The sequence below is a fragment of the Microbacterium sp. genome (assembly GCF_047607465.1).
In the GTDB taxonomy this organism is placed as follows: domain Bacteria; phylum Actinomycetota; class Actinomycetes; order Actinomycetales; family Microbacteriaceae; genus Microbacterium.
In genome coordinates, this window is the sequence record NZ_JASGCY010000031.1 from 1 (window position 1) to 54,511 (window position 54,511).

The 54,511-nt window shown below is 69.6% G+C and carries 60 protein-coding genes and 2 pseudogenes (1 of these 62 cut by a window edge); 42 read left to right on the plus strand and 20 right to left on the minus strand.

Annotated features, from left to right (window positions below; all coding sequences use genetic code 11):
* Positions 1 to 309 precede the first annotated feature (309 nt).
* The 6 genes from QM568_RS03125 to QM568_RS03150 form a co-directional block, all read right to left on the minus strand.
* Positions 310 to 882 (minus strand): putative toxin-antitoxin system toxin component, PIN family, encoded by a 573-nt coding sequence (locus tag QM568_RS03125; protein ID WP_415135722.1) that lies wholly within the window; start codon positions 880 to 882, stop codon positions 310 to 312.
* Complete coding sequence (locus QM568_RS03130; protein WP_415135724.1) at positions 879 to 1,262, minus strand: helix-turn-helix domain-containing protein; 384 nt, start codon at positions 1,260 to 1,262, stop codon at positions 879 to 881. Before QM568_RS03130 ends, QM568_RS03125 begins: the two co-directional genes overlap by 4 nt.
* Positions 1,263 to 1,383: 121 nt before the next feature.
* A complete protein-coding gene (locus tag QM568_RS03135) occupies positions 1,384 to 2,715 on the minus strand; it encodes an acyltransferase family protein (RefSeq protein WP_415135726.1) in 1,332 nt (443 codons plus the stop codon).
* Positions 2,716 to 2,812: 97 nt separating this feature from the next.
* Positions 2,813 to 3,898: a DUF4349 domain-containing protein gene (locus tag QM568_RS03140; RefSeq protein ID WP_415135728.1), complete on the minus strand. Its 1,086-nt coding sequence runs from the start codon at positions 3,896 to 3,898 to the stop codon at positions 2,813 to 2,815.
* Positions 3,895 to 4,452 carry an RNA polymerase sigma factor gene (locus QM568_RS03145; protein ID WP_415135730.1) on the minus strand — a complete coding sequence of 186 codons (558 nt, stop codon included), beginning with the start codon at positions 4,450 to 4,452 and terminating at the stop codon, positions 3,895 to 3,897. The genes QM568_RS03140 and QM568_RS03145 overlap by 4 nt, the downstream gene beginning before the upstream one ends.
* A 61-nt stretch (positions 4,453 to 4,513) precedes the next feature.
* Positions 4,514 to 5,149 (minus strand): TIGR00645 family protein, encoded by a 636-nt coding sequence (locus QM568_RS03150; protein ID WP_415135732.1) that lies wholly within the window; start codon positions 5,147 to 5,149, stop codon positions 4,514 to 4,516.
* Between the two features lie 183 nt (positions 5,150 to 5,332).
* Here QM568_RS03150 and QM568_RS03155 point away from each other — a divergent pair, with 183 nt between their 5' ends.
* The 7 genes from QM568_RS03155 (at position 5,333) to QM568_RS03185 (ending at position 12,907) form a co-directional block, all read left to right on the plus strand.
* Positions 5,333 to 6,328 carry a TerC/Alx family metal homeostasis membrane protein gene (locus QM568_RS03155; protein ID WP_415135734.1) on the plus strand — a complete coding sequence of 332 codons (996 nt, stop codon included), beginning with the start codon at positions 5,333 to 5,335 and terminating at the stop codon, positions 6,326 to 6,328.
* 233 nt (positions 6,329 to 6,561) lie between these two features.
* Positions 6,562 to 7,995 carry a 3-isopropylmalate dehydratase large subunit gene (gene leuC, locus QM568_RS03160; protein ID WP_415135736.1) on the plus strand — a complete coding sequence of 478 codons (1,434 nt, stop codon included), beginning with the start codon at positions 6,562 to 6,564 and terminating at the stop codon, positions 7,993 to 7,995.
* Positions 7,996 to 7,997: 2 nt separating this feature from the next.
* The gene (gene leuD, locus QM568_RS03165; protein WP_415135738.1) at positions 7,998 to 8,594 is read left to right on the plus strand and encodes a 3-isopropylmalate dehydratase small subunit; all 597 of its coding nucleotides are present in this window, start codon (positions 7,998 to 8,000) and stop codon (positions 8,592 to 8,594) included.
* Between the two features lie 79 nt (positions 8,595 to 8,673).
* Entirely contained in the window at positions 8,674 to 10,041 is a 1,368-nt protein-coding gene (gene murA, locus QM568_RS03170; RefSeq protein WP_415135740.1) for a UDP-N-acetylglucosamine 1-carboxyvinyltransferase, read from the plus strand.
* A 5-nt stretch (positions 10,042 to 10,046) separates the two neighbouring features.
* On the plus strand, positions 10,047 to 10,805 hold the full coding sequence (locus QM568_RS03175; protein WP_415135742.1) for a lysophospholipid acyltransferase family protein: 759 nt from the start codon (positions 10,047 to 10,049) through the stop codon (positions 10,803 to 10,805).
* Positions 10,795 to 11,919, plus strand: coding sequence for an NAD(P)H-dependent glycerol-3-phosphate dehydrogenase (locus tag QM568_RS03180; protein ID WP_415135744.1), 1,125 nt, complete (start codon positions 10,795 to 10,797; stop codon positions 11,917 to 11,919). Before QM568_RS03175 ends, QM568_RS03180 begins: the two co-directional genes overlap by 11 nt.
* Positions 11,825 to 12,907, plus strand: coding sequence for a D-alanine--D-alanine ligase family protein (locus tag QM568_RS03185; protein ID WP_415135746.1), 1,083 nt, complete (start codon positions 11,825 to 11,827; stop codon positions 12,905 to 12,907). The genes QM568_RS03180 and QM568_RS03185 overlap by 95 nt, the downstream gene beginning before the upstream one ends.
* A gap of 6 nt (positions 12,908 to 12,913) precedes the next feature.
* Here QM568_RS03185 and QM568_RS03190 read toward each other — a convergent pair whose 3' ends face one another.
* Positions 12,914 to 13,384, minus strand: a complete 471-nt coding sequence (locus QM568_RS03190; protein ID WP_415135748.1) for a DUF3515 family protein — start codon at positions 13,382 to 13,384, stop codon at positions 12,914 to 12,916.
* A 23-nt stretch (positions 13,385 to 13,407) separates the two neighbouring features.
* On the opposite strand from QM568_RS03190, the gene thiL reads away from it, so the two are divergent.
* On the plus strand, positions 13,408 to 14,397 hold the full coding sequence (thiL, locus tag QM568_RS03195; RefSeq protein WP_415135750.1) for a thiamine-phosphate kinase: 990 nt from the start codon (positions 13,408 to 13,410) through the stop codon (positions 14,395 to 14,397).
* Between the two features lie 7 nt (positions 14,398 to 14,404).
* On the opposite strand, the gene rsmD is transcribed toward thiL, so the two are convergent.
* On the minus strand, positions 14,405 to 14,965 hold the full coding sequence (gene rsmD / locus QM568_RS03200; protein WP_415135752.1) for a 16S rRNA (guanine(966)-N(2))-methyltransferase RsmD: 561 nt from the start codon (positions 14,963 to 14,965) through the stop codon (positions 14,405 to 14,407).
* A 51-nt stretch (positions 14,966 to 15,016) separates the two neighbouring features.
* On the opposite strand from rsmD, the gene QM568_RS03205 reads away from it, so the two are divergent.
* The 9 genes from QM568_RS03205 to QM568_RS03245 all read left to right on the plus strand — a co-directional run bounded on the left by QM568_RS03205 (position 15,017) and on the right by QM568_RS03245 (position 21,757).
* Positions 15,017 to 17,185: an ATP-dependent DNA helicase RecG gene (locus QM568_RS03205; protein WP_415135754.1), complete on the plus strand. Its 2,169-nt coding sequence runs from the start codon at positions 15,017 to 15,019 to the stop codon at positions 17,183 to 17,185.
* Positions 17,186 to 17,236: 51 nt separating this feature from the next.
* Entirely contained in the window at positions 17,237 to 17,737 is a 501-nt protein-coding gene (gene coaD, locus QM568_RS03210) for a pantetheine-phosphate adenylyltransferase (protein WP_415135756.1), read from the plus strand.
* Between the two features lie 51 nt (positions 17,738 to 17,788).
* Positions 17,789 to 18,337, plus strand: a complete 549-nt coding sequence (locus QM568_RS03215; RefSeq protein WP_415135926.1) for a YceD family protein — start codon at positions 17,789 to 17,791, stop codon at positions 18,335 to 18,337.
* 2 nt (positions 18,338 to 18,339) lie between these two features.
* Positions 18,340 to 18,549, plus strand: coding sequence for a 50S ribosomal protein L32 (gene rpmF / locus QM568_RS03220; protein ID WP_013586329.1), 210 nt, complete (start codon positions 18,340 to 18,342; stop codon positions 18,547 to 18,549).
* Positions 18,550 to 18,556: 7 nt separating this feature from the next.
* On the plus strand, positions 18,557 to 19,249 hold the full coding sequence (gene rnc / locus QM568_RS03225) for a ribonuclease III (RefSeq protein ID WP_415135758.1): 693 nt from the start codon (positions 18,557 to 18,559) through the stop codon (positions 19,247 to 19,249).
* A complete protein-coding gene (gene mutM / locus QM568_RS03230; protein ID WP_415135760.1) occupies positions 19,242 to 20,105 on the plus strand; it encodes a bifunctional DNA-formamidopyrimidine glycosylase/DNA-(apurinic or apyrimidinic site) lyase in 864 nt (287 codons plus the stop codon). The genes rnc and mutM overlap by 8 nt, the downstream gene beginning before the upstream one ends.
* Before the next feature lie 156 nt (positions 20,106 to 20,261).
* On the plus strand, positions 20,262 to 20,480 hold the full coding sequence (locus QM568_RS03235) for a type II toxin-antitoxin system VapB family antitoxin (RefSeq protein WP_415135762.1): 219 nt from the start codon (positions 20,262 to 20,264) through the stop codon (positions 20,478 to 20,480).
* On the plus strand, positions 20,477 to 20,896 hold the full coding sequence (locus QM568_RS03240) for a PIN domain-containing protein (RefSeq protein ID WP_415135764.1): 420 nt from the start codon (positions 20,477 to 20,479) through the stop codon (positions 20,894 to 20,896). The genes QM568_RS03235 and QM568_RS03240 overlap by 4 nt, the downstream gene beginning before the upstream one ends.
* Before the next feature lie 120 nt (positions 20,897 to 21,016).
* Positions 21,017 to 21,757, plus strand: a complete 741-nt coding sequence (locus tag QM568_RS03245; RefSeq protein WP_415135766.1) for a hypothetical protein — start codon at positions 21,017 to 21,019, stop codon at positions 21,755 to 21,757.
* Positions 21,758 to 21,790: 33 nt separating this feature from the next.
* Here the strand turns inward: QM568_RS03245 and QM568_RS03250 are convergent, their stop codons facing one another.
* The 3 genes from QM568_RS03250 to QM568_RS03260 all read right to left on the minus strand — a co-directional run bounded on the left by QM568_RS03250 (position 21,791) and on the right by QM568_RS03260 (position 25,267).
* Positions 21,791 to 23,113: a permease gene (locus QM568_RS03250; RefSeq protein WP_415135768.1), complete on the minus strand. Its 1,323-nt coding sequence runs from the start codon at positions 23,111 to 23,113 to the stop codon at positions 21,791 to 21,793.
* Positions 23,110 to 23,805: an ABC transporter ATP-binding protein gene (locus tag QM568_RS03255; protein WP_415135928.1), complete on the minus strand. Its 696-nt coding sequence runs from the start codon at positions 23,803 to 23,805 to the stop codon at positions 23,110 to 23,112. The genes QM568_RS03250 and QM568_RS03255 overlap by 4 nt, the downstream gene beginning before the upstream one ends.
* Positions 23,806 to 24,979: 1,174 nt before the next feature.
* Positions 24,980 to 25,267, minus strand: a complete 288-nt coding sequence (locus QM568_RS03260) for a hypothetical protein (protein WP_415135770.1) — start codon at positions 25,265 to 25,267, stop codon at positions 24,980 to 24,982.
* A 511-nt stretch (positions 25,268 to 25,778) separates the two neighbouring features.
* Here QM568_RS03260 and smc point away from each other — a divergent pair.
* From smc to QM568_RS03275, 3 genes are all read left to right on the plus strand, one after another.
* Positions 25,779 to 29,312 (plus strand): chromosome segregation protein SMC, encoded by a 3,534-nt coding sequence (gene smc / locus QM568_RS03265; RefSeq protein WP_415135772.1) that lies wholly within the window; start codon positions 25,779 to 25,781, stop codon positions 29,310 to 29,312.
* A gap of 150 nt (positions 29,313 to 29,462) precedes the next feature.
* Positions 29,463 to 30,335 (plus strand): signal recognition particle-docking protein FtsY, encoded by an 873-nt coding sequence (gene ftsY, locus QM568_RS03270; RefSeq protein WP_415135775.1) that lies wholly within the window; start codon positions 29,463 to 29,465, stop codon positions 30,333 to 30,335.
* A 43-nt stretch (positions 30,336 to 30,378) separates the two neighbouring features.
* Positions 30,379 to 30,879 (plus strand): DUF2004 domain-containing protein, encoded by a 501-nt coding sequence (locus QM568_RS03275; RefSeq protein WP_415135777.1) that lies wholly within the window; start codon positions 30,379 to 30,381, stop codon positions 30,877 to 30,879.
* Between the two features lie 7 nt (positions 30,880 to 30,886).
* On the opposite strand, the gene lipA is transcribed toward QM568_RS03275, so the two are convergent.
* The gene (gene lipA, locus QM568_RS03280) at positions 30,887 to 31,876 is read right to left on the minus strand and encodes a lipoyl synthase (RefSeq protein WP_415135779.1); all 990 of its coding nucleotides are present in this window, start codon (positions 31,874 to 31,876) and stop codon (positions 30,887 to 30,889) included.
* Positions 31,873 to 32,526: a lipoyl(octanoyl) transferase LipB gene (gene lipB, locus QM568_RS03285; RefSeq protein ID WP_415135781.1), complete on the minus strand. Its 654-nt coding sequence runs from the start codon at positions 32,524 to 32,526 to the stop codon at positions 31,873 to 31,875. The genes lipA and lipB overlap by 4 nt, the downstream gene beginning before the upstream one ends.
* Positions 32,527 to 32,615: 89 nt before the next feature.
* On the opposite strand from lipB, the gene QM568_RS03290 reads away from it, so the two are divergent.
* From QM568_RS03290 to ffh, 5 genes are all read left to right on the plus strand, one after another.
* On the plus strand, positions 32,616 to 33,200 hold the full coding sequence (locus QM568_RS03290) for a TetR/AcrR family transcriptional regulator (RefSeq protein WP_415135783.1): 585 nt from the start codon (positions 32,616 to 32,618) through the stop codon (positions 33,198 to 33,200).
* A 63-nt stretch (positions 33,201 to 33,263) separates the two neighbouring features.
* A complete protein-coding gene (locus tag QM568_RS03295; RefSeq protein WP_415135785.1) occupies positions 33,264 to 33,758 on the plus strand; it encodes a hypothetical protein in 495 nt (164 codons plus the stop codon).
* Positions 33,736 to 33,936: a hypothetical protein gene (locus tag QM568_RS03300; RefSeq protein WP_415135787.1), complete on the plus strand. Its 201-nt coding sequence runs from the start codon at positions 33,736 to 33,738 to the stop codon at positions 33,934 to 33,936. Before QM568_RS03295 ends, QM568_RS03300 begins: the two co-directional genes overlap by 23 nt.
* A 17-nt stretch (positions 33,937 to 33,953) precedes the next feature.
* Positions 33,954 to 34,433 carry an RNA polymerase sigma factor gene (locus tag QM568_RS03305; protein WP_415135789.1) on the plus strand — a complete coding sequence of 160 codons (480 nt, stop codon included), beginning with the start codon at positions 33,954 to 33,956 and terminating at the stop codon, positions 34,431 to 34,433.
* Positions 34,434 to 34,445: 12 nt separating this feature from the next.
* Positions 34,446 to 36,002, plus strand: coding sequence for a signal recognition particle protein (gene ffh, locus QM568_RS03310; RefSeq protein WP_415135791.1), 1,557 nt, complete (start codon positions 34,446 to 34,448; stop codon positions 36,000 to 36,002).
* 72 nt (positions 36,003 to 36,074) lie between these two features.
* Here the strand turns inward: ffh and glpK are convergent, their stop codons facing one another.
* From glpK to QM568_RS03325, 3 genes are all read right to left on the minus strand, one after another.
* Positions 36,075 to 37,589 carry a glycerol kinase GlpK gene (gene glpK, locus QM568_RS03315; protein WP_415135793.1) on the minus strand — a complete coding sequence of 505 codons (1,515 nt, stop codon included), beginning with the start codon at positions 37,587 to 37,589 and terminating at the stop codon, positions 36,075 to 36,077.
* A 25-nt stretch (positions 37,590 to 37,614) separates the two neighbouring features.
* Positions 37,615 to 38,367 (minus strand): MIP/aquaporin family protein, encoded by a 753-nt coding sequence (locus QM568_RS03320; protein WP_415135795.1) that lies wholly within the window; start codon positions 38,365 to 38,367, stop codon positions 37,615 to 37,617.
* Positions 38,368 to 38,456: 89 nt separating this feature from the next.
* Positions 38,457 to 40,166 carry an FAD-dependent oxidoreductase gene (locus tag QM568_RS03325; protein WP_415135797.1) on the minus strand — a complete coding sequence of 570 codons (1,710 nt, stop codon included), beginning with the start codon at positions 40,164 to 40,166 and terminating at the stop codon, positions 38,457 to 38,459.
* Positions 40,167 to 40,267: 101 nt separating this feature from the next.
* Here QM568_RS03325 and QM568_RS03330 point away from each other — a divergent pair, with 101 nt between their 5' ends.
* The gene (locus QM568_RS03330) at positions 40,268 to 41,239 is read left to right on the plus strand and encodes a sugar-binding transcriptional regulator (RefSeq protein ID WP_415135799.1); all 972 of its coding nucleotides are present in this window, start codon (positions 40,268 to 40,270) and stop codon (positions 41,237 to 41,239) included.
* 6 nt (positions 41,240 to 41,245) lie between these two features.
* Here the strand turns inward: QM568_RS03330 and QM568_RS03335 are convergent, their stop codons facing one another.
* On the minus strand, positions 41,246 to 42,397 hold the full coding sequence (locus QM568_RS03335; protein ID WP_415135801.1) for a glutamate--cysteine ligase: 1,152 nt from the start codon (positions 42,395 to 42,397) through the stop codon (positions 41,246 to 41,248).
* 209 nt (positions 42,398 to 42,606) lie between these two features.
* Between QM568_RS03335 and rpsP the strand changes: the two genes are divergently transcribed.
* From rpsP to trmD, 4 genes are read left to right on the plus strand one after another with little or no spacing between them, the layout of a single operon-like run.
* On the plus strand, positions 42,607 to 43,011 hold the full coding sequence (gene rpsP, locus QM568_RS03340; protein ID WP_415135803.1) for a 30S ribosomal protein S16: 405 nt from the start codon (positions 42,607 to 42,609) through the stop codon (positions 43,009 to 43,011).
* A gap of 6 nt (positions 43,012 to 43,017) precedes the next feature.
* On the plus strand, positions 43,018 to 43,248 hold the full coding sequence (locus tag QM568_RS03345; protein ID WP_217183775.1) for an RNA-binding protein: 231 nt from the start codon (positions 43,018 to 43,020) through the stop codon (positions 43,246 to 43,248).
* Positions 43,211 to 43,843, plus strand: a complete 633-nt coding sequence (rimM, locus tag QM568_RS03350; protein WP_415135806.1) for a ribosome maturation factor RimM — start codon at positions 43,211 to 43,213, stop codon at positions 43,841 to 43,843. Before QM568_RS03345 ends, rimM begins: the two co-directional genes overlap by 38 nt.
* Positions 43,844 to 43,852: 9 nt before the next feature.
* Positions 43,853 to 44,542: a tRNA (guanosine(37)-N1)-methyltransferase TrmD gene (trmD, locus tag QM568_RS03355; protein ID WP_415135808.1), complete on the plus strand. Its 690-nt coding sequence runs from the start codon at positions 43,853 to 43,855 to the stop codon at positions 44,540 to 44,542.
* On the opposite strand, the gene QM568_RS03360 is transcribed toward trmD, so the two are convergent.
* A complete protein-coding gene (locus tag QM568_RS03360) occupies positions 44,539 to 45,132 on the minus strand; it encodes a histidine phosphatase family protein (protein WP_415135810.1) in 594 nt (197 codons plus the stop codon). The genes trmD and QM568_RS03360 overlap by 4 nt on opposite strands.
* A 51-nt stretch (positions 45,133 to 45,183) precedes the next feature.
* Here QM568_RS03360 and QM568_RS03365 point away from each other — a divergent pair, with 51 nt between their 5' ends.
* Both QM568_RS03365 and QM568_RS03370 read left to right on the plus strand, forming a co-directional pair.
* Positions 45,184 to 45,546: a class I SAM-dependent methyltransferase gene (locus QM568_RS03365; RefSeq protein ID WP_415135812.1), complete on the plus strand. Its 363-nt coding sequence runs from the start codon at positions 45,184 to 45,186 to the stop codon at positions 45,544 to 45,546.
* Positions 45,543 to 45,989: a pyrimidine dimer DNA glycosylase/endonuclease V gene (locus QM568_RS03370; RefSeq protein WP_415135814.1), complete on the plus strand. Its 447-nt coding sequence runs from the start codon at positions 45,543 to 45,545 to the stop codon at positions 45,987 to 45,989. Before QM568_RS03365 ends, QM568_RS03370 begins: the two co-directional genes overlap by 4 nt.
* 19 nt (positions 45,990 to 46,008) lie before the next feature.
* Here QM568_RS03370 and map read toward each other — a convergent pair whose 3' ends face one another.
* A complete protein-coding gene (gene map, locus QM568_RS03375; protein ID WP_415135816.1) occupies positions 46,009 to 46,791 on the minus strand; it encodes a type I methionyl aminopeptidase in 783 nt (260 codons plus the stop codon).
* Between the two features lie 109 nt (positions 46,792 to 46,900).
* On the opposite strand from map, the gene QM568_RS03380 reads away from it, so the two are divergent.
* The 10 genes and pseudogenes from QM568_RS03380 to QM568_RS03425 all read left to right on the plus strand — a co-directional run bounded on the left by QM568_RS03380 (position 46,901) and on the right by QM568_RS03425 (position 54,211).
* Positions 46,901 to 47,383 carry an MFS transporter permease gene (locus QM568_RS03380; RefSeq protein WP_415135818.1) on the plus strand — a complete coding sequence of 161 codons (483 nt, stop codon included), beginning with the start codon at positions 46,901 to 46,903 and terminating at the stop codon, positions 47,381 to 47,383.
* A 425-nt stretch (positions 47,384 to 47,808) separates the two neighbouring features.
* Positions 47,809 to 48,156, plus strand: a complete 348-nt coding sequence (gene rplS, locus QM568_RS03385) for a 50S ribosomal protein L19 (RefSeq protein ID WP_415135820.1) — start codon at positions 47,809 to 47,811, stop codon at positions 48,154 to 48,156.
* A gap of 119 nt (positions 48,157 to 48,275) precedes the next feature.
* Entirely contained in the window at positions 48,276 to 49,010 is a 735-nt protein-coding gene (lepB, locus tag QM568_RS03390) for a signal peptidase I (protein ID WP_415135822.1), read from the plus strand.
* A complete protein-coding gene (locus QM568_RS03395) occupies positions 49,007 to 49,666 on the plus strand; it encodes a ribonuclease HII (RefSeq protein WP_415135824.1) in 660 nt (219 codons plus the stop codon). Before lepB ends, QM568_RS03395 begins: the two co-directional genes overlap by 4 nt.
* A 49-nt stretch (positions 49,667 to 49,715) precedes the next feature.
* Positions 49,716 to 50,042 carry a DUF2469 family protein gene (locus QM568_RS03400; RefSeq protein ID WP_415135826.1) on the plus strand — a complete coding sequence of 109 codons (327 nt, stop codon included), beginning with the start codon at positions 49,716 to 49,718 and terminating at the stop codon, positions 50,040 to 50,042.
* Between the two features lie 98 nt (positions 50,043 to 50,140).
* On the plus strand, positions 50,141 to 50,503 hold the full coding sequence (locus QM568_RS03405; protein ID WP_415135828.1) for a YraN family protein: 363 nt from the start codon (positions 50,141 to 50,143) through the stop codon (positions 50,501 to 50,503).
* Positions 50,500 to 52,029, plus strand: coding sequence for a YifB family Mg chelatase-like AAA ATPase (locus QM568_RS03410; RefSeq protein ID WP_415135830.1), 1,530 nt, complete (start codon positions 50,500 to 50,502; stop codon positions 52,027 to 52,029). Before QM568_RS03405 ends, QM568_RS03410 begins: the two co-directional genes overlap by 4 nt.
* 257 nt (positions 52,030 to 52,286) lie before the next feature.
* Positions 52,287 to 52,940, plus strand: a pseudogene (gene dprA, locus QM568_RS03415) (DNA-processing protein DprA); the annotation flags it as partial.
* 24 nt (positions 52,941 to 52,964) lie between these two features.
* Positions 52,965 to 53,177 (plus strand): annotated as a pseudogene (locus tag QM568_RS03420) (hypothetical protein); the annotation flags it as partial.
* A 131-nt stretch (positions 53,178 to 53,308) separates the two neighbouring features.
* The gene (locus QM568_RS03425) at positions 53,309 to 54,211 is read left to right on the plus strand and encodes a tyrosine recombinase XerC (protein ID WP_415135832.1); all 903 of its coding nucleotides are present in this window, start codon (positions 53,309 to 53,311) and stop codon (positions 54,209 to 54,211) included.
* Between the two features lie 20 nt (positions 54,212 to 54,231).
* On the opposite strand, the gene QM568_RS03430 is transcribed toward QM568_RS03425, so the two are convergent.
* Positions 54,232 to 54,511 carry the 3' portion of a murein hydrolase activator EnvC family protein gene (locus QM568_RS03430; RefSeq protein ID WP_415135834.1) on the minus strand. 245 nt of this gene lie beyond the right edge of the window, so only the last 280 of its 525 coding nucleotides appear in the window; the start codon falls outside the window, past its right edge — the gene reads right to left on this strand; its stop codon occupies positions 54,232 to 54,234.

Consider the following 54,511-nt stretch of genomic DNA (forward strand, 5'->3'; position numbering starts at 1 on the left):
ATGCCCGGCGACGCGCACGACGTCGTCACGAAACTCGGTGGGATAGGGCTTGGGCACAGCAACATCCTTCCAGGCCCACCCTCCCGGGCAAGCCAGATCAAATGTCACCTACTCGTGCAGCAGTCCCGAACTCCACCCCACCGCCTGACCCAACACCCACCCAGGAAACAACCCAGAGCTACACCACGAAACGGGACTTGACCCAAGGAAGCAGATGGGCGAGCGACACGGGCTCCGCCAGGCGATCTATCGAGACTCCCGAAACCGCGTGAGCGCCAAGAGCCGCGCCGAGCACTACGCCCAGCGTGCTCACTCCATCAGGTGCGGCCGGAGGCGTTCGGCGAACTGCGGCGCTCCTGCGCGTGCGATTGCATCAGCCAGTTCTGCCGACGTCACGGGCGGATTCTTCTTCGAGTATGCGGCACGAGTGAACGACTCGACGACTGCCTGGTGACGGTGCGACAGCAGTTGGCTGAGGAAGGTGTCGGAGGTCATCACCTGCACACCAGCCTGAGCGATGGCCGGGGCTCGGAAGTCTTTGAGATTGCGGGTCAGGAGCACATCGACATCGCCGTGGATGCACGCGGCCGCGTGGGTGCGGTCGCCGGGGTCGGGGGAGAGATCGTCGGTCACATTGCCTCCATAGATCTCTGGTGCGATGCGGTATCGACCAAAGTACGTCTGTACCGCCTTTGTGACCGAGCGCGCCGACTCGGGCGTGCGCGTCCCCTCACGCACGATGACTTCCTCCCACTCGTCCAGCAACTCGTCTGTCCAGACCCAGATGAACAACCGGTCTTCAGCAAGGTTCAGCAGCGCGTCCATGATCGTGAACGGGAAGAGCTCGCTCGTGTCGATGAAGACCCGTTGTAGTCGGGTCACGGGTTACCGAGCGCTTCGCGGATAGCGGCGGCACCTCGGCGAATCTGGTCGCGTTCGGCGATCTCGTTGATCACGTCTTGTACTCGGATGCGGCGGTGGCGACTACCTGGCAGTCGACGGTACGCCAGCACTCCGTCTGCGCAGAGCCGATCAACGAACTGCCGCGTAACGCCCATCAGCTCGGCCGCTTGTGATGGAGTGAGTTCATCATCGGTGCGCAACACGACAATGCGTGCGCCGTGCGCAACGTCATCGAGCATCGAGCGCACCGCAGACTCGACCGGAGTATCGCCGTGCAGCCGCTCCGCGAGGCTCTTGGCGTCCGAGCGAACGGCAGGGTCGACCGGATCGAGAGTGGTGACGAGTGCGCGCATTGTCATGGTGCCATTCTACGTCTAACTGCAATAACGACAATCGGTTGGCAATCGCCACTCCGAGGCAGCAGCGGGGCTGGGGTCATCGGAATGAAGACTCCTGCTCAGGCCAACCTTTTCGCATTCCTCACGAGCGGCGCCGTGGGTCTTTCCGTCTCGCCCCGGTCAGCCACAGCGCAGCCAGCGTGCACACGAGGGCGATGGCGGCGAGGAGGAAGTCGAGTCCGTACGCGGTGATCGCGATCACCGGGGAGACGAACAGCAGGACGGCCGCGACGGTCGCACCTGAGCCGGGAAAACGGCGGATGCCGGCAGCCGGCGCGCTCTCGTAGCGGACCAGCCACAGCGACAGCAGCCATACCGCGGCGAGCACGATCACGAGGAACAGGGGCCTGGTCCACCACCACACCGGGCTTCCCGGCGCGGGCAGCGGCAGGGGAAGGACGAGTTCGATGCCGATCAGGACCATGATCATCGGCAGGTGCCACAGGTAGATCGTCATGAGTCGCGAGCCGACGAGGAAGACGGCGCCCTGCGCGCCCTTCGTCCGCATCAGCGCGGTCAGCGGACGATGCAGCAGCGTCAGAGCGGACGCCTGGACGACGGCGAGCACCGCCATCGGCGCGGTGGGCGGCCACTGATTGCCGAGCATGCTCCACGAGTATCCGCCGAGGGACACGAGCGCCCACAGCGCCAGATAGCCGCCGATCACCAGCCCGATCAGCTGCGGCCACGTGCGCTTCGCGAACCAGCCGTCGAAGAGGAAGAACCCGACCTGCTGCGCGAACAGCCAGACGAAGGCGATGTTCGGGATGCCGAAGAGCTCCTGCCCGATCCCGTACCCGGTGGGAGGGACGGGGTCGATGCCGAGAACGCCGCCGATGAACGCGAAGCGGAACGCGTCGACGGCCAGCGCCGCGAGGAGCAGCGCAAGCAGCACGAGAGCGCCGTGCCGGTGGTGCAGCCGCATCATGAACGGTGCTGCGGCCTGCACGATCATGTAGGCGGCGAGGAACCACAGCGGCGACCCGACCCCGATCGCGATCGTGTCGACGAGCGCCGGATCGATCCCGAGGAGGCGGGTGGCGCCGAGCGCGACGCTGAAGACGGCGAACAGCACCACTGCCGGGCGCGCGAGACGCCCCAGGCGCACCCGCACGAAGTCGTCGGCTGTGTCGCCGCGGACGGATGCCGAGCGCCATCCCGCGCGGGCGGCGAACCCACCGACGACGAAGAAGAGCGGCATGATGTTCGCGACCCAGGAGACGGCGGTGAACCACGGCTGCAGTTCGACCGTGCGCTCGATGAGCAGCGCGCCGTCGGCGGATCGCCCCACGCCGGTGAAGAGGATGTGCACGAAGACGACGAGCAGGACGCAGGCGACGCGGGCGAGGTCCAGAGTGAGGTCGCGTCCGGCCGGTGCGGATCGGGTCGTCGTCGACCCGGCTGCGGTGCTCATGCCGATCACTCTAGCGACGGCGGCTGCAGCATCCCCCGGAGAATCGACGAAATGGCCGCTCCCACAACGGGGGAGCGGCCATTCGGATGCCGGTGGCTCAGGACTTCTGGGCGGCTTCCGCCGCCCGGCGGTTGCGACGTGTGCGGCGGATCCACCGCACGAGGAGGAGGATCACCGCGGCCACTGCGGCCCAGGGAATAATGAACCCGAGGGCGATCACGAGCGCGTTCAGCGAGACCACGAGGCCGTTCCAGCCGGCGGCGAGACCGTCGCCGAACCCGGCGGGATCGGCCGTGGGCACGGCGGCGGGGCTCGTCAGCTGCACCTGGAGGGTCGACATGGCGACCTGGTCCTCGAGAGCGTCGAGCTGCTGCTGGTACGACTGGAGCTCGGCCTGACGATCGGTCAGCGCGACTTCGGCTTCGATGAGCTCCGACACGGAGCCGGACTGCGACATCAACTCGGTGAGACGCTGGACGGACGCTGTCAGCGCCTCCACACGGGCCTTCAGATCGATCGACGTCGAGGTGACATCCTGCCGAGAGATCGAGCTCGACAGGATGTCTCCGGTATCGGCGAGCTCGTCGATCACGGCGGGGAGCTCCGCTGAAGGGATGCGGATGCTGATCCAGCCGTAGCCGCTGTCGGCGGGGAGGGAATCCTCGGTGCCGTACACCGACGTGCTCTTGCCGACGTCCGTGCTCTCGGCGTAGCCGCCGTGAGCCTCGGCCAGCGCGCTGATCTCGGCGACCGCGTCGGCGACGTCCTCGACCTCCACGGTCGCGTTCGCCGTGGAGATGATCTCGCGCCCGGCGTCGGAGGCGGCGCCCGGCAGAGCGCTGTCGGCGCCCGCCAGGGGCGCTCTCTCCGCACTCGTGTCGGCCACCGCGCCGCCGCTCATCGGCATCGTGCCGTCGCTGAGCGGCTGAGCCTCGCCGACGGCCGTGAACGAGTCGGAGCCACCGACGGCGGACAGGATGGGCGGTGTCGCCAGGACGCCGACGACGAAGGCGGCGGCGATGCCGACGCCGGTGAGCCAGCCTCTGCGTCGGGCGCGAGAGCGCTCGGCGACCCGGGCGGGTGGCCGCTCGCTCTCGATCTCGTCGAAGACGGCCGACTCGATCCGGGCGATCGCGGCGTCCGACAGGTCGGGGAGGCCTGGGGTCGTGGTGTTGTCGGTCATGCCTCGCTCGCTTCCTTCACGGCACCGCGCAGTTGGGTGCGCACTCGGGAGAGACGGTTCCGTACCACGGCATGGCTGACGCCCAGTTCCGCAGCGGCGGCCTGATAGGCGTACCCCTCGGCCGCGCACAGGCGGAAGATCTCGCGATCGAGCTCGCTCAGCGTGCCCACCTCGGCGGCGATCCGCTCCGCGAGAGCGGCCGTGATGACCTGCTCTTCGACGCTGACCGTCGCAGGCAGCGCCTCGTCGACGGCATCCGCGGTGTGCGCCTGATCCCGTCGCCGCTGGCGCAGGCGGTTCGCCGCCTGGAAGCGGCAGATCGTCGCTAGCCACGGCAGGATCGACTCGCCCTGCAGCTCGAAGCCGCGCAGCTTCCGCCAGGCGGCGACGAACGTCTCCTGCGTCACGTCCTCGGCGTCGGGGGCTGAGCCCAGGATGCCGTGGGCGATCCAGTAGACCGGGCGGACGTACAGGCGGTACAGCTCGCGGAAGGCGCTCTCGTCGCCGGCCGCGGCCTGCGCCGCCCACTTCTGATCACTCGTCTGTGCGGGCATCGTTGTTCCGTTCGGTGTCTCTCACCCGGAAAGTGTCGGCTGCCGGCCGATCGTCTCAGGATCAGTGCGCGGCGTCGTGGGTGGCCTTGGCGGTGCTCTGCGACATCTTGTCGATCCAGGCGAGGGCCAGGGCCGAGACGATGAAGACCAGGTGGATCACGACCTGCCAGAGGACTCCGGTGGGTGTGTAGCTGCCGATCTCCGTCTTCGTTCCATCGGAGTCCATGTCTCCCACTGCGATGAAGGTCTTGAGGAGGTGGATCGAGGAGATGCCGATGATGGCCATGGCGAGCTTGACCTTGAGCACGTTGGCGTTCACGTGCGAGAGCCACTCCGGCTCATCGGGGTGGCCGTCGGTGTTGATGCGCGAGACGAAGGTCTCGTAGCCGCCGATGATGACCATGATGAGCAGGTTCGCGATCATCACCACGTCGATGAGGCCGAGCACCGAGAGCATGATCACGGACTCCTCGAGATCGGCTCCGTGCAGGACGACCTCGCTGATCAGGTGCCACAGCTCGATCATGAAGACGACGACGTAGACGATCTGAGCGACGATCAGCCCGATGTAGAGAGGCGCCTGCAACCAGCGGCTGACGAAGATCAGCGAGGCGATCGACCGGGCCCAGGGGTTCTGCGGGGGCGTCTCGATGGTGGTGTTGCGTCCAGTGGTCTCAGTGTACGAAGTCGGTGTCACGCGACCATTTCACCATGTCGCCCCCGCTCCGTTAGCATTGGGTGCAACGAGAGGGAGTATCCCGGATCCGCGCGTAACGTCATCACGAGCATCGACAGAGCTGCTCCGGGCGCGCGGCGCACACTGTGCGGGGAGAGACTTTCGGTTCTTCCCGTACCCCTCATCGAAAGGTGCTGTGCACCCGTGGACATCCCTGTCTGGTTCGAGGTCGGCTCGTTCGTCGTCCTCACCCTCATCCTCATCGGCGACCTCCTGCTGGCGAAGTTCCGTCCGCACATCCCGTCGACGAAGGAGTCGTCCCTGTGGGTGGCGTTCTACGTCGGTCTCGCCCTCGTGTTCGCCTGGTTGCTGTCGGTGTTCGCCGGCGGGCCGTTCGCCACCGAGTTCCTCACCGGCTGGGCGCTCGAGTACAGCCTCTCCATCGACAACCTGTTCGTGTTCGTGCTGATCATGGCGCAGTTCGCCGTGCCGCGGCGTCTGCAGCAGATGGTGCTGATGGTCGGCATCATCATCGCGCTCGTGCTCCGCGGGATCTTCATCCTGCTCGGCGTCGCGATCATCGAGAACTTCTCGCCGATCTTCTACATCTTCGGTGCGTTCCTCATCTGGACGGCGATCCGCCAGGCCATGCCGGAGGGCGACCACGACGACGAGGTCAAGCGCGAGAACTTCATCGTGCGCCTGCTGCGTCGTCGGATCGACATCAGCGAGGAGTACGACGGCAACAGGCTTCGCACCGTGATCGACGGCAAGAGGGTCTGGACACCTATGCTCATCGTCTTCGTGGCGATCGGCGTCACCGACCTGATGTTCGCGATCGACTCGATCCCGGCGATCTTCAGCATCACGCACAACAGCTTCCTGGTGTTCACCGCGAACATCTTCGCGCTGATGGGCCTGCGCCAGCTCTACTTCCTGCTCGGCGACCTCCTCGATCGCCTCCGCTACCTGCACTACGGCATCGCGGTGATCCTCGGCTTCATCGGCGTGAAGCTGATCCTGCACGCCATACACGTGAACGAGCTGCCGTTCATCAACGGCGGCCACCACATCGAATGGGCGCCCGAGATCCCGATCTGGATGTCGCTCACCGTGATCCTCGCGTCGATGGCCGTGGCCACCATCGCGAGCCTCATCGCCTCGGCGCGGGAGCGCCGGGCGGCGCTCCCGTCAGAATGATCTGAGGTCGGCCCGCCGACGCCCCGGCCCGCGCGCGAAGAAGAAGCAGCCGAAGTGCTGCAGGTGCGTCACGTCGCAGAGTGTCATGGCGCAACGAGCACCTCTCATCGAGTGGTAATCTGGCATCATGCGGATCGTGCTCCTTCTTAGCGGCCGCGACGAGACCTCGTTCTGAGGCCCTCCTCGTCGCGGAGTCCGTTGCGGGCCGAACCGCCAGTCTCAGGAGACACTCGATGAACACCCCCGCTGCAGCATCCGCCCCCGCACGCACCCTGGCCGAGAAGGTCTGGGACGACCACCTCGTCGTCAAGGGCGAGAACGGCGAACCCGACCTCATCTACATCGACCTGCACCTCGTGCACGAGGTCACCAGCCCTCAGGCCTTCGACGGCCTGCGCACCGAGGGCCGGCCGCTGCGCCGCCTCGACCTCACGATCGCCACCGAGGACCACAACACCCCGACGTGGGAGATCGACAAGCCGATCGCCGATCTCACCAGCCGCACGCAGATCCAGACGCTGCGCACCAACGCCGCCGAGTTCGGGGTGCGCCTGCACTCGCTCGGCGACGCCGAGCAGGGCATCGTGCACGTCGTCGGCCCGCAGCTCGGGCTCACGATGCCCGGCATCACCGTCGTCTGCGGAGACTCGCACACCTCGACCCACGGCGCCTTCGGCGCGATGGCGTTCGGCATCGGCACCAGCGAGGTCGAGCACGTCATGGCCACGCAGACCCTTCCGCTGAAGCCCTTCAAGACCATGGCGATCAACGTCGAGGGCACCCTGAAACCCGGCGTCACCGCGAAGGACATCATCCTCGCCGTGATCGCGAAGATCGGCACCGGCGGGGGGCAGGGCTACGTGCTCGAGTACCGCGGCAGCGCGATCCGCGCCCTCTCGATGGAGGGGCGCATGACGATCTGCAACATGTCGATCGAGGCCGGCGCCCGCGCCGGCATGGTCGCCCCCGACGAGACGACCTTCGCGTACGTCAAGGACAAGCCGCACGCGCCCAAGGGGCAGGACTGGGAGGATGCGGTCGCCTACTGGCGCACGCTCGCCAGCGACGAGGGCGCGGTGTTCGACGCCGAGGTCTTCATCGACGCCGACGAGCTCGAGCCGTTCGTGACCTGGGGCACCAACCCCGGCCAGGGCAGCTCCCTGTCGGCATCCGTCCCCGACCCCGCCGACATCGCCGACCCCAACGAGCGCGCCGCCGCCGAGCGGGCGCTGGAGTACATGGACCTCACCCCCGGTACGCCTCTCAAGGAGGTGCCGGTGGATGCCGTGTTCATGGGGTCGTGCACCAACAGCCGTATCGAGGACCTGCGGGCCTTCGCCTCGATCATCGAGGGCAAGAAGAAGGCCGACGGGGTGCGCGTCATGGTGGTGCCGGGCTCCGCGCGGGTCCGTATCGAGGCCGAGGCAGAGGGCCTGGACAAGATCATCAAGGACTTCGGCGCCGAGTGGCGCTTCGCCGGATGCTCGATGTGCCTCGGGATGAACCCCGATCAACTCGCCCCGGGGGAGCGGTGCGCGTCGACGTCGAACCGCAACTTCGAGGGACGACAGGGCAAGGGCGGACGCACCCACCTGGTCTCGCCCCTGGTCGCCGCCGCGACCGCGATCCGCGGCACCCTGTCCAGCCCGAGCGACCTGGAGGCCTGATCATGGAGAAGTTCACCACGCACACCGGTATCGCAGCTCCCCTGAAGCGCTCGAACGTCGACACCGACCAGATCATCCCCGCCGTCTTCCTCAAGCGCGTCACCAAGACGGGCTTCGACGACGCGCTCTTCCACGCCTGGCGGCAGGATCCCGAGTTCGTGCTCAACCAGCCGGCCTTCCAGGGCGCATCGGTGCTCGTCGCAGGGCCCGACTTCGGCACCGGATCGAGCCGTGAGCACGCCGTGTGGGCGCTGCGGGACTTCGGGTTCAAGGTCGTCCTGAGCCCGCGCTTCGCCGACATCTTCCGGGGGAACTCGGGCAAGCAGGGGTTGCTCGCCGCGACCATCAGCGAAGAGGACCTCGAGCGCATCTGGGCCGAGATCGACGCGAACCCCGGCACCGAGATCACGGTGAACCTCGAAGAGCGCACCGCCGTCATCGGCGGCGTCCAGGCCGATATCGGCATCGACGATTACACTAGATGGCGGCTCATCGAAGGGCTCGATGACATCGGGCTCACACTGCGCAACGAAGACAAGATCGCGCAGTTCGAGGCCCGCCGCGAGTCGTGGCGGCCCCGGACCCTCCCCGTTCAGTAGCGCTCGGCGCAGCGACGGAAGGGGCGGGTGAGTCAGGGACGAACCCGCCCCGAGAACCGTGAATGAAGTGAGGCTCCGAATGACGACACCCGTGCGCGATGCAGTTCCGGACGGAGCATCCGCTCTCACCGGAGACGTCCTCGCCATCCGCGGAGGACGGCCGCTGCGCGGACGGGTCGATGTCAAGGGCGCGAAGAATCTCGCGACCAAGGCGATGGTGGCGACCCTCCTCGGCGAGACCGCGAGCACGCTGCGCGACGTCCCCGACCTCAGCGACGTCGCCGTCGTGCGCTCGTTGCTCGAGGTCCACGGCGTGCAGGTCGGGCCGGGCGACGAGCCCGGTTCGCTCGTCTTCGACCCGAGCGGGGTGGAGTCCGCCCACATGGAGGAGATCGACGCCCACGCCGGCGCGTCGCGCATCCCGATCCTGTTCTGCGGCCCGCTGCTGCATCGCCTCGGCCAGGCGTTCATCCCCGATCTCGGCGGCTGCCGCATCGGCGACCGCCCGATCGACTTCCACCTCGACGCGCTCCGCAAATTCGGCGCGATCGTCGAGAAGCTGCCCAGCGGCATCCGCCTGTCCACCGGCGGCGCGCGTCTGCACGGCGCGAACATCCACCTGCCGTACCCGAGCGTGGGGGCGACGGAGCAGGTCCTGCTCACGGCGGTCCGCGCGGAGGGCACGACGGAGCTGCGCAACGCCGCCATCGAGCCCGAGATCATGGATCTCATCGCCGTGCTGCAGAAGATGGGCGCCATCATCTCGTACGAGCCCAACCGCGTGATCCTCATCGAGGGTGTCGAGCGGCTGCGCGGCTACGACCACCGCTCGATCTTCGACCGCAACGAAGCCGCCTCCTGGGCGTCGGCGGCGCTCGCGACCGACGGCGAGATCTTCGTCGGTGGCGCGAAGCAGCAGGAGATGCTGACCTTCCTCAACGTGTTCCGCAAGGCGGGCGGCTGGTTCGACATCCAGGAGGAGGGCATTCTTTTCCGTCGGGAGGGCGAGCTCAAGCCCGTCGTCGTCGAGACCGACGTACACCCTGGGTTCATGACCGATTGGCAGCAGCCGCTCGTGGTCGCGCTCACGCAGGCGCGCGGGCGCTCGGTCGTGCACGAGACGGTCTACGAGAACCGCATGGGCTTCACCGAGGCGCTGGTGAAGATGGGCGCCGACATCGTCGTGCATCCGCACGGCCTGCAGGCGGGGCCCCGACGGGTCGCCCGCCGAGAGCTCGAGCAGGCCGCCGTCATCACCGGTCCCACGCCCCTGCACGGCGCCGACATCGTCGTGCCGGATCTGCGCGGCGGGTACAGCCACGTGATCGCGGCGCTGACGGCGACCGGCGAGTCACGGGTCTCCGGAGTCGACATCCTCAGCCGTGGCTACGAGAAGTTCCTCACCAAGCTCACCGCGCTCGGCGCCGACTTCGACGTCCTGCGGTGAGTCCGATGGCTACCACGCGGTCTGCCGAGAAGATGCGCCCGAGCCTGTTCTGGCCGCTCGCGGCGCTCGTCGTGCCGCTGGTCGGGCTGCTGGCGAAGATGCGCATCATCGGCGCCGACAAGCTCCCGCGCGAAGGCGCGTTCGTGCTCGCGCCCAACCACTACTCGGAGTTCGATCCCATCATCGTCGCGGTCGCCGTATGGCGGATGGGGCGCGTGCCGCGCTTCATGGCGAAGGAGAGCCTGTTCAAGGTTCCCGTGGTGGGGTGGGTGCTGCGCAGAACCGGGATGATCCCCGTCGCGCGCTCCTCCTCGGCCGCCGCCGCGAAGCAGACGATGAAGCAGTCCGAGGAGCTCGTCAAGCACGGTCGCGGTGTGATCGTGTACCCCGAGGGCACGCTGACCCGCGACCCCGACCTGTGGCCGATGCGCGGCAAGTCCGGCGCCGTGCGGCTCGCTCTCGCCGACGGCATCCCGCTGATCCCGATGGCGCAGTGGGGCACGCAGCAGATCATGGGCCGCTACCAGAAGGGCCTCAGTCTCTGGCCGCTGCGCAAGCCCGTCACCATCGTCGTCGGCGATCCGGTCGACGTGTCGGATCTCGCCGGTCGCGCCGGCGACCAGGCGGCGTTGAACGAGGCGACGACCCGGCTCATGGACGCGATCACGGCGCTGCTCGAGGACATCCGCTCCGAGAAGGCGCCAGCGGAGCGCTGGAACCCCGCCGCGCACGGGCAGAAGGAGACGGGACGCCTTGACTCCTAAGAAACCGGACGCTCCCCGTGTCACCGTCATCGGCGCTGGCAGCTGGGGAACGACCTTCGGCAAGATCCTCGCCGACGGCGGCGCCCAGGTGACGATGTGGGCGCGTCGCGCCGAGCTCGCCCACGAGATCGACGAGGCCAAGCGCAACTCCCGCTACCTTCCCGGCATCAACCTGCCGCGCACGATGACCGCGACCCACGAGCTGGCGACGGCTCTCGACGGCGCGGAGCAGGTGTACCTCTCGGTGCCGAGCCAGTCGTTGCGCGAGAACCTCAAGGCGCTGCGTCCGCTCCTCGACGACGACGTCACCATCGTCAGCCTCATGAAGGGCGTCGAGCGCTCCACCGGTCTGCGGATGAGCCAGGTCATCGAGCAGGAGCTGCGCTGCGACCCCGAGCGCATCGCCGTCGCCTCCGGCCCGAACCTCGCCCTGGAGATCGCACGGGAGCAGCCGACGGCCGCGGTGATCTCCTCCCGGAGCCTGGAGACGGCGGAGACGATCGCGCGCGCGGCGCGCAACGGCTACTTCCGCACCTTCGTGAACACCGACGTCATCGGGACCGAGTTCGGCGGGGTGCTCAAGAACCTCATCGCCGTCGCGATCGGCATCGTCGACGGCGTCGGCTACGGCGAGAATACCAAGGCATCGATCATCACCCGAGGCCTCGTGGAGATGACCGACTTCGCGGTGGCGAACGGCGCGCAGCCGGAGACGCTGCAGGGGCTCGCGGGGCTCGGCGACCTCATCGCCACCTGCCAGTCGCCCCTCAGCCGCAACAACACGGCAGGGCGCCTGCTCGGCCAGGGGTACAGCTTCCAGGACGTCGTGAAGCAGATGCAGCAGACGGCCGAGGGGCTCGCCTCCGTCGCCCCGGTGCTGCAGCTCGCACGCGAGTCGGAGGTGGACATGCCCATCGTCGAACAGGTGAAGATGGTGCTCGACGGGAAGATGAACCCGCGCGACATCGCACCCCACCTGACGACGGACGACGAGACCCCCCAGGGGGAGAGGACCAACCATGGACAAGCAGACGGTGGTGGTGCTCTTCGGCGGGCGCTCCAGCGAGCATTCGATCAGTTCCGCAACGGCGGGCGGGGTCCTCGGGGCGATTGACCGCGACCGGTACGCGGTGGTCCCCGTCGGGATCACCCGCGAGGGCGCGTTCGTCCTCGAGGACGACAACCCCGCGAAGTTCCCCCTCGACGCCGCGCACCTGCCGGAGGTCGTCGACAACGGCACGCGGATCCTGTGGCCGGAGCCCGGCGGCGACCGCACGCTGCGCGTCGTCCAGGCCGACGGGACCGTCGAAGGACTCGGCGAGATCGACGTCGTCCTGCCGATCCTGCACGGACCGCACGGCGAGGACGGCACGATCCAGGGCTACTTCGACACGCTCGAGGTGCCGTACGCCGGGGGCGGCGTGCTCGACTCCGCGCTGTGCATGGACAAGCACTTCATGAAGGTCGCGCTGCAGGCGGCAGGCATCGCCGTCGCGCCGTGGCGGACGGTGCGCGCCCGGCAGTGGGAGACGGATGCCGCGGCGGTCCGCGCCGCTGCGGCGCAGCTCGGGCTGCCTCTGTTCGTCAAGCCAGCGCGTGCCGGATCCAGCGTCGGCGTGTCGAAAGTCGTCGACCTCGGCGAGCTCGACGCGGCCCTTGCCGTCGCCTTCGCCGAGGACGACAAGGTGCTCATCGAGACGGGCGTCTCCGGGCGCGAGATCGAGGTCGCGGTGCTCGAGGGCGCCGACGGCGTTCGTGCCTCTCTTCCCGGCGAGATCGTGCTTACCTCGCGCGGCTTTTACGACTTCGAAGGCAAGTACCTCGGCGGAGACGGCGTCGACGTCGTCTGCCCCGCCGAGCTCACGGACGACGAGGTCTCCGCGATCCAGGAGATCGGCATCCGCGCGTTCGAGGCCGTCGACGGTCGCGGGCTCGCCCGTGTCGACATGTTCCTCACGGCATCCGGCGATCTCGTCGTGAACGAGCTGAACACGATGCCAGGCTTCACGCCGATCTCGATGTTCCCGAAGTGCTGGGTGGCCTCGGGCCTCGGCTACGGCGACCTCATCACGGAGCTCATCGAGGCGGGTCTGCGGCGCTGAGTCCGTTCAGCCGGTGCGCGAGGTGCATGCAGCCGTCGCGGACTGGAGGCCGGGACGGATCTTGTTCGCGAGCGATTCGACGATCGCCCGGAAGTCGACGTCGGATCCGCGCTTGATGATGATCTCGACGGCGGGGTCCCGCCCGTAGCTGACGAGGCGCTGACGCTTCTCCTCTTGGGCGAGCACGAGCCAGTCGACGCCGCCGATCGTCTGGCAGATGAGCTCCGACGGCGCGGGGACGTCGACGCCGCAGCGCAGTACGACCGTCGGATCGCCCCAGGCCCCCGTCGCCTGCGCATCGGTCCAGACGCGGTCAAGGTCGTCGATGGCGTCGGGCAGCAGCACCGACACGTCGGCGCATGCGGGATCGTCGGCGGCGGCCGCCGGTTCGACGTGCACGGTCCTCGAGCAGCCCGCGAGCGCGGTGAGCAGTGCGAGGGCTCCGGTGGCGACGAGGAGACGGCGAGAGCGGAGCATGCTCCCAGGCTACCTTTGACAGCATGCCCACTCGATCAGAAGACCCGCGCCTCGGCGATCTCTCCGAGGGGGAGATCCTGCGCGCGATCCTCAGCCGCACCGCGCCAGGAGCGCACACGATCCTCGGCCCCGGTGACGATGCGGCCGTGATCGCTGCGCCCTCGGCATCCGTCGTCGCCACGACCGACACGCTCGTGCACGGTCCCGACTTCCGCCTGGCGTGGTCGGGGGGCTACGACCTGGGGTGGAAGTCGGCGGCCGTGAACCTCGCCGACGTGGCGGCGATGGGCGCGCGTCCGACGGCGCTGCTGGTCGCCCTCGCGGTGCCGCGCGCGCTCCGGCTGTCGTTCGTCACCAGCCTCGCGGACGGACTCCGCGAGGCCTGCGCGGCACTGGCGCCCGGATGCGCGGTCGTCGGCGGCGATCTCACGGTGTCCGACGTGCTGACGATCGCGGTGACAGCCCTGGGGGATCTCGAGGGGCGCACGGCCGTGACGCGAGCCGGGGCCCGGCCGGGCGACGTCGTCGCCGTGGCCGGGGAACTGGGGCTCGCCGCGCACGGACTGGCCGTCCTCTTCGGACGGTTCCGCGACGGCGACGAGCCGGTTCCGGTCGATCCGGCCCTGCTCGCAGAGGGGGAACCCGCAGCCATCGCCGCTCAGCTGCGCCCCGCACCGCCGGTCGGGCTCGGCCCCTACGCCGCCGCTGCGGGGGCGACGGCGATGATGGACGTCTCCGACGGGCTCGCCCTCGACGCGCGACGGCTGGCGTCGGCATCCGATGTCACCCTCGCCCTCGACGGCGCAGCCCTCGGCAGCGACCCGGAGCGGGCGCTGGCGGGCGGCGAGGACCATGCCCTGCTCGCGACCTTCCCCGCGGGCGCTCTGCCCGCAGGCTTCCGCCGGATCGGCGAGGTCCGCCTCCGGGGCGCCGAAGCGCTGCTGTGCGACGACCTGCCCGTCGACGTCGTCGGCTGGGACCCCTACCGCGACTGGGACGCCGCCGCCGGGTGAGCGGCCGTCAGCGCGGCGTCGCCCAGTACACCGCGGTGTCGCCGTAGACCTTGTCGCGCAGCGGCTCGAGGCCGGCGGCGGCGAACGCCGGGGCGGCGGAGCGCTTCGCGCGCTCGACGACGACGACGGCATCGGGGGAGAGCAGCGGAGCGAGTGCGACGAGATCGGCGGTCATCGCGGTGTCGTCGAGATCGTACGGCGGATCGGTGAAGACGAGATCGAAGGTGCTCGCGCAGCGCAGCAGGAACGGATGCACGGCGCCCTCGTGCACGCGCGCGAGGGCGAGGCCGCCCGCCTTCGCGACCGCGGCGGCGTTACGGCGCACGATCCCGGCGGCGGCGCGGCCGCGTTCGACGAGGTCGACTCCGACGGCGCCGCGGCTGAGGGCTTCGAGTCCGAGCGCTCCGGAGCCCGCGTAGAGATCGAGCACCCGCGCCCCCTGAATGGCATCCGCCGATCCCAGCGATCCGAACAGCGACTCGCGCACGCGGTCGCTGGTCGGGCGGGTGCCGGAGCCTGGCACCTCGAGACGCGCCCCCCGTGCGGCGCCGGCGATGATCCTGGTCACCCGTTCACGATATCGGCCGGCGGCGTCGGAGGGTGTCCCTAGACTCGGATCATGCCGCTCACGCTCGACTCGACCCTCGACGAGGCTCTCGGCGCGGCCGTCGCGAAGTCCCTGACACGGGCCTTCGGCATGCAGAGCGTCGGCGACCTGCTCGCTCACTATCCGCGCCGCTACGCCGACCCCGCCGAGCTCACGCCGATCCGGGAGCTCCCAGTCGGCGAGAACGTGACGATCGTCGCCGAGGTGCTCTCGTCGGTCGCCCGCCCGATGCGCAACCGTCGCGGATGGATGGTCGAGGTCGTGATCGGCGACGGCATCGGAAAGATGGCGCTGACGTTCTTCGCGAAGGGCGAGCAGCCGGCGAAGTGGCGCGCAGGGGAGCTGTCGCCGGGGCGCCGCGGCATCTTCTCGGGCAAGGTGGGCGAGTTCAAGAACGTCACCCAGTTCTCCCATCCCGAATACGAGCTCTTTGACGACGAGGACGAGGCGCGCCGGCGCGCCGACGCCCGTGCGACCGTGCCCATCCCGATCTATCCGGCCACCGCCAGCCTCGCATCGATGCAGATCGCGAAGCTCGTGGGGCGAGTGCTCGACGGGCTCGGAGAGATCCCCGAACCTCTGCCCGACGAGGTGCGGGTCCGCGAGAGGCTGCTCACGGCGCGTGCGGCCCTCGAGCAGATCCACCGGCCGAAGGCCCGCGACGACATCGACCCGGCCGTGCGTACCCTGCGCATGCACGAGGCGCTCACGATGCAGACGGCGCTGCTGCAGCAGCGCGACGCCGTGCGGGCGCTGTCGGCGACCCCGCGGCCAGCGGCTCCCGGCGGCCTGCTCGAGCGCTTCGACGCCGCGCTGCCCTACACGCTGACCGCCGACCAGCACACGGTCGGCGCGCAGATCGCGCACGATCTCGTCGGCACCTGGCCGATGAACCGTCTCGTGCAGGGCGAAGTCGGCTCCGGCAAGACGCTCGTCGCGCTGCGGGCGATGCTGCAGGTGGCCGAGTCCGGCGGTCAGGCCGCGCTGATCGCGCCGACCGAGGTCCTGGCGGGGCAGCATCTGCGGTCGATCGCGAAGATGCTCGGCCCCGCGCTCGCACCCCTCGTCATGCCCACGCTGCTGACCGGGCAGATGCCGGCAGCCGCACGGCGGAAGGCCGCGCTGCGGGTCGCCTCCGGGCAGGCGCTCATCGTCGTGGGCACCCACGCGCTGCTCAGCGACAAGACGACCTTCGCCGACCTCGGTCTCGTCGTCGTCGACGAGCAGCACCGCTTCGGTGTCGAGCAGCGCGAGGCGCTGCGCGCGAAGGGCTCGAGCCCGCACGCTCTCGTGCTCACCGCGACGCCCATCCCGCGCACCGTGGCGATGACGGTGTTCGGCGACCTCGACACCTCGGTGATCCGCACGATGCCCGCCGGTCGCGCCGGCATCCAGTCGTTCGTGGCACCGCTCGCCGAGCATCCTGGTTGGTGGCAACGGGTGTGGGAGCGCGCAGCCGAGGAGATCGCACAGGGGCGGCAGGTCTTCGCCGTCTGCGCGGCGATCGACACGACGAAGAAGACCGGCGAGGCCGATGCTCTTCCCGCACTGGAGGGCGGCACAGGGCCGAAGTGGGGCGTGGTGCAGCTCGACGAGGCGCTCGCCACGCATCCGACGCTCGGATCAGTGCGCCGCGCCGTGCTGCACGGGAAGATGCCGTCGGACGAGAAGGACGCCGTGATGCAGGCCTTCGCACGCGGAGTGATCGATCTGCTGCTGGCGACGACGGTCATCGAGGTCGGCGTCGACGTGCCGAACGCGTCGACGATGATCGTGCTCGACGCCGATCGCTTCGGCGTCTCGCAGCTGCATCAGCTGCGCGGGCGCGTCGGGCGAGGGGGAGTGCCCGGTCTCTGCCTGCTGGTGACCGAGGCCGAGGAGGGGTCGATCGCCCGGGAGCGGGTCGACGCGGTCGCGGCGACCCTCGACGGCTTCCAGCTCGCCGAGGTCGACCTCGAACTGCGCGGCGAGGGCGATGTGCTGGGATCCGCCCAGGCGGGCTCGCGCTCCTCGTTGCGTCTACTGCGCGTCGTCAAGGACTCCCGTCTCATCCTGCGGGCGCGTGAGCTCGCCGAGTCGATCCTCGAAGCAGACCCGGCGCTGCGCGCTCATCCGGGCCTCCGAGAGGCCATCGAACGGCGGGTGTCCGACGAAGACCGTGCGGCCCTGGCGAAGAACTGACGTGCCTTAGGCTGGGAGCATGCCGCGTGCTGAGCGATCGAAGGAGTCGATGTGAGTAGCCGGATCGCCGTCGTCCCTGGTTCCTTCGACCCGCCGACCCTGGGGCATCTGGACGTCATCCGCCGCGCGGCGAAGCTCTACGACGAGCTCCACGTGCTCGTCGTGCACAATCCGGGCAAGGAGGCCATGCTCCCCATTGCGCAGCGCCTGACCCTGCTGGAGAAGTCGATCGCCGAAGACGAGGGCTGCGGCGAGAACATCGTGGTGGGTTCGTGGAGCATGGGTCTTCTCGTCGACTACGCGCGCGAGGTGAACGCGGGGGTGCTGGTCAAGGGCATCCGCTCGCAGGTCGACGTCGCCTACGAGTCGCCGATGGCGATCGTGAACCGCCATCTGGCCGACGTCGAGACCGTGTTCATGCTCCCCGACCCCTCGCACGCGATGGTGTCGAGCTCCCTCGTGCGCCAGGTCGCGGGCCTCGGCGGCGACGTCGCGCCGTTCGTTCCGCCGGCGGTGGCCGCCTTCCTCGACACCGGCGCCCGGGGCCTCTGATTCGGCGCTCGTCCAGGGCGGAGCCGGTAGCATTGCGGGGTGCGTCCCCGTCTGAATGGTCCTTTCGTCCTGCCTGTCCGCGACATCGTCCGCCGCCCGGGTGAGATGCGCGAACACCGTCTCGTCGTCGCTCTCGCCGAGCAGTGGGGCGAGGGGATCGTGGCGCTGGCGGCGGGCTCCGAGCTCGATCTGGACGTGCGGCTGGAGTCGGTCCACGAGGGTATCCTCGTCTCCGGAATCGCCGATGGCGAGTACTCCGGAGAGTGCGGTCGATGCCTCACGCCGATCGTGCGGCCCGTCGAAGTCGAGTTCCAGGAGCTTTTCGCGTATCCTGGTGAGGAAGAAACTGACTTCGAGGTTCAAGACGACCACGTGGATCTTGAAACTCTGGTCAGGGATGCGGCCGTGTTGTCGCTTCCATTTCAGCCGGTGTGTCAGCCGGATTGCCTGGGTCTCGACCCGAGAACCGGTGAGAAGCTGACCGTGAGCACCGGATCAGAGCCGGAGACTCCCATCGATCCTCGATGGAGTGCGCTCCAGCAGATCACAGACCAGGACGGAACGGCACAGAGCCGCGCCGCCGAGAAAGAAGAGAGCTAGTCATGGCTGGTAACCCCCCGAAGCGCAAGGTCTCCCGTTCGAACACCCGCTCGCGCCGCGCGCAGTGGAAGGCGGAGGCTCCTGCCCTCGTCAAGACCATCGAGAACGGCAAGGTCGTCTACAGCCGCCCGCACCAGGCGAAGGTCGTCACCGACTCGCAGGGCACCGAGCTCTTCCTCGAGTACAAGGGCCGCAAGGTCGCCGACGTCTGACTCGCTCGTGACTGACGTCACAACCGGCGAAGAGACTCTCTCGCAGAAGCTCCGTGTCGATATCGACGCGGAGCTTCTGGAGTTGGCGCTCACCCATCGCTCGTACGCGTACGAGCACGGCGGCATCCCGCACAACGAGCGCCTGGAGTTCCTCGGCGACTCGGTGCTCGGGCAGGCCGTCACAGTGATGCTGTTCACGACCCATCCCGAGCTCGAAGAGGGCGCGCTCGCCAAGCGGCGCGCCAGCGTCGTCTCGACGGTGGCGCTGGCTGAGGTCGCCCGCGGCATCGGCCTCGGCGACCATCTGCGGCTGGGCCGTGGCGAGGAGCTGACCGGAGGTCGCGACAAGGACTCGATCCTCGCTGACACGATGGAAGCCGTCATCGGCGCCACGTTCCTCTCGGCGGGGCCGGATGCCGCGACTGAGCTCGTGCTGCGGCTCACCGAACCGCTGCTCGCCGACCCCGAGCGGTACGGCGCGGCGATGGATCCGAAGACGAGCCTGCAGGAGCTCGCCGCACGCGTCGGTGCGACGCCTCCCGTGTACGCGGTGGAGGCCACAGGGCCCGACCACGACCGGCGATTCACCGCCACGGTCACCGTCGGAGACGTGACGATGACCGGCAACGGCACGAGCAAGAAGACCTCGGAGATGGCTGCGGCGCTGAATGCGTGGCGCGCGCTGAGCGAGCGTGCCTGAGCTCCCCGAGGTTGAGGTCGTCCGTGCGGGGCTCGCCCCCGCGGCGATCGGCTCGCGCCTCACCGCCGTCAGCGTCTTCGACGAACGCGCGCTGACTCGGCATCCGCTCGGCGCCGCCGACTTCGTCGCCCGCCTCGAGAACCGTGGGATCACGGCGGCCGAGCGCCGCGGCAAGTTCCTCTGGCTCGTGCTCGACGGCGCAGCCGATGCGCTCATCGCGCACCTCGGGATGAGCGGGCAGATGCTGCTGCGGGCGCCGGATGCCGTGGCCGAGCGCCACGAGCGGATCCGCCTGCACCTCGAGCATCCGGTGCACGGCGAGCTCGCCGTGGTGTTCGCGGACCAGCGCACCTTCGGCTCCCTCGCCGTCGATGCGATGGTCGACGACGGTCCGACGCGCATCCCCTCGCAGGTCGCGCATATCGCCAGGGACCCGTTGGATCCGCTCTTCGACGACCGCGCGTTCCGGCTCGCCCTCGCGAAGCGCAGCAGCGGCGTGAAGCGGGTGCTGCTCGATCAGGGCGTCATCAGCGGCGTCGGCAACATCTACGCCGACGAGTCGCTGTGGGCGGCGCGCATCCACCCGGAGACGCCGGCATCCGCGCTGTCGACGCAGGCCGTGCGCCGGCTGCTCGCCGAGATCCGCGCCGTGCTGGCGAAGGCCCTCGCCGAGGGCGGCACGAGCTTCGACGCGCAGTACGTCAACGTCAACGGGCAGGCGGGGTATTTCGCGCACTCCCTGAACGCCTACGGGCGCGGGGGAGAGGCCTGCCCGCGCTGCGGCGGGTCGATCGTGCGCGCGGCGTTCATGAACCGCTCATCGCACTTCTGCCCGCGGTGCCAGCGGAAACGATGACCGTGCCCACAGGCGGGAGGGTCGGGGCGACCGCACGGACGAGGCGAGGTGACTCGCCACGATCCGGGTCCGGTGCGCCGTTCTTCATCGACTCGTCCGGCAGTCAATGCGACGCCGGTATATAGTCATTCATATAGTGAACGAGAGGAGTGCATCATGGCAATGACGAGTGTCGACCTGGACCCGCAGCTGATCGAGCGTGCCCGTGCGCTCACTGGGGAGAAGTCCAACCGGGCCGTGCTGGACCTGGCGCTGCGCCGGCTGATCGCCGCCAAGCAGAAGGGCGCGATGATCGACGGCATCGCCGAGCTGTCCGAGCTGCCCGACGGGCTCGGCGCGCCGGTCGTGCCGCCGGCGGCTCCCGTCGTCTCGTGACCGACTACCTGGTCGACAACTCCGTCTGGGCGAGGCTCGCCACCGGGGACCCGGCGATCACCGCGCGGCTGCGGGCCATCGAGCGGGCTCCGGGGGACCTGCTCGTCACCTGTCCGCCGCAGGTGCTGGAGTTCTGTCACAGCGCCCGCACACCCGAGGAGCACGACCGGTACCGGGAGCGGATCTCTCTGGGCTTCCCGCTGGAGCATGCCCCTGACGATTCTCTCGTCCTGGATATTCAGGCCGCACTGTGGCACGCCGGTCTCGTGCGCGCCGCCGGCGCGATCGATATCCTCATCGCCGGGTACGCGCTCGTGAACGACGTGACCGTGCTGGCGGCGCACCATGACTTCGATCACATCGCGCAGGTCACGCAGTTGCGGCACGAATACGTCGCGCCGTCGTCGTCGTGGTGAGGATCACCCGTTCATTATCGCGTCGGGGATGGATGCCGGAACGCTCCGGATCGCTGTCCGAAGGACTCGCTATGCTCGCTGCGGGGCGATCGTCCTGTGACATCGACGCGGAGGCCTGACATGACGAACGACGAGGAACGCGACGCGATCGAGGGCGAAGAGGTTTTTGCGGGCGACCCGCGCGTGCACGTCCTCCCCGACGCCGCCGACGTCTACGCCGACGATCAGCTGTGGCTCGCCCGCGTGGCCGACCCGCTGCTGTCGATCGAGCTCAGCGCGCTCGATCCGTCCTGGACCGGACGTGTGCATCTGCTCAGCCCAGTCGAACCCGAGGACGGGCTGCTCGGCGACGGCACCGAAGCACATCACGACGACTACGCCGGGGAGAACTGGATCTCCTTCCGGCTGCAGGACGACGGCCGCTACGCGTTCCTGGGGCAGCGGGCCTTCTTCGCGATCGAAGCCGATCAGGTCTCCGAGAGCCTTACGGCGCACTACGAGGAGGCGGCAGCGGAGTATGAAGGGGCTCGTCGGCGCTGGGCGCGCGAGGGGCGCCCGACCTGGCCTGATCATGAGGACCCGTCACGCACCAGGGAGGGGTGGGATGGCGACCTGCCCGTGCTCGATGCGCTCGGCGGTGAGCCCGGCTACGGCAACTGGGCGAGCTATGCGCCGCCCGCCGCCTTCGTGCTCGACGAGAGCGACGACGCCACACCCGTCCTCCGGCTCGCAGACGGACGCCCGTTCACGTTCGTCGGCGCCACCTCTGGGTACCCGTGGCGTTCGCACGGCGCCGACGCCATCCTCGTGTTCTTCGAACCAGAGACGCGCACGGTCGCGATGACCTTCGACTGGAGCTGAGCGGGCAGAGCACCCCGCGTCACGCACCCTGCCTCATGCCTCCCGGAACGCGCCGGACAGGACAGGACGGGTGGCCCTGGTGCTCAGCCAGACGACGGCGATGCCGGCCGCGACGACGCCGCTGATGGTGAGCAGGGAGACCGGCGCGACGATCAGAGCCATCCCCAGCAGCGGGAAGACGAGGATGCCGGCGCACAGCGCCGATCCGATCGCCGTCACCAGCAACGGCGCCATCACCGCGCGCGTGCGCGCCTGGTCGACGGTGGCCATCGGCACCCCGAGTCGGTGCAGGCTCCGGTGCAGCTCGCGCTGATCGAGGATCGACGATGCCTGGTTCACGCCGACCGATGCGGCCACCGTGACGAACGAGGCGACGAGGGTGAGGATGAGGCCCGTGCGCATGTCCTGGACGAGTGCCAGTTCGGCAGCATTCGCTTCCTCGGCGGATATCACTCCCATGAGGGCCACGCCCGTCCCCGCGAACACGGCCATGAAGCTCGCCATCGAGATGCTGCTCACCTGCCGCCAGGCGGCCTTGGGATCGTCGAGCACCAGCCGTGCGGTGAGGAGCCGCTGCGGCGTCTGCGCGCGCCGCAGCCACAGCCGGGCGCTCACCCGCAGAGACCAGGGCCCCACGAGGTTCAGCACGGCGAGTCCGATCGCGAACATCATGGCGGAGACCGCGATCACCGTGACGGCGCCGGCGACCTGGGGGACCGCCTTCGCGACGACGAAAGCGACCACGATCGCGACCGCGCCGATGACGACGCGGATCCAGTGCACGCCCACCGCGCTCTGCCGGGTGCGCACGCCGAGCGGTGAGATGGCCACCCGCCGCAGCCCGACGACGGCACTGCCCGCGGCGACGAGGATCACGAGTCCGACGACGGCGAGCACCTGCACGGCGGGAAGCAGCAGCGCCTGCCATCCGAGCGCCGCGCCGCGGAAGGGGATGAGACCGATCAACGGCACGAGCGCCGCGTAGCCGAGCACGCCGGCCAGTGCACCAGCGGTCGCCAGCAGCGACGACTCGACGACCGTCGTCACGCCGACGCCGAAGGGGGTGACGCCGAGCAGCCGCAGCGTCGAGAGGCGCTCGTCGCGCCGCCGCGCCGCGAGCCGTGCGGCCGCCGCCCCCAGCGTCGTCAGCGGCATGACGAGGAGCACGAGGGCGACGGCGGCGAGCGCCTGATAGATGACGGCGTACTCGTCGTCCCAGCGCCAGAAGCTCTGGACGCCGCCGAGCACCGTGAGGATCAGCGCCGTCACCACGGCGAAGGCGACGACGGGGAGCACGAGGAGGGCTCCCTGCCCCCGCGATGGACGCAGCAGCATCGCCAGTACGTGCGCGTTCACGCCTCCACCTCCGCGGGGATGACGAGTCCGTCGTTGACGGCCACGGTGCGCGCGCAGCGCGCGGCGACCTCCGGGTCGTGGGTCACCACGACGAGGGTACGGCCCTGGCCCGTCGTCGACCACAGCAGCGCGTCCATCACCTCGCGCGAGGTGGTCGAGTCGAGCGCGCCGGTCGGCTCGTCGGCGAAGACGATCTCCGCTCCCGTCACCTGGGCCCGCGCGATCGCGACGCGCTGGGCCTGCCCGCCGGAGAGCTCGCCGATGCGCCGCTCCTCCATGCCGGAGAGCCCGAGGGCGGCGAGCCATGAGGCGGCGAGGGTCACGGCATCCGCTCTCTTCGTGCCGTTGATCATCGCGGCGAGGGCGACGTTCTCGACCGCGGTGAGCTCGGGGATCAGCAGCCCCTGCTGGAACACGAAGCCGAGCCGCTCGCGACGCAGCTTCGATCGGGCCGTCTCCGCGAGGCCGGTCAGCTCGATCGCCGCGCCGACCGCGGGCCGCACGGTCACCGAGCCGGAGTCGGGGGCGACGATGCCGGCCAGCACGTGCAGGAGCGTCGTCTTCCCCGACCCGGATGCGCCCATGATCGCGACGGATGCGCCGCGCTCGATGGCGAGGTCGACCCCGGCGAGGGCGCGGGTGGTGCCGTAGGACTTGACGAGGGCGTGTGCTTCGAGAACCGGGATGCTCATGCTTCCAGCCTCTGCGCACACGCCCCGCTCCGCGTCGTCCCGGCGAGTGATCGTCCTACATCGGTCGGATGATCTCAGAGCCGCTTCTGCCACGCCCCCCGTGTACGAGACGGGAGTGAAGCCGATCGCCTCGTTGATCGACAGCATCGGACGGTTCTCCTCGGCGTTGAACGTCGAGACCGCGGGCGAGTCCGGCACGAGCTCGCGCCAGCGCAGCAGGTTGGCGCACTTCACGATCATGCCGAGCCGGTGCCCTCGGTGCTCCGCAGCCACGAGGGTGCCGAACTGGTGCGTGAGAGCGCTCCGGTCCGCCGACACCAGCAGCTCGTTGTAGGCCACGAGCTCGCCGGTGGGCACGTGCTCGACGGCGGCCACCGCGACCAGCTGGCCGGCGCCGGTGAGGCGGGCGTCGCGGCGGACGACCCGCTCGGCGTCGAAGTGCTCGGCGACGAAGTCCATGTTGCCGCTGGGGGCATCGGTCGACAACCGGCCGAGTACGGATGCGTAGCCGGCGCGCCGTTCCGGCGGGGTCGGCAGCGTCCATTCGACGACCCGGTAGTCGTCTCCGGCGAAGGCGAGGGCGTCAGCGAGCAACTGCCTGAGAGGCGCGGGATCGGCTCGCAGGTCGTACGCGCTGTTGCGCTCGACCTGTTCGAGCACATAACCCTTCGAGGCCACGAGGTCGGTGAGCGCCGTCGCCGGGACGCGCCCCCAGCCGGTCTTCGGCACCAGCATCCGCTCCTGCTCCTGCGGGCGGTGCAGGGTCCAGATCTGCAGGATGCGGCGTCCGCGCGAGCGCGCATCATCTTCGACCGCCGCGAGTAGCGCCGCCGGGGCACCACTCGCCCAGCCCGCGCGCGGGACGATGACGTCGAACTCCGCCGTCTGCGCACCCTCCTCCTGTGCATACGCCACCGTCACCATCCCGACGACGTCGTCGCCGTCTCGGGCGACGAAGCCGACGTGCAGGGTGTCGGTGGGGTCCTGCCACGCCGCGAGCTCCTCGGCCGAGGTCGAGGCGAGCCCGGGGAGGCCGACGTCCTCGTCGCAGACCCGGCGGTCCAGATCGCCGAGGAGGCGGAAGTCGGCGGCATCCGGGGCGTCGAGATCCGCCGGGACGATGAGAGGGGTGACGGTGAGACGCGTGGTCATGAACGGATCCTCGGATTGGGCGTCAGCGCAGCTGACGGTGTAGGTCGTAGGTGAGCAGTGCGATGTTGATGCCGTTGCCGTTGCCGTCGCGGCGGGGCAGACGCCGCATGCCGGAGGGCTGCGGCTGACGTCGTGCGGCGTTGCGCTCTGCGGAGCGCGCTGCGCGCATCAGGAGCCACAGGCCGACACGGAGCGAGAGCCGATCGGCGACCGACAGCGCATCGCGCTCTGCGGGAGCGGGAAGGCGCAGGACCTCGCGGTCCTCGGTATCGGGCGGGCGGGTGGTGCTGGGGTACAGCGTCGAGTTCACGATGATTCCTTCGAGAGGTGCGATGAGGGTGCGCGGGATGCGCTGGGCATGAGGCGGCGACGAGGTCGGCGCAGCGGATGCGGGATGCCGGGGGCGTCGCAGGATGGCGAAGCCGGAGGCGGGGGATCCGTGATCCGGGAGACGGATCTGACGGTGGAGCGCTACGGAACCGGTGCAGGAGCGGCCCGGGGACGGGCGGAGTCCTGCGGCGAGGGTTCTACCCCTGGGAGAGTCCCAGGACCCCGACGACGGTTGCCGAGTGCGCAGGACGGCGCGGCGCGGACGCGTGCGCGGCGTGGCCAGTGGCCTGTGCGGTGAGCTGAATCATGATCGGCAACCTCCCTTCGTGCGGCGATCCGTCGGCAACCGTAGCGAAGCGCTCCCAGCTCCGTCAAGCGTCGGGCGTGTCGCGCGGCGTGTCGTCTCGGACTCCGCCCGCGTGTGCGGGGCGCCGACCCGCGTCGTTCCGGTAGCGTGAGTGCGTGATTTCCCGAGGACGGACGGCCCGCGCATGCATCTGAAGAGCCTGACCCTCAAAGGGTTCAAGTCCTTCGCGCAGCCGACGAGCTTCGTGTTCGAACCGGGGGTCACCTGCATCGTCGGCCCCAACGGCTCCGGGAAGTCGAACGTCGTCGACGCCCTCGCGTGGGTGATGGGTGAGCAGGGGGCGAGGACCCTCCGCGGCGGCAAGATGGAGGACGTCATCTTCGCCGGCACCTCCACGCGCGGCCCGCTCGGGCGAGCGGAGGTGCAGCTCACGATCGACAACGCCGACGGCGCTCTGCCGATCGAGTACTCCGAGGTGACGATCAGTCGCACGCTCTTCCGCAACGGCTCGAGCGAGTACGCGATCAACGGCGAGAACTGCCGGCTGCTCGACGTGCAGGAGCTGCTCAGCGACTCGGGCCTCGGGCGCGAGATGCATGTCATCGTGGGCCAGGGGCGCCTGGACACGGTGCTGCAGGCGTCGCCGGAGGACCGCCGCGGATTCATCGAGGAGGCGGCCGGAATCCTCAAGCATCGCCGTCGCAAGGAGAAGACCCTCCGCAAGCTCGATGCGATGGAGACCAACCTCACCCGGCTTAGCGATCTCGCCGGCGAGATCCGTCGTCAGCTCAAGCCCCTCGGACGTCAGGCCGAGATCGCGCGGGAGGCGCAGACGATCGCCGCCGTGGTGCGCGATGCGAAGGCGCGACTGTTCGCCGACGACGTCGTCGCGCTGCGGGCGGCTCTCGCCGATCACACCCGCACCGAGAAGGAGCGGCACACCGAGCGCATCGTGCTGACCGATCAGGTCGAGACGGTGCGCGCGAGCATCGCGCGACTCGAACACACCCAGAACTCGGCCGCCGTCGACCAGGCGCGCAGCGTCGCCTTCGGCCTGGAGCAGGTGCAGGAGCGGATGCGCGGCCTGTACACGCTCGCGAACCAGCGCCTCGCGCTGCTCGGCTCCGATGAGGACGACGCCGCGGTGTCGGCGATCACTGTCACCCAGGCCGCGATCGACGAGGCGAAGGACGAGATCACCGAGATCTCAGCGGGTCTCGGCGATGCGCAGGACGCGGCGGCCGCCGCGAGCCGCGAGGTCGTCAACGCGCGGGCCGAGCTCGACACCCTCGACGTCGACATCGCCGAGCAGAGCGCGCTGGTCTCGGAGTACGACATGCGCCTGAGCGTGCTGCGCGGCACGGCGGATGCGGCGGCATCCGCTCTCGCTGCGGTCCGCGGTGCCGTGCTGCGTCAGGAGAACGCGCTCGAGGCGGCGCACGTCCGTCGCCGTGAGGCGGCCGAGGCGCTGGAGGCGATCGACGACGCCGAGGCTCCGGAAGGGACGGCGGCCGAGCACGCCGCCGCCTATGAGGCGGCGCAGCGCGAGGCCACGGCCGCCGAGACCGAACGCGATGCCCTGCGCGAGAGGCTTCACGCTGCGGAGCGCGAGGTCGATGCGCTCACCGCGAAGGCCGCGGCGCTCGACAGCGCGCTGTCGCTGTCAGGCGGCGCCGCGGAGATCGTGAAGGCCGGCGGCGCCGGCATCCGCGGCCTCGTCGGCGATGCCGTGCAGGTCGCGCCCGGCTACGAGGGCGCGATCGCCGCCGTGCTCGGCCCGCTCGCCGATGGCGTACTCGTCGACAGGGTCGATGACGCCTACGCGGTGGCTGCGGATGCCGCGACGCGGGGCGTGGTCGACATCGTCGTCGCATCGGCGAAGCGCCCCGGCATCGAGGCGCCCCCGATCGCAGGCACGACGCCGGCGACGCAGACCGTGACGGCGCCGGATGGCGTGCTCGGCGTGCTCGCGCACGTGCTGATCGCCGACGACTTCGATGCGGCGCGAACCGCTCGGGCGGCGCTGGATGCGCTCGGCGATGCCCTGACCACCGTGGTCACGCGGGACGGCGTGGTCGTGACCGCGCACACCGTGCGCACCGGCCCGGGGGGCGAGCGATCGCGGCTGGAGCTGGCGGCCGAGCGGGATGCCGCGAAGGAGCGACTCGCCGAGGTCGCCGTCGTCGTCGACTCCCTGCGGGAGGCGCGGGTCGACGCGAACGACAGGGTGGAGTCCACGCGGCGGATCGCGAAGGACGCACTGCGCACGCTGCGCGAGCACGACGCGGCTCTCGCCGCCCACGCGGAGCAGGTCAACCGCATCACGGTGCAGCACGAGTCGGCCGTGGCAGAGTGCGAGCGGCTCGAGGCGGGACTGGCACAGGCGCAGGCCGCCGTGGCCGATGCCGAAGCGAAGGCCGATGCCGCCCGTCGGGATCTCGATGAGGCCGTCGAGACGCCGCGCCCCGTGCTCGACGCCTCGGCGCGCGACGGGCTCCTGGAAGCGCTCGAAGCCGCGCGCGAGGGCGAGGTGCGGGCCCGGCTGGAGATCGAGACGCTCCGCGAGCGCGTGCGCGCCGCGCAGAACCGGGTGACGGCGCTCGAGCGCCAGCGCGAGCAGGAGCAGCATGCTGCCGCCGAGGCCGCGCGCCGGGCCGTGATCCGCCGCGCGCAGCGCGCGTCGGCATCCGCCGTCGCCGAGGAGCTGCCGCGCGTCCTCGATTCCCTCGACCGCTCCGTCACCGAGGCGCGCCTGGCACTCGCCGAGGCCGAGGCCGCGCGTTCCGCGCAGAACGAGGAGCTCGTAGGGCTGCGCGCGCAGGAATCGTCGCTGCGCGACCGGCTCGCCGGCCTCACCGAGAGCGTGCACGGCCTCGAGCTGCAGATCCACGAGAAGAAGCTGCACCTGACGAGCCTTCTCGAACGTGTGGCATCGGAGCTGGCGCTCGATGAAGATATTCTTGTTGCGGAATATGGTCCGGATCAGCTGATTCCCCGTGATGCGCCGGATTCCGTTCCGGACGGGGAACACGAGGAGCACGGCTCGGTGCCGTTCGATCGCCGCGTGCAGGAGCGGCGGCTCGCCGATGCGGAGCGCAAGCTCGCACAGCTGGGACGGGTGAACCCCCTGGCTCTGGAGGAGTTCGCGGCGCTCGAGCAGCGGCACGCCTTCCTCACCGAGCAGCTGGCCGATCTCACCCAGACCCGCCAGGATCTGCTCACGATCATCGCGGACCTCGACGAGCGGATGCAGACGATCTTCGCGAGCGCCTTCGAAGACACGAAGACGGCGTTCGGGGAGGTCTTCCCCCTGCTCTTCCCCGGCGGATCCGGCAGCATCTCGCTCACCGACCCCGACAACATGCTCACCACGGGCATCGAGGTCTCGGTGCGTCCGGTCGGCAAGAAGATCGAGCGGCTGTCGCTGCTCTCCGGCGGCGAGCGCTCGCTCGCGGCGGTGGCGCTGCTGGTTGCGATCTTCAAGGCCAGGCCGAGCCCGTTCTACATTCTCGACGAGGTCGAGGCGGCCCTCGACGACGCGAATCTCGGACGTCTGCTGACCGTCTTCGAGCAGCTGCGCGAGAGCTCGCAGCTGCTCGTCATCACGCACCAGAAGCGCACCATGGAGATCGCCGACGCCCTCTACGGGGTCTCGATGCGTCAGGACGGCGTGTCCGCGGTGGTCGGTCAGCGCGTCGGCGACCGCGCCGGACGCTGAGCATCGCGTTTCCCGCGCTCCGGCTCGGAGAACAGAGAGCATCCGTTGCTCTGACGGCGTGTCGCCCCGCGACACGCCGACGTGCATCAGAGTGGTCTGGGTTTTCCCGAGTCGAGCAGGGTTCCGCAGCGCTACCCGTAGGCTGGATGCATGGCGGAGAAGTCCTGGTCCCTCGGCCGCGCGCTGCGCGGCATGTTCGTCAAGCCCACCATCGACGAGACGACGTGGGAGGACCTCGAGACCGCGTTGATCACAGCCGACTTCGGCCCCGACATCAGCGAGCGGATCATCGAGGAGCTGCGGGAGAAGGTCGAGCGCTATCGGACGACCGATCCTCAGGACCTCCAGCGGATGCTGCGCGAGACGCTCGAGGAGCATTTCGCCAAGTTCGACACGACGCTCAAGCTCACCGAGCGGCCGGCGGTCGTGCTCGTCGTCGGCGTGAACGGCGTCGGCAAGACGACGACGATCGGCAAATTCACCAAGTTCCTGCGCGGGTACGAGCGCAGCGTGGTCGTCGGCGCCGCCGACACCTTCCGTGCAGCGGCCGTCGACCAGCTCGCCACCTGGGCGCAGCGCGGGGGAGCCGCGATCGTGCGTCCGCAGCAGGAGGGACAGGATCCGGCATCCGTCGCCTTCCAGACCATCGAGTTCGCGAAGAACCAGGGCATCGAGATCGCGATCATCGACACCGCGGGGCGTCTGCACACCAAGGGCGGCCTCATGGACGAGCTCTCGAAGATCCGCCGCGTCATCGAGAAGCAGGCGCCGATCAGCGAGGTGCTGCTGGTGCTCGACGCCACCACGGGGCAGAACGGCGTCATGCAGGCCGAGGCGTTCCTCGAGCACGCCGGAGTAACAGGGCTCGTGCTCACCAAGCTCGACGGCTCGGCCAAGGGCGGCTTCGTGCTGGCCGTGCAGGAGCGCACCGGCATCCCGGTGAAGCTCCTCGGACAGGGCGAGGGCATCGACGATCTCACCGGCTTCACCCCGCACGTCTTCGTGCAGTCGATGGTCGGCTGATACAGGACTACCGCGCGGGGCGACAGGCTGGTTTCATAGCGTTATGGCGATCGAACACGACTACTTCGGGCTCCTCTCCTCAGGACCCGACGGCTCGATCTTCTGGTCGGAGACCGTGGAGCTCGGCGACCAGAGCGTCACCGTCGACCTCACCGCTCCCGATCAGGACGACGTCTCCGCGGAGGCCCTCGACATCGCCGCAGCACTCATCGCCGGTCTCGAGAACGTCGACGCCAACGCCCGCCGAGCGATGCTGGCAGAGGTCGACGACCGCACCAGCGAGGTGACCGAGTACATCCTGCAGCAGCAGGTGATCTTCGGCGACGATCTGCCCGAGGTCCTCGTCGACGTCAGCGGCGACGCCGCCGTCGACATCATCCGTTCGCTGCGGCTCGTGAGCATGACGATCCTCGCCGACGAGCACGGGGGCTCTGAGCCCTTCGCCGTTCTCGAGTACGCGCTCGACGGCGGCTCGACCGACGACGTGCTGCTCGTGAACCTCGGCTCCGACGGCAGCGTGCAGTCGGTGATGAGCGGAGACTAGACCGGGCTCACACGGCCTGCGCGAACCCGAGATCCGCGCCCTCGGCGATGTGCGCGAGGTGCGGGGGGATCTCCCTGCCCTTCGAGATCATCGACTGCGCCCACAGGCGCCCCGCGCGGTAGGAGGAGCGCACGAGGGGGCCGGCGAGGACGCCGAGGAAGCCGATGCGCTCGGCCTCCTCCTTGAACTCGACGAACTCCGTGGGCTTCACCCAGCGGGCGACCGGTAGGTGCCGTGGCGACGGTCGCAGGTACTGCGTGATCGTGACGATGTCGCAACCGGCCTCGTGCAGGTCGCGCAGGGCCTGGACGACCTCCTCTGGTTCCTCGCCCATTCCGAGGATGAGGTTCGACTTCGTGATGAGCCCGGCGTTGCGCCCCTGCGTGATGACATCGAGCGAGCGCTCGTACCGGAAGGCGGGGCGGATGCGCTTGAAGATCCGGGGCACCGTCTCGACGTTGTGCGCGAACACCTCGGGGCGGGCGTCGAACACCTCGTTCAGCAGCGCCGGCTCCCCGTTGAAGTCCGTCGCCAGCAGCTCGACTCCCGTGTTCGGATTCATGGCGTGGATCTGCCGGATGGTCTCGGCGTTCAGCCATGCCCCGCCGTCTGGCAGATCGTCGCGGGCGACGCAGGTGACCGTGGCGTAGCGGAGGTTCATGCGCACGACGCTCTCGGCGACGCGGCGCGGCTCGTCGGTGTCGTAGTCCGCTGGCTTGCCGGTGTCGATCTGGCAGAAGTCGCAGCGCCGAGTGCACTGCGAGCCGCCGATGAGGAAGGTGGCCTCCCGGTCCTCCCAGCACTCGAAGATGTTCGGGCACCCGGCCTCCTGGCACACCGTGTGCAGATCCTCGCTCTTGACCAGCGAATGCAGCGCGGTGTACTCCGGCCCCATCTTCGCCTTGGTCTTGATCCACTCGGGCTTGCGCTCGATGGGCGTCTCGGCGTTGCGGATCTCCAGGCGCAGGAGCTTGCGACCCTCGGGGGCGGCGCTCATGCGGGGACTCCGGTGTACTCGGCGGATGCGTATTCCTCGATGAAGGCGTTCATTACTCCCGCGGCGACGTCGGCGGGGGAGACGTCGGCGCCGATGATCTCGCTGATCGTGGTCACTCCGGCATCCGTGATCCCGCAGGGGATGATGCCGCGGAAGCCGGCGAGGGTGTTGTTGCAGTTCAGTGCGAAGCCGTGCATGGTGACGCCGCGCTGCACGCGCACACCGATGGCGGCGACCTTGTCCTCGGAGAGAGGGCGGCGCACCCAGACGCCGCTGCGCCCCTCGACCTGGTAGCCGTCGATGCCCAGCGGCTCGAGGGCGCCGATTAGGATCTTCTCGAGTCGGCGCACGTGCGCGACGACGTCGACGGGCTCGGGGAGGCGCACGATCGGGTACCCCACGAGCTGGCCGGGGCCGTGCCAGGTGATCTTCCCGCCGCGATCGACGTCGATCACGGGGGTGCCGTCCTGCGGGCGCTCGTGCGCCTCGGTGCGCTTGCCCGCGGTGTAGACCGCCTCGTGCTCGAGCAGGAGCAGCGTGTCGGGGCGGGTGCCGTCGACGACGCCGCTGTGGATGCTGCGCTGCAGCTCCCATCCGTCGGTGTAGGGGACGAAGTCCGGGGCGAGTCCGGGCGTCAGGATGTCGAGCATGGTGGGCTCATCCTCTCCAGGGGTAGTTGGATGCCGTCTAACAATACTCCTCATTCGTGGTGCTCCCGTCGCGCGGTAGCGTGATCTGCATGACCGCACCCAACAGGGCGGGCCGCCCACGGGCCTCCTCGCGCGAGACCCTCGCCGAAGCCGCCTGCGAGCTCTTCTTCGAGCGGGGGTACGACGCGACCTCCATCGCCGACATCACCCAGCGCGCAGGGGTCAGCCGGTCGAGCTTCTTCAACTACTTCGCCTCCAAGAGCGACGTGCTGTGGTCGGGGCTGGATGCGCGGATCACCGAGGGCACCGACGCTCTCGCCGCGCTCGGGAAGGACGGCGACGCGGAGGCGGTACGGGCCATCCTTCGCGGGATCGTTCACGACTTCGCACCCGACCCGCTCGCCCTCGCGCTGCGGAACCGGTCGGCGATGGGGCTGGACGAGGAGCTGGTGCGCGACACCGGGGTGCGTCAGGTGCGGCTCGCCTCGGCGATCTCGGATGCCGCGAAGGCGGCCGGCATGGGCGCGATCCACGCGGACATCGTCGGCGCCGCCCACGCCGCTGCGCTCTTCTCGTCGCTCAGGGCCTGGGCCGAGCAGGGCGCGGGCTCCGGCGCGCTGGAGAGCACCCTTGACGGGGCACTGCGAGGAATAGACGAGCTGGGCTGGAAGTAGTCGCGGACGTTCGGAGCCGCGCCGGACACGTACGGAGTGAACCCACCGAGAAGGGAATCGCTCATGGACATCGAAGAGCTCGACGGACTGCTGAACGCATCGGCGCCGAACACCCGCACCATCGACCGGATCGAGGTCAGGGCGATGATGGCGGATGCCAGGGAGGCGGCGCGCCCAGCCCGATCGCCGCGGCGTGTCGGAGCTGGAATGGCTGCCGGCGCCGCGCTCGCGCTGGTGATCGGCGGAGGCGGGGTCGCCGTCGCATCCGGCCTGGTCGCCTGGCCGAGCGGATTCGAAGACCCTGACGGCTTCTACGCCTTCACCCTGCCGAGCGGCAGAGCGTGCGAGGTGCGGCTGATCGTCGAGGACCGGACGTCGGCGACCGACCCCAGCGCCGATGACGCGACAACGCGCGCGGTGCAGGAGTCCGTCACGACCTGGCTGCGCGACGGCGGGCTGGAGCGTGACTTTCGACCTGGATGCGGCGGACGCCGAGGCGACCCGGATCCTCGCCGAGCAGGAGGAGTCCTCCGGGATGACCGTGCTGATCGGAGCTGACGGCTGGCTCACCGACGCCCGCACCACGCCAGGGCACCCGAACGCCGACGATGCCCGCGCCTTCGCGGTCAATCGCGCGTTGGGTGCAGCGCTGACCGCGCATCTGGTTCGCGCGGGGTTCCCCGAAGGGGACTGGTCGTTCAGCGCTGACGGGGGCGTCAAGTGCGAGGCGGAGTGAAGGGGGAGAGCGATCGAATGACGGCGGCGTTCGAGGCGAACGCATCCGATCTCCTCTCCTATCTGTCTCGGCGCATCGGTGCAGAAGATGCACCGGACCTCCTCGGCGAGAGCATGGTCATCGCCTGGCGGCGGGTGCGCGAGCTGCCGAAGGAGCCCGAACGCGCACGCATGTGGCTGTTCGGCATCGCACGGGGCACACTTCTCAACCACGCCCGCGGCCAGCGCCGACGATGGGCGCTCGCCGACCGCATCCGCGTGCAGGTCCGAGAGGACATCGCGGCTCCAGGAGCGGATGCCGCCGCCGACGTGCGCGACGCGATCGATCGTCTCGATCCCGACCTTGCCGAACTCATCCGTCTCGTGCACTGGGACCGGATGAGCATCGCCGACGCCGCCGAGCTCCTCGGCATCCCGGCATCCACCGCGCGAGAGCGCTACCAGCGGGCGAAGGAGGGCCTCCGCGCCGCGCTGAGCATCGAGGTGCCGCTCGCGTAGAATCGAAGGACCATGGCTACCTTTGGCACGCTCTCCGATCGACTCACCGAGACCTTCCGCAATCTGCGCACGAAGGGAAAGCTCACCGCCGCCGACGTCGACGGCACCGTGCGCGAGATCCGCCGAGCACTGCTCGACGCGGATGTGGCGCTGGCCGTGGTCAAGGACTTCACCGCGAAGGTGCGCGAGCGGGCCCTCGGCGACGAGGTCAACAAGGCGTTGAACCCCGCCCAGCAGGTCGTGCAGATCGTCAACGAGGAGCTCATCCAGATCCTCGGCGGCGAGCAGCGCCGACTGCAGTTCGCGAAGACGGCGCCGACCGTCATCATGCTCGCGGGACTGCAGGGCTCTGGTAAGACGACCTTCGCCGGCAAGCTCGCCAGGCAGCTCGAGAGCGAGGGGCACACGCCGTTGCTGGTGGCCGCCGACCTGCAGCGCCCGAACGCCGTGAACCAGCTCCAGGTGGTCGCCGAGCAGGCTGGCGCTACGATCTACGCCCCGGAGCCCGGCAACGGCGTCGGCGACCCCGTGCGCGTCTCCCGCGACGGCGTCGAGCACGCCCGTCGCCACCAGCACGACGTGGTGATCATCGACACCGCCGGCCGGCTCGGCGTTGACGCCGAGCTGATGAAGCAGGCCGCCGACATCCGCAAGGCCACGAACCCCGACGAGGTCCTCTTCGTCATCGACGCGATGATCGGTCAGGACGCCGTGAACACGGCCAAGGCCTTCCAGGAGGGCGTCGACTTCACCGGCGTCGTGCTGTCGAAGCTCGACGGCGACGCGCGCGGCGGCGCCGCGCTCTCGGTCGCCGCGGTCACTGGACGCCCCATCATCTTCGCCTCGACGGGCGAGCGTCTCGAGGACCTCGAGCCGTTCCACCCCGACCGCATGGCGAGCCGCATCCTCGACCTCGGCGACATCCTCACCCTCATCGAGCAGGCCCAGCAGGCCTTCGATGAGGAAGAGGCCATGAAGATGGCCGAGAAGCTCGCGAACGAGGCCTTCACCCTGGAGGACTTCCTCGACCAGCTTCAGCAGATGAAGAAGATGGGCTCGATGAAGAAGATGCTGGGGATGCTCCCCGGCATGGGGCAGATGAAGCAGCAGCTCGATGACTTCGACGAGCGGGAGATCGATCGCACCGAGGCGATCATCCGCTCGATGACCCCGGGCGAGCGCCGCAACCCGAAGATCCTCAACGGCTCGCGGCGCCTGCGCATCGCGCGAGGATCCGGTATGACCGTGACCGACGTCAACCAGCTCGTCCAGCGCTTCGAGCAGGCGGCGAAGATGATGAAGACCGTCGCGCGCGGCGGAACGCCGAACATCCCAGGCATGGGGCCGATGCCCGGCATCGGACGCCCTGGAGCCTCGTCGAAGCGGGGCAAGAAGGGCAAGCCGAAGAACGTCTCCCGCTCGGGCAACCCGGCCAAGCGCGCCGCCGAGAACGCGGGGTTCGCAACCCCCGCCGCGAACCCGACCGGTTCCGGTTTCGGTCTCGGCGGCCAGAAGGCGCCCACCGAGGCAGACCTCGCCGAGATCCAGAAGCTGTTCGGCAAGGGCTGACCCGCACGCGACCCACAACAGCAAAGGCGGGCCCGGGGGAGAACCCCGGGCCCGCCTTTCCTCGTCCTGCGATCACTTCACGTCGTCGTCGACCCAGTCCATCGACTTCGTGACGGCCTTGCGCCACAGGCGCAGCTGCCGGTCGCGTTCGTCGGACTCCATCGACGGCTCCCAGCGCTTGTCCTCCTGCCAGTTGGCCGACAGGTCGTCGAGGCCGTTCCAGAAGCCGACCGCGAGGCCCGCGGCGTAGGCGGCGCCGAGCGCGGTCGTCTCGGCGACGACAGGACGCACCACCGGAACGCCGAGCACGTCGGCCTGGAACTGCATGAGCGCGTCGTTGGCAACCATTCCGCCATCGACCTTGAGCTCGGTGAGGTCGACCCCGGCGTCCGCGTTCACCGCGTCCAGCACGTCGCGGGTCTGGAAGGCGACGGCCTCGAGGGCTGCGCGCGCGATGTGGTTCTTGTTCGCGTAGCGGGTGAGGCCGACGATCGCGCCGCGGGCGTCGGGACGCCAGTACGGTGCGAACAGACCCGAGAAGGCGGGGACGATGTAGACGCCGCCGTTGTCCTCGACCTGACGCGCGAGCTCCTCGACTTCGGGGGCTGCGGAGATGATGCCCAGCTGGTCGCGCAGCCACTGGATCAGCGATCCGGTGACGGCGATCGAGCCCTCGAGCGCGTAGTGCGTCGGCTGGTCGCCGAGCTTGTAGCCGACGGTGGTCAGCAGACCGTTCTTCGAGTGGACGATCTCCTCACCCGTGTTGAAGATGAGGAAGCATCCGGTGCCGTAGGTGTTCTTGCTCTCACCCGCGTTGAATGCGGCCTGACCGAAGGTCGCCGCCTGCTGGTCGCCGAGGATGCCGGCGATCGGGGTCTCGCGCAGGAGCGAGGAGTCCTCGGCCGTGCCGTAGACCTCGGAGGAGGAGCGGATCTCGGGCATCATCGAGCGCGGCACGCCGAACGCCTCGAGGATGTCGTCGCGCCACTGGAGCGTCTCGAGGTCCATGAACAGCGTCCGAGAGGCATTGGTGACATCGGTCGCGTGCACGCCGCCGTCGACGCCGCCGGTGAGGTTCCAGAGGACCCAGCAGTCGGTGGTGCCGAAGAGCAGGTCGCCGGCCTCGGCCTTCTCCCGCGCGCCCTCGACGTTCTCGAGGATCCACGCGATCTTGGTGCCAGAGAAGTAGGTCGCCAGCGGCAGGCCGACGACCGGCTTGAAGCGGTCGACACCGCCGTCGGCAGCGAGGCGGTCGACGATGGCCTGCGTACGGGTGTCCTGCCAGACGATCGCGTTGTACACGGGCTCGCCGGTGTTCTTGTCCCAGACGACCGCGGTTTCGCGCTGGTTGGTGATGCCGACCGCCGCGATGTCGTGGCGGGTGAGGTCGGCGCGGCTGAGCGCGAGGCCGATGACCTCCTGGACGTTCCGCCAGATCTCGGCCGCGTCGTGCTCGACCCAGCCGGCCTGCGGCAGGATCTGCTCGTGCTCCTTCTGGCCGGTCGCGACGATGCTGCCCTTCTTGTCGAAGATGATCGCGCGGCTGGAGGTGGTTCCCTGGTCGATGGCGATGATGTAGTCAGCCATGGTTGTTCTCCTTTGAATTCAGGGGTCAGGCGAGGTGGAGCAGCACAGGGGCTGCGAGAGCGGCGAGCACACCGCCGATGAGCGGGCCGACGACCGGGACCCACGCGTACGACCAGTCGCTGGATCCCTTGCCTTTGATCGGCAGGATGGCGTGGGCGATGCGCGGACCGAGGTCACGGGCCGGGTTGATGGCGTAGCCGGTGGGGCCGCCGAGCGAGGCGCCGATGCCGACGACGAGGAGGGCGACCGGCAGCGCCGTGAGCGGGCCGAGGCCGCCGGGGGTGCCGACCGCGATGTCGCCGTAGTCGGCGAACGCGAAGATGACGAACACGAGCACAAAGGTCCCGACGATCTCCGTGACGAGGTTCCATCCGTAGGAGCGGATCGCGGGGCCGGTGGCGAAGACGCCGAGCTTGTTCGCGGCATCCGGCTCCTCGTCGAAGTGCTGCTTGTAGGCGAGCCAGCACACGATCGCGCCGATGATCGCGCCGACGAGCTCAGCCGCCGTCGCCACGAGGAACACCGTGAACGTGATCTTCTCGGCCACCAGAAGGCCGATGCCGACGGCGGGGTTCAGGATCGCGCCGGAGTACGCGGAGGCGAGGACACCGGCGAACACGGCGAGGCCCCAACCCCAGTTGATCATCAGGAAGCCGCCGCCGAAGCCCTTGTTCTTCGTGAGCACGACATTCGCGACGACTCCGCATCCGAGGAGGAGGAGCAACGCGGTGCCGACCAGCTCGGACAGGAAGTAGAGACCGAGATTCACATCAGTCATGTCTTCATTGACCTTTCTTGTGCGACAGAGCCCCTCTGCCTGTCGCGGTGGGAGTTGCGCCGTATCGAGGGCGGCGGTCTGGCATCCTGTCAGCCGCGGGCGGGGGACGGGATGTCGAGTCCGTGTCGTTCGTTCAGCAGGAGACGGGTCTGCTCGATCTCGGCGTCGTGGCGGGTGCGGTCCCAGCCGAGCAGGGGCGCCAGCGCATCGGCAAGCTCGTCGAGCACCTCGGCGTCGGCATCTCCGACGAAGGCGATGCTCGTACGGCGCAGGACGACGTCCTCCAGGCGCGCGACCATCTCGTTGTGCACCATCCACTCGAGCTCGCGCGTGGAGAGGTCGCCGCCGGCGAGGGGCGCATCCGGTCCCTGCTCGATGTACTCCCACACGTCCGCGGCACGGGTGCCGTAGCGCGCGAGGAGGCGGTTGGCGCGAACGCCTGCGCCGGGAAGGTTCTCCTGGATCCAGATGCGGCGTGCCTTCTCGGTGCGCGGGAAGTCGCGACCGCCGCCGATGGCCCGCCCTGCCGTCGAGACCGTGCGGGTGCGCTCGATGAGGCCGAGCACCACGTTCGAGAGCGACTCGCCGAGAGCGCGGAAGGTCGTCCACTTGCCGCCGACGAGGCTGACGAGAGGGACGGCTCCCTTGTCGTCCACCTCGATGCGGTAGTCGCGAGACACGAATCCGGGGGCCGTGTCCTCGTGACGGGGGAGGGGGCGGATGCCGGAGAAGTTGTACACGATCTGATCGCGGGTCACCGAGATCTGCGGGAAGACGTGGTGGATGAGGTCGAAGAAGTAGTCGATCTCCTCCTGCGTGCACACCGGGGCCTCGCGCGGGTCGGCGTCGATGTCGGTGGTCCCGACGAGCACACGGCCCTTGAGCGGGTAGATGAGGACGATGCGTCCGTCGGAGTGCTCGAAGAAGATCTCGCGACCGCGGGTGGCGTCGAGGAGCTCCGGGTGGTCGAGCACGATGTGCGAGCCCTTGGTGCCGCCCATGAAACGGGTCGTCTCGCCGAGGGCCTCATTGGTCAGGTCGGTCCAGGGGCCCGAGGTGTTCACGACGACGTCGCTCGCGACGGTGAACTCGGTGCCGCTCTCGCGGTCGCGCAGCAGCACCTTGTCGCCGTCGCGGCCGATCGCCTCGACGTAGTTGAGGGCGATGGCGCCGGGGTGGGCGGCGCGGCCGTCCTGCAGCACGTCGAGCGCGAGGCGCTCCGGGTCGTGCATCGAGGCGTCGTAGTAGGTCGCGGTGTACTTGATCTTCGGGTCGAGCGACGGCAGGTCGGCCAGCGCCTTCCTGCGTCCGAGGAAGCGGTGCCGGGGGACGCTGCCGCCATCGCGCGAGAACGTGTCGTAGATCGTCAGGCCGACCTTGATGAGGAAGGCGCCGCGCTCCTGCGGCTTTCCGCTCTTGTGCGTGAGGAAGCGGAGCGGAGCGGAGAGGATACCCGAGAACGTCGAGTAGATCGGGATCGTCGTCTGCAGGGGCTTCACGTAGTGCGGGGCGATCTTCAGGAGCCCGTTGCGCTCCTGGACCGACTCGCGCACGAGGCGGAACTCGCCGTTCTCCAGATAGCGGATACCGCCGTGGATCATGTGGCTCGACGCCGCCGAAGCGCCGGAGGCGAAGTCGCCGCGTTCGACGAGGAGCACGTCCACTCCCTGCAGCGCCAGATCGCGGAACGTCGAGATGCCGTTGATCCCGGCGCCGATGATGAGGACGCTGGTGCGCCCGCTCTCACGAACAGCGCGCACGACGTCGCGCTCTGCCGATGAATGTGTCGACTCGATCATCTTCGACCCCTTCTCCTTGCTCGCCACCAGCATCGACCCTGATCTCCGCGCGCGCAAGGCGACTGCACATATGTGCAAAGATCGGTGGCGAGGAGGCATCGATGACCCACGCCGCCGCGCCATCGCGCGATTCGAAGCTGATCGCCGCGCTCACCGCAGCGCAGCTCTACTACATGCAGGACAAGACCATGGAGGTGATCGCGCGGGAACTCGGCACCTCGCGCTCATCGGTCTCGCGGCTGCTGAGCTTCGCGCGCGAGAGCGGCCTCGTCGACATCCGGATCAACTCGCCGCTGGAGCGCCTCGGGATGCTCGAGCAGCGCATCCGCGATCGCTATCACGTCGCCGCGCATGTCGTGCCGATGCCCGAGATCCTCAGCGAGGTGGAGCGCCTGGAACGCGTGGCCCTGACCGCAGCGCGGCTGCTGTCGCAGTTCGTCGACTCCAACATGATCATCGGCGTCGCTTGGGGATCCACGATCAGCGCCGTCAGCCGCGGTCTCATCCAGAAGGAGACGCACAACACGACGTTCGTGCAGCTCAACGGCGCCGGCAACACCCAGACCAGCGGGGTGGAGTACTCCAGCGACATCCTCCAACGGTTCGGGAGCGCCTTCGGCGCCCAGGTGCAGCAGTTCCCGGTGCCTGCTTTCTTCGATGACCCCAACACGCGCGAGGCGATGTGGCGCGAGCGCAGCACCCGGCGGGTGCTGGACCTGCAGGCGAAGATGGACATCGCCGTCTTCAGCGTCGGCTCGCCCGCAGCCGAGGTGCCCAGCCGCGTGTACGTGGGCGGCTACCTCAGCCGCGACGACTACCGCAGCCTCCGCGAGGACCACGCGATCGGCGATGTCGCGACCGTGTTCTTCCGCGCGGACGGATCGTGGCGGGACATCCGCCTCAATGCCAGGGCCACCGGTCCCGACCTGGATCGGCTTCGCCGGGTCCCGCGGCGCGTGTGCGTCGTCTCCGGCGTCCCGAAGCTCATCAGCCTGCGCTCGGCGATCGCCGCCGACCTCGTCACCGACGTGGTCCTGGACGAGGGGCTCGCGCGCAGGCTCGTCGACGGCTGAGCGCGCTCAGTCGTCGTGCGTGGAGGTGACCGGACCCGAGCGGAACTCCCTGATCAGGTGCTGCACGACCGCGGAGAGATCGCCGTCGGCGGCAGCCGCCACCGCCACCTGCCTGGCGTAGCTCGCCCCGTCGTCGAGGATGCGGGTCACGCTGGCGAACTCGCGCGCGCACCCCAGGTCGACGGCGATCGGCGCCAGCTGCTCGATCGTCTCCGTCAGGTGGTCCCGCACCTCGCGCTGTCCTCCGGCGGCGTCGACGATCACGCGGGTGTCGAGCCCGTAGCGGGCGGCGCGCCACTTGTTCTCGCGGTGGTACCACGCTGGCAGCTCGTCGAGGGTGCGGCCCTCGTCGAGCTGCCGGGAGAAGTGCTCGACGAGCACCTGGATGAGCGCGGCGACCGCGGCGAGCTCGGGAAGGGTCGACATGCCGTCGCACGCACGCACCTCGATGGTGCCCCAGCGGGGCGCGGGGCGGATGTCCCAGCGCACCTCGGACGCGTCGGCCATCACGCCGGTGCGCACCATGTCGTCGAGGTAGGCCTCGAACTGCGACCAATCGTGCAGCGGCCAGGGCAGGCCCGCCGTCGGCAGCTGCTGGAAGACGAGCGCGCGGTTCGAGGCGTAGCCGGTGCGCTCGCCCGCCCAGAAGGGGCTCGACGCCGCCAGCGCCTGCAGATGCGGCAGGTAGGCCGCGAGGCTGTTGATGATGGGGAACACCTTGCGGTGGTCCTCCACGCCGATATGCACGTGGATGCCCCAAATCATCATGTTCCGGCCCCACCACTGCGTGCGTTCGATGAGCTTGTGATACCGGGTCTTGTCCGTCACCTGCTGCTCGTACCACTGCGCGAACGGGTGGCTCCCGGCGGAGAGGAGCTCGATGCCTGCGGGGTCGGTGGCGGCGCGCACCGCGGCGATCGCCTGCGCGACGTCGTCGACCGCGTGAGCCACCGAGCTTCCGATGCCGCTGGTCACCTCGATGGTGTTCGTCAGCAGCTCGCCGGTGACGGTGTGGCGCTCGTCGGCGCTTTCCTCCTCCAACGCGATCAGCAGCTCCGGGGCGCGCCCGACGAGATCTCCGCTCGACGGATCGGCGAGCATGATCTCCCATTCGAGGCCGACGGTGGAGCGGGCGGATGGAGCGAATTCGAGCTTCACGAGCACAGTCTGGCACGCGTCGGCGCCTCATCCGCACACGCCGTGTCGTCGCGTTTCGCCACATTGCGGGGCATCTGGCACAATAGAGGTTTGGACGACGTGCTCGACCCTCTATCCAGCACTCTTCCACCCCTTCAGAGCTTCCGCCGGGTGTGCGCCCCACTCTCCAGGCGATCGGTTCGTTTCCTTCCACACCATTCAGGAGAATCGTGGCTGTCAAGATTCGTCTCAAGCGCCTGGGCAAGATCCGCGCGCCTTACTACCGCATCGTCGTCGCCGACTCGCGCACCAAGCGCGACGGTCGCGTGATCGAGGAGATCGGCAAGTACCACCCCACCGAGGAGCCCTCGTTCATCGAGGTCGACTCCGAGCGCGCCCAGTACTGGCTGTCCGTCGGCGCGCAGCCGACTGAGCAGGTCACCGCGATCCTCAAGATCACGGGCGACTGGGGCAAGTTCAAGGGCGACAAGGACGCGAAGTCCACCCTCAAGGTCGCCGGCGAGAAGACCGCGTTCGAGGTCGACGCCTCGAAGAAGTCGGTCATCAAGCCCAAGGCGGAGAAGAAGGAGGCCCCCGCAGAGGAGGCCCCCGCCGCCGAGGCCGACGCCGAGTAATCCGCCGTGCTCGCCGCCGCGCTCGAACACATCGTCAAGGGGATCGTCGATCACCCGGAGGATGTGCGCATCAACGCCTCCACCTCGCCGCGAGGCGACCTGCTCGAGGTGCGCGTGCACCCCGACGACCGTGGACGCGTGATCGGGCGCGGCGGCCGCACCGCCAAGGCACTGCGCACGCTCATCGCCGCCCTGGCCGATGGGCGTCGCGTGCGCGTCGACGTCGCGGACGACTGACGTGGCGCCGAAGGACAAGAACCAGGGCAAGAACCAGCTGCGCGTCGGGCGTCTCGTCAAGGCCCACGGCCTCAAGGGCGCCCTCAAGCTCGAGCTGTACACCGACAACCCGGAGCGCCGGTTCGTGCCGGGGGCCGAGTTCACGCTGCAGGTGCCCGAGGCATCCGCCTGGCACGGCAAGACCATCACGGTGCGCGAGTACCGCGTGATGAACGGCAATCCGGTCGCGTTCTTCGACGGCGTCGACGACCGCACAGCGGCCGAGGGTCTCGTGCGGGCGATCCTGTGGATCGACCACGACGCCGAGGAGGTCGAGGAGAACGCGTGGTTCGACCAGCAGCTCGTCGGGCTCGACGTCGTCCGCGATGACGTCGTGGTCGGCAAGGTCGTGCGCGTCGACCACTTCCCCGCGCAGGATCTGCTCATCGTCGCCGCCGCCTCCGACGGCGCCGAGGTCATGGTTCCGTTCGTCGAGGCGATCGTGCCGACGGTCGACGTGGCCGGTGGCCGTGTCGTCGTCACCCCTCCGGCGGGTCTCTTCGAAGAGCTTCCGGATGCCGCGGAAGAGGATGCTGTCGCCGAAGCGGCCGAGTGAGCCGACGCCGTGCGCATCGATGTCCTCTCGATCTTCCCGTCCTACTTCGACGGGCTGACCCTCTCGCTCCTCGGAAAGGCGCGCGACTCCGGTCTGCTCGAGCTGCACGTGCGCGACCTGCGCGAGTGGACCAGCGACCGGCACCGCACGGTCGACGACACCCCGTACGGCGGCGGTGCCGGCATGGTGATGAAGCCGGAGCCCTGGGGCCTCGCCCTCGACGAGCTCGCCACCGGCGCATCCGCCGTGCCGACGATCATCTTCCCCTCGCCGGCGGGCGAGGTCTTCACGCAGGCGAAGGCCCGTGAGCTGGCCGCCAGAGAGCATCTGATCTTCGGGTGCGGCCGGTACGAGGGCATCGACGAGCGCGTGTTCGACTACGCCGCGACGATCGGCGAGGTCCGCCTGATCAGCCTCGGCGACTACGTGCTCAACGGGGGAGAGGTCGCGACCATGGCCATGATCGAGGCCATCGGACGCCTCATCCCCGGCGTCGTGGGCAACCCGGAGAGTCTCGTCGAGGAGTCGCACGAAGACGGCCTCCTCGAGTACCCGTCGTACACGAAGCCGTCGATCTGGCGCGACCGGGCTGTGCCGGAGGTGCTGCTCAGCGGCAATCACGCGCGCATCGCGGCCTGGCGGCGCGAGCAGCAGCTGGAGCGGACGCGCACGCGTCGGCCTGATCTGCTGGACGGTTAGAGCATCCGCTCGACGCCGTTCCCGATCTCGAAGACGACGCCGTGCGGATGCCGGAGCGCGAGGGCGTGGGCGGCGTCGAGTCCGCGCAGCTCGGCGCGCAGCATCCGTCCGATCATCTCGTGGCTGACCAGCAGGGGCGCTCCCGTCGCCGCCCAGCCGCAGGCCGACAGCGCCCGCCGTGCGCGGGTGCGCGCCTGGGCGTAGCTCTCCCCGCCGGGGAACGCCCAGCCGTAGCGGTTCGCCGCCCGCTCCTGCCTGGCACCGGGATGGCGTTCGTCGATCTCGTCCCAGGTGAGACCTGCGAGGTCGCCGTGGTGCACCTCGGCGAGATCGGGGACCTCGATGAGCTCGGCGCCGAGGCGTTCGGCGATGATGAGGGCGGTTCGCAGCGCCCGTCCGAGGGGACTCGAGCAGATGGTCAGGATGGCGGCGCCCGCGAGCTTCTCGGCGACGGCCTCGGCCTGACGGATCCCCTCCGCGGTGAGGGGCGAGTCGAGCTGGCCCTGCAGACGGTGCTCGAGATTCCACACGGTCTGGCCGTGCCGGGCGAGGAACAGGCGCGCCGGCACGTGACGGTCCTCGGGGAGCATGCACTCAATATCGCACAGGGGGTGCGACCGCCGCGCTGATAGCGTCGGATCATGGTCGATGAGATGCTGGCGAGATCATTCGAGCGCACCGGAGCGGACTACGACCGGTTCCGGCCCGGGTTCCCCGCGGCGGTCGCGGAGATGCTGATCCCGCGCCCCGTCGGCGCGGTGCTGGATCCGGGGGCGGGCACCGGCACGTTCACCGAGCAGCTCCTCGGCCGGGCCGAACGCGTCGTCGCCGTCGAACCGGCCGCCGCGATGCTCGACGTGCTCCGGGCGAAGCTCCCCAAGGTGGAGGCCCTCGTCGGAACCGCCGAGAGCATCCCCGTGCCGGATGCGTCCGAGCGTACCGCAGGCCGCACCGAATTCGATCTCCCGATCGTGACGGACCTCTTCCTCTACCGCCGGGCATGAGGATCTGGTCTCTGCATCCGCGGTATCTCGACCGCCAGGGCCTCCTCGCGTGCTGGCGGGAGACCCTGCTCGCCCAGGCCGTACTCGCCGGCCGGACGCGCGGATACGACCGGCATCCGCAGCTCGAGCGCTTCCGCGGCAGCGACGCGTCGCGTGCCGCGGTCGCCGCCTATCTCCGCGGTGTCGCCGAGGAGGCCGATGCGCGCGGATACCGCTTCGACCGCGCGCGGATCGATGGCTCATCGACGTCGGAGTCCCCGACGATCGACGTCACGACCGGGCAGCTCGCGCTCGAATGGGCGCACCTCTCCGGAAAGCTCGCCGTGCGCGACCCGGATCGGCTCGCGCTGTGGGCGGATGTCGCCGTCCCGGCGCCGCATCCGCTCTTCCGCGTCGTCGACGGGCCGGTCGCGAGCTGGGAGCGCGCGCGGCCTGGAGCGTGAGAGCTCCCGGTGCGGTGGCTCAGCCGACGCCGAGGAACGTGCGGTCGGTGAGGATGATCGGGCCGTCGTCGGTGATGGCGACCGTGTGCTCGGAGTGCGCCCCGCGCGAGCCGTCGGCGCTGCGCAGCGTCCACCCGTCCGGGTCGGTGACGAGCTCGTCGGTCGTGGCGAGGAACCAGGGCTCCAGGGCGAGGACGAGGCCGGCGCGCAGGGGGAACCCGCGTCCGGCGCGGCCGTCGTTCGCGACGTGCGGGTCGCCGTGCATCGTGCGCCCTACTCCGTGACCGCCGAAGTCGAGGTTGACGGTGTAGCCGGCGGCGTGGGCGATGTCGCCGATGGTGGCGGAGATGTCGCCGATGCGGTTGCCGACGACGGCCGCGGCGATGGCGGCGTCCAGCGCGCGCTCGGTCGTCTCGATGAGGGCGAGGTCCTCGTCGCGGGGCGTGCCGACGACGAACGAAACGGCAGAGTCTGCCACCCAGCCGTCGACGGAGACGGCGAAGTCGAGGGTCACGAGGTCGCCGTCGCGCAGGGTGTAGTCGTGAGGGAGACCGTGCAGCACGGCGTCGTTCACCGACGTGCAGATGACCTTGCCGAAGGGCCCCCGTCCGAACGACGGCGCGTAGTCGATGTAGCAGGACTCCGCACCGGCCCGCCGGATGAGCTCGTGTGCACGGCGGTCGATCGCGAGCAGGTTCGTGCCGACACCGGTCTCGTCGCGCAGCGTCGCCAGCGTCTCGGCGACGAAGCGTCCGGCGGCGCGCATCTCGTCGATCTCGGCAGGGGTGCGCAGTTCGATCATGGGAATCCTCTCGTCCTGTCCATTCTCCCCGATGCGATGACGTCCGGCCGCCGCGTGCTCACAGCGAACACGCCGACGAGAGCGCCGGCTGCGACGTAGCATGCTGTGCATGTGGTTGCGTGAGGCGTTCTTCCGTTGGCTCTTCCCTGCCGCCTTCGTGCTGCCCGCGTGGCTCATCCTGGGCGGCATCGTCTTCCGCGCCGGATGGGGCATGCTGTGGGTGCTGTTCATCGCGGTGCCCTCGGTGTTCCTCGGGCAGCTCCTGCTCACCGTCCTCACCCGCTCCCGCCCCTCGGTGCGCACGGATCGCGTCGTCTCCTGGTGGGACGTGCTCGGCTTCTCGCTGTGGCACCTGCTGACCATCGCCGTCGGATGCTTCATCGAAGGCGCCTTCGCGTGGCTGCTCACCGGGGCGATCGTCGTCGGCATCGCATTGATCTGGCTGCAGCTGTGGCAGCTGTGGAACGAGGCACGGGGCAGCGGCACCCGCATCCGCGAGACCATCGCCTGGACGAGCATCCGCGACGGCGGCGCGCGCGCCGATTCCGACCACGAGGTGATCGTGATCCGCGAGAGTGAGATCCGCGACTGAGCGCGTTCTCAGGGCTTTCCTGACGTCGGTCGGCCCGCGAGGGGGCCGGTTACGAGACGAGACGTCCTGCGCCGTGCTCGATGAACGGATGCTGGCAGCTGGCGGGCACTTTGTCGGGCCGATTGCCGTATGTCGGGCGGATCCTGCCCGACACGCCGGCGCACCGGCATCCGTACCCGACAAACCGACCAGCACCGATCCTCTACCTTTCGTCTCGGGGCCGTTCCAGGGCTTTCCTGGAGTCTGGTGAGAAGGTCGAGGGTCGTTTTGGTGGCGCGGGTGTTCCATGGCAGAATGGCTGTTTGTGCCGTGACCGGTTCTGCCTCAGGGGAACCCGCGGAAGCGACTGCTCCGTACGGCGCACTCCCGTTCTTATTCCTATGAAACATGCAACCGACCTGAGGCGAGTGCAGAGAGAGACGATCATGCAGATCCTCGACGCCGTCGATGCGGCTTCGCTCCGTTCCGACATCCCGGACTTCAACGCCGGCGACACGGTCAACGTCCACGTGAACATCACCGAGGGCACCCGCTCCCGCATCCAGGTCTTCAAGGGCGTCGTCATCGGCCGCTCGGGCGACGGTGTGCGCGAGACCTTCACCGTTCGCAAGATCAGCTTCCAGGTGGGCGTCGAGCGCACCTTCCCGGTGCACTCCCCGGTGATCGACCACATCGAGGTCGTCACCCGCGGTGACGTGCGTCGCGCGAAGCTCTACTACCTGCGCCAGCTCCGCGGCAAGAAGGCGAAGATCAAGGAGAAGCGCGACCGCTGAGTCGCACGCTTTCCTCGAAGCACCCCGGGACACGACGTCCCGGGGTGCTTTCTTCATGGCGGGGTGTGCGAACCTTGTATGGTCCGCCGTCGCGCGGCGTGAGTCTGTGAAGGAACCCGATGTCGTCTGAATCCGCGTCCGCGCCCACGCCAACGGCGAAGAGGGGGCGCGGGTTCCTGATCTTCCTCCGCGACGTGCTGGTGATCGTCGTGATCGCCGCTCTCGTCTCGTTCGTGGTGAAGACGTTCGTCGTTCGGTCGTTCTACATCCCGTCCGCGTCGATGGAGCGCACCCTCCTGGTGAACGACCGGATCCTCGTCGACGAGCTCACTCCGAGGTGGACCGACTACGAGCGCGGTGACGTCGTCGTGTTCAAGGATCCGGGGGGCTGGCTGGACCCCGTGCCCGCCACCCCTGCGCAGCCTCCGCTCGTCCAAGCGGTGGACTGGGTGCTGAACCTCGTCGGGATCTCCGCGAGCGACTCGCAGGATCACCTCGTCAAGCGTGTCATCGGGCTGCCCGGCGACCACGTGGTCTGCTGCAACGCGCTCGGCCAGATCACGGTCAACGGCGCCCCCATCGACGAGCTCGACTATCTGAACCTTCCGGCGGGGGACACGTCGGCGTCGAACACTCCCTTCGACGTGACCGTTCCAGACGACTCGCTGTGGCTCCTCGGCGACAACCGCGACCGCTCGCGGGACTCCCGCGCGCACCAGGAACTGCCCAGCGGCGGATTCGTGCCGCTGGAGAACGTGGTCGGAAAGGCGTTCCTGACCACGTGGCCGCTGAACCGCTTCGGCCTGATCGACGGCCACCACGACACCTTCAACGGCGTACCGGATCCGGAATGACGCTCACCGCCCCGCGATTGACGCTCGAGCGCCGGCTGCTCGCCGACTGCGAGCTCATCATCGCCCTCGACGAGGTCGGACGGGGAGCGCTGGCCGGTCCCGTGGCGGTCGGCGCCGCGGTGATGGATGCCGCGGGGGTGCGTCGGCGGGTGCCGGAGGGGCTGCGCGACTCGAAGCTCGTCACCGAGAAGAGGCGGCCGGATGTGGCCGCCCGCGCGGCGGCGTGGGTGCAGGCATCCGCCATCGGTTGGGCGAGTGCCGCCGAGGTCGACGATGGCGGCATCATGCGCGCGCTCGGGCTCGCGGCCTCGCGGGCCGTGCAGGGCGTCGTCGCGCAGGGTGTCGCCGTGGAGGGTGCTCTCGTGCTCCTCGACGGCAACCACGACTATGTCTCTCGCGTGCACCCCGAGCCGCTGCGGGTGCGAGCGCAGGTGAAGGCCGACCGCGACTGCGCGTCGGTGTCGGCGGCGTCGGTGATCGCCAAGGTCGCGCGGGACGCGCTGATGGTCGAGCTGCACGGGACCTACCCGGAATACCAGTGGGATCGCAACAAGGGCTATGCCAGCGCCGAGCACCGCGCGGCGATCCGCACGCTCGGCCTCTCTCCGCACCACCGCGCATCCTGGGCGATCGCCGACGCCCCGACGCTGTTCTGAGACGCCGCATTCGGCCCGGCCGCCGTCGCGACCATAGGATGGAGTCATCATGGATGACGAAGCCTTCGACGACTACGACCGTGAACTCGAGTTGGCGCTGTTCCGCGAGTACCGCGATGTCGTCGGCCAATTCGCCTACGTCGTGGAGACCGAGCGGCGCTTCTACCTGGCCAACGAGGTCAGCGTGGTCCGCCGCGACACCGAGCACGACTTCTACTTTGAGATCTCCATGACCGATGTGTGGGTCTGGGACATCTACCGCGCCGACCGGTTCGTGAAGGCTGTGCGTGTGCTGACGTTCAAGGACGTCAACGTCGAGGAGCTGCAGCGCCGCGAGTTCGAGCTGCCGCAGGAGTTGTCTCTCGACGGCGAGTGACTCTGCACATGCCGCCGATCCGGCGGGTTGTGCGCACTTCAGCGTCACGGCGCTGAGCGCCCGATCGGGCGCTGGACGATGTCCATGAGGCTGTCGTCATGGCAGCGAAAGACGATCTCGGCAGGGCCGGCGAGGAACGTGCCGTCCGCTATCTGACCACGTGCGGGTACGAGATCCTCGACCGCAACTGGCGCTGCGCGCAGGGCGAAATTGACATCGTGGCCAGCGATGCGGGCGTGCTGTGCGTCGTCGAAGTCAAGACGCGGCGCTCCATCGCCTTCGGGCATCCCTTCGAGGCGGTCGACGCCCGCAAGCTCCGCCGTCTGTGGCAGCTCGCCCACGCCTGGATCGACGCGCATCCCGAACGGCCGCGGGTGCCGCGGGTGCGGCTCGAGGCGATCGGCATCGTCGGCGCCGATGTCGATGCCGGCACGCTGGAGCACCTGAGGGACCTCACATGAGCACCGCGCGCACGTGGGCGGTGGCGCTGACCGGCGTCGACGGGCACCTCGTCGAGGTCGAGGCGGACCTGTCGAATCAGACCCCGGAGTTCCGGATCATCGGCCTGCCGGACAAGGCGCTCGGCGAGGCCGTGCAACGAGTTCACAACGCGTGCAAGAACGCCGGCCTCGACCTTCCGCGCCGACGGCTCACGGTGAACCTCTCGCCCGCGAGCCTGCCCAAGCAAGGCTCGGGCTTCGATCTCAGCATCGCCGTGTCGACGCTCGCGGCTGGCGGCTCGCTGCAGCGACAGTCGATCGCCCGCACGGTGCACATCGGCGAGCTCGGCCTCGACGGACGCGTGCGGCCAGTGCCCGGCGTGCTCCCCGCGGTGTTCGCGGCTGCCCGCGCCGGCTTCGAGCGCGTGGTGGTGCCGGTGGCGAACGCCGCCGAGGCGCGCCTCGTGCCCGGCATCGAGGTGCGTCCGGCGGCGAGCCTCGCCGAGGTCGCGGTCTGGCACGGCGCCGACGTCCCCGTGCCAGCGGTCGAACCCGTCCCGGTGCCAGCGGTCGAAGGCGGACGAGGGGAGATGCTCGAACTCGCCGAGGTCGTCGGGCAGGAGGATGCCGTCGACGCGCTCGTCGTCGCTGCGGCCGGCGGTCATCACATACTCCTTGCCGGGCCGCCTGGTGCAGGCAAGACGATGCTGGCGCGGCGGCTTCCAGGGATCCTCCCGCAGCTGAGCGAGGAGGAGGCGCTCGAGGTCGCATCGATCCGATCGCTCACAGGGCAGCCGATCACGGGGCTCGACCTCGTCGCACCACTGGAGGCCCCGCACCACAGCGCGTCCGTCGCCGCGCTCGTCGGCGGCGGCTCGCGGGTCGTCAGACCCGGTGCGATCGTGCGGGCGCACCGAGGCGTCCTCTTCCTCGACGAGGCGGCGGAGTTCAGCAGGGTCGCGCTCGACGCCCTGCGCCAGCCGCTGGAGTCCGGCGCCATCGAGGTGCACAGGGCGGGCTTCCACGCGCGCTTTCCGGCCCGCTTCCAGCTCGTGCTGGCGATGAACCCGTGCCCGTGCGGAAACTACGGCGTGCGCGGCGCGGAGTGCGTGTGCCCGTCGCTGGCGATCCGCAGGTACGCCGGTCGGCTCTCCGGGCCGCTGCGCGACCGCATCGACATCGAACTGCAGGTCGCGCGCGTCGCGGCCGCGCGTGCCACGGCCGCCGAACGCGCCGGACTCACCACCGCGCAGGCCCGCGAGCGGGTGATCGCCGCGCGGGAGCGCGCAGCGTTCCGGCTGGCGGCGACGCCATGGCGGCTGAACGCCGAGGTCCCAGGGACCTGGCTGCGCCACGGCGAGCAGCGCATCGACGCCGCGGCGCGAGGCCCGCTCGATCGCGCGCTTGAACGCGGAGTGCTCACGCTGCGCGGCTACGACCGCGTCCTGCGGCTGGCCTGGACGATGGCGGATCTCGCAGGGATCGACCGCCCGGGGCGCGACGAGATCGGCAGGGCGCTGTATCTGAAGAGGGGGAGCGGATCATGATCGGACGGCTGCTGGAGGACGCGGCGCTGATGAGCGCGGCGGAGAAGGCGCACGCAGCGCGGGACCCCGCCGAGGTGATCGCGCGCGTGGCATGGAACGTGATCGCCGAGCCCGGCGACGGGGTGGCCGGCGCCCTCATCGGCGAACTGGGGGCCATCGAGGCGCTGCGCGTCGCGGTCGACCCTGGTGCGGCTCTGATCCCACCAGGGGCCGGAGGGCGTGCGCTGGAGGAGGGCTTCAGGCGCTGGCGGCCTCGGATGTCGAAAGACGCCGTCGACGACGCGTTGCGGGGTGCGGCGTCGGCGCGCGCACGGCTGGTGCTGCCCGGCGACGAGGAGTGGCCCGACGCCGCCGACGACCTCGGCGTGCACGCGCCGAGCATGCTGTGGGTGCGCGGCGACGCCGAGCTGCTCCGTGCGGACAGCCGGGTGGCGATCGTCGGCGCCAGGGCGTCGTCCGGGTACGGCGACATGATCGCGGCCGAGTTCGCCGGTGATCTCGCCGCGTCCGGCACGGTGATCGTCTCCGGAGGCGCGTACGGCATCGACGGCGCGGCGCATCGGGCCGCGCTCGGCGTCGAGGGGCCGACGGTGGCCCTGCTCGCCGGGGGAGTGGACCGCCCCTATCCGCAGGGACACCGGGACCTGCTGCATCGGATCGCCGAACGCGGGGCGGTGGTGAGCGAGGTGCCGTGCGGCACGGCTCCCACCAAATGGCGTTTCCTCTCTCGCAACCGCATGATCGCCGCCCTCGGTCGCGCCACCGTCGTCGTCGAAGCCGGCTGGCGCAGCGGCTCGATCAACACGGCGGGGCACGCCGCCGCGCTCGGTCGTCCGCTGGGTGCGGTGCCTGGGATGGTGACGTCGGCGTCGTCGGCCGGGTGCCACCGGCTGCTGCGCGAGTACGACGCGCGCTGCGTGACGACCACGGCGGAAGTGCGGGAGCTGTGGCAGAGCGAGCTCCCACCGCCGGCGTCATCGGCAGGAGGAGGCAACCCCGATCAGACACGGCTGCTCGACGCACTGAGCACGCGCACGGCGGTCCCTGTGCTCGAGCTCGCACGCAGAAGCGGACTGGCACCAGACCGCATCGTCGCGATGCTGGGGCTGCTCGAGCTCGAGGGCATCGTGCAGCGCGCCGGCTCCGGATGGCGGCGCACGAGCGGAGGGGCTTAGCGTGCGGATGCCGGGTGGCGGTGTGCGTGCGGATGCCGGGCCGGCCCGCCCGAACACCGGCGTGCCGGGAGGCCCTTCGCGATGGGCGCCGCGATGCTGGAGGCGTGGAGTTCCCTGCTGCCGCCGACGCCTTCGCCGCGCATCTCACGCATGTGCGCAGGCTCTCGCCGGCGACCGTGCGGGCGTACCGCACGGACCTGCGCGACCTCGGCGCCGTTGTGGGCGAGCGGGAGCTCGGCGGCGTCGATCTCGAGACGCTCCGCGACTGGCTGTGGCGGGCCACGCAGCGCGGCGACGCCCGCTCTACCCTGGCCAGGCGCGCTGCGGCGGCGAGATCGTTCTTCGGCTGGGCGCTCGATGAGGGGCTCATCGCCCACGATCCGAGCCTGCGCCTGATCACGCCCAAGCGCGGCCGGCCGCTGCCCGCCGTCGCGTCCGAAGATGCGATGACGGCGCTGCTGGACCGCATGCGGCTGGCCGCGATGGAGGGCGATGCCGCTGCGCTGCGCGACCACGCGATGCTCGAGCTGCTCTACGCGTCCGGCATCCGCGTGTCGGAGCTGTGCGGCCTCGACATCGACGACGTCGACCTGGAGCGGAGGACGGCGCGAGTGCTCGGCAAGGGGTCGAAGGAGCGCGTCGTCCCGTTCGGAGCCCCCGCCGCAGCGGCTGTCGGTGCCTATCTGACACGCGGCCGTCCGGCGACAGCGGCTTGTGCCCAGGCGGAGAGCCCCGCGCTGTTCCTGGGCAGCCGAGGAGCGCGCATCGGACCGCGCACCGTGTACGCGGTCGTGGCCGCAGCGCTCTCGCCGGTCGTCGGCGCCGACACGATCGGCCCCCACGCCCTGCGGCACACCGCGGCGACGCACCTGCTCGACGGCGGGGCCGATCTCCGCGCCGTCCAGGAGATCCTCGGGCACGCGAGCCTTGGCACGACGCAGATCTACACCCACGTCTCCAGCGAGAGGCTGACGGCCGCCTACCGCCTCGCACATCCGCGCGCCTGAGCGCCGGCATCCTGCGCCTGTCATGGAGGGTCGCAGCAGGGCAGCAGCACCGCCCGCTGGACCTCTCCGAACAGCAGCATCGGATTGATGTACGCGCCGTGCAGTCGCACGCCGATGTGGAGGGCCCCTGGCGGCGTGTGCCCGCCGCGATCGACCGTGCCGACAATGTCGCCCGCCTCCACGCCGTCGCCGACCGCGAGCTCGGAGAGCACCGGTTCAAACGTCGTCACAAAGCCGCCTTCGTGCGCGATCGTGATCAGCGGGCGATCGACGACGGTGCCGCGGAACGCGACGATGCCG

Bases quoted from the DNA above. Each gene is read 5' to 3' on its own strand.
- QM568_RS03290 (WP_415135783.1), top strand. From the start codon at position 32,616: ATGACCGCACCCAACAGGGCGGGCCGCCCACGGGCCTCCTCGCGCGAG.
- QM568_RS03245 (WP_415135766.1), top strand. From the start codon at position 21,017: ATGACGAACGACGAGGAACGCGACGCGATCGAGGGCGAAGAGGTTTTT.
- lipA (WP_415135779.1), bottom strand. From the start codon at position 31,876: ATGAGCGCCGCCCCCGAGGGTCGCAAGCTCCTGCGCCTGGAGATCCGC.
- QM568_RS03305 (WP_415135789.1), top strand. From the start codon at position 33,954: ATGACGGCGGCGTTCGAGGCGAACGCATCCGATCTCCTCTCCTATCTG.
- leuD (WP_415135738.1), top strand. From the start codon at position 7,998: ATGGAGAAGTTCACCACGCACACCGGTATCGCAGCTCCCCTGAAGCGC.
- QM568_RS03395 (WP_415135824.1), top strand. From the start codon at position 49,007: ATGACGCTCACCGCCCCGCGATTGACGCTCGAGCGCCGGCTGCTCGCC.
- QM568_RS03235 (WP_415135762.1), top strand. From the start codon at position 20,262: ATGGCAATGACGAGTGTCGACCTGGACCCGCAGCTGATCGAGCGTGCC.
- ffh (WP_415135791.1), top strand. From the start codon at position 34,446: ATGGCTACCTTTGGCACGCTCTCCGATCGACTCACCGAGACCTTCCGC.
- QM568_RS03405 (WP_415135828.1), top strand. From the start codon at position 50,141: ATGGCAGCGAAAGACGATCTCGGCAGGGCCGGCGAGGAACGTGCCGTC.
- QM568_RS03135 (WP_415135726.1), bottom strand. From the start codon at position 2,715: ATGAGCACCGCAGCCGGGTCGACGACGACCCGATCCGCACCGGCCGGA.
- lipB (WP_415135781.1), bottom strand. From the start codon at position 32,526: ATGCTCGACATCCTGACGCCCGGACTCGCCCCGGACTTCGTCCCCTAC.
- QM568_RS03185 (WP_415135746.1), top strand. From the start codon at position 11,825: ATGGACAAGCAGACGGTGGTGGTGCTCTTCGGCGGGCGCTCCAGCGAG.
- QM568_RS03330 (WP_415135799.1), top strand. From the start codon at position 40,268: ATGACCCACGCCGCCGCGCCATCGCGCGATTCGAAGCTGATCGCCGCG.
- QM568_RS03365 (WP_415135812.1), top strand. From the start codon at position 45,184: ATGGTCGATGAGATGCTGGCGAGATCATTCGAGCGCACCGGAGCGGAC.
- rplS (WP_415135820.1), top strand. From the start codon at position 47,809: ATGCAGATCCTCGACGCCGTCGATGCGGCTTCGCTCCGTTCCGACATC.
- QM568_RS03295 (WP_415135785.1), top strand. From the start codon at position 33,264: ATGGACATCGAAGAGCTCGACGGACTGCTGAACGCATCGGCGCCGAAC.
- QM568_RS03400 (WP_415135826.1), top strand. From the start codon at position 49,716: ATGGATGACGAAGCCTTCGACGACTACGACCGTGAACTCGAGTTGGCG.
- thiL (WP_415135750.1), top strand. From the start codon at position 13,408: ATGCCCACTCGATCAGAAGACCCGCGCCTCGGCGATCTCTCCGAGGGG.
- QM568_RS03275 (WP_415135777.1), top strand. From the start codon at position 30,379: ATGGCGATCGAACACGACTACTTCGGGCTCCTCTCCTCAGGACCCGAC.
- QM568_RS03145 (WP_415135730.1), bottom strand. From the start codon at position 4,452: ATGCCCGCACAGACGAGTGATCAGAAGTGGGCGGCGCAGGCCGCGGCC.
- glpK (WP_415135793.1), bottom strand. From the start codon at position 37,589: ATGGCTGACTACATCATCGCCATCGACCAGGGAACCACCTCCAGCCGC.
- lepB (WP_415135822.1), top strand. From the start codon at position 48,276: ATGTCGTCTGAATCCGCGTCCGCGCCCACGCCAACGGCGAAGAGGGGG.
- QM568_RS03130 (WP_415135724.1), bottom strand. From the start codon at position 1,262: ATGACAATGCGCGCACTCGTCACCACTCTCGATCCGGTCGACCCTGCC.
- map (WP_415135816.1), bottom strand. From the start codon at position 46,791: ATGATCGAACTGCGCACCCCTGCCGAGATCGACGAGATGCGCGCCGCC.
- QM568_RS03140 (WP_415135728.1), bottom strand. From the start codon at position 3,898: ATGACCGACAACACCACGACCCCAGGCCTCCCCGACCTGTCGGACGCC.
- ftsY (WP_415135775.1), top strand. From the start codon at position 29,463: ATGGCGGAGAAGTCCTGGTCCCTCGGCCGCGCGCTGCGCGGCATGTTC.
- QM568_RS03380 (WP_415135818.1), top strand. From the start codon at position 46,901: ATGTGGTTGCGTGAGGCGTTCTTCCGTTGGCTCTTCCCTGCCGCCTTC.
- murA (WP_415135740.1), top strand. From the start codon at position 8,674: ATGACGACACCCGTGCGCGATGCAGTTCCGGACGGAGCATCCGCTCTC.
- smc (WP_415135772.1), top strand. From the start codon at position 25,779: ATGCATCTGAAGAGCCTGACCCTCAAAGGGTTCAAGTCCTTCGCGCAG.
- QM568_RS03190 (WP_415135748.1), bottom strand. From the start codon at position 13,384: ATGCTCCGCTCTCGCCGTCTCCTCGTCGCCACCGGAGCCCTCGCACTG.
- QM568_RS03175 (WP_415135742.1), top strand. From the start codon at position 10,047: ATGGCTACCACGCGGTCTGCCGAGAAGATGCGCCCGAGCCTGTTCTGG.
- QM568_RS03300 (WP_415135787.1), top strand. From the start codon at position 33,736: ATGACCGTGCTGATCGGAGCTGACGGCTGGCTCACCGACGCCCGCACC.
- QM568_RS03205 (WP_415135754.1), top strand. From the start codon at position 15,017: ATGCCGCTCACGCTCGACTCGACCCTCGACGAGGCTCTCGGCGCGGCC.
- leuC (WP_415135736.1), top strand. From the start codon at position 6,562: ATGAACACCCCCGCTGCAGCATCCGCCCCCGCACGCACCCTGGCCGAG.
- QM568_RS03370 (WP_415135814.1), top strand. From the start codon at position 45,543: ATGAGGATCTGGTCTCTGCATCCGCGGTATCTCGACCGCCAGGGCCTC.
- QM568_RS03255 (WP_415135928.1), bottom strand. From the start codon at position 23,805: ATGAGCATCCCGGTTCTCGAAGCACACGCCCTCGTCAAGTCCTACGGC.
- QM568_RS03410 (WP_415135830.1), top strand. From the start codon at position 50,500: ATGAGCACCGCGCGCACGTGGGCGGTGGCGCTGACCGGCGTCGACGGG.
- QM568_RS03325 (WP_415135797.1), bottom strand. From the start codon at position 40,166: ATGATCGAGTCGACACATTCATCGGCAGAGCGCGACGTCGTGCGCGCT.
- rpmF (WP_013586329.1), top strand. From the start codon at position 18,340: ATGGCTGGTAACCCCCCGAAGCGCAAGGTCTCCCGTTCGAACACCCGC.
- rimM (WP_415135806.1), top strand. From the start codon at position 43,211: ATGGGCGTCGCGTGCGCGTCGACGTCGCGGACGACTGACGTGGCGCCG.
- QM568_RS03360 (WP_415135810.1), bottom strand. From the start codon at position 45,132: ATGCTCCCCGAGGACCGTCACGTGCCGGCGCGCCTGTTCCTCGCCCGG.
- QM568_RS03320 (WP_415135795.1), bottom strand. From the start codon at position 38,367: ATGACTGATGTGAATCTCGGTCTCTACTTCCTGTCCGAGCTGGTCGGC.